65 protein-coding genes and 1 tRNA gene (2 of these 66 cut by a window edge) are annotated in these 55,080 nt (G+C 63.6%); 65 read left to right on the top strand and 1 reads right to left on the bottom strand.

What is annotated here, in order from left to right:
* From cmk to H582_RS0118670, 52 genes are all read left to right on the top strand, one after another.
* On the top strand, window positions 1-117 hold the 3' portion of the coding sequence (gene cmk / locus H582_RS0118930; RefSeq protein WP_028599796.1) for a (d)CMP kinase. It extends 597 nt beyond the left edge of the window; the window shows 117 of its 714 coding nt (coding positions 598-714); its start codon lies off the left edge, out of view; its stop codon occupies window positions 115-117.
* Complete coding sequence (locus H582_RS0118925; protein ID WP_028599795.1) at window positions 107-688, top strand: lysophospholipid acyltransferase family protein; 582 nt, start codon at window positions 107-109, stop codon at window positions 686-688. Before cmk ends, H582_RS0118925 begins: the two co-directional genes overlap by 11 nt.
* 73 nt (window positions 689-761) lie before the next feature.
* Window positions 762-2,015 carry a 30S ribosomal protein S1 gene (gene rpsA / locus H582_RS0118920; RefSeq protein ID WP_028599794.1) on the top strand — a complete coding sequence of 418 codons (1,254 nt, stop codon included), beginning with the start codon at window positions 762-764 and terminating at the stop codon, window positions 2,013-2,015.
* A 104-nt stretch (window positions 2,016-2,119) separates the two neighbouring features.
* Window positions 2,120-2,755 carry a YphA family membrane protein gene (locus tag H582_RS0118915; RefSeq protein WP_028599793.1) on the top strand — a complete coding sequence of 212 codons (636 nt, stop codon included), beginning with the start codon at window positions 2,120-2,122 and terminating at the stop codon, window positions 2,753-2,755.
* Between the two features lie 3 nt (window positions 2,756-2,758).
* On the top strand, window positions 2,759-3,685 hold the full coding sequence (locus tag H582_RS0118910; protein ID WP_028599792.1) for a YIEGIA family protein: 927 nt from the start codon (window positions 2,759-2,761) through the stop codon (window positions 3,683-3,685).
* A complete protein-coding gene (locus H582_RS0118905; RefSeq protein WP_028599791.1) occupies window positions 3,678-3,863 on the top strand; it encodes a capping complex subunit for YIEGIA in 186 nt (61 codons plus the stop codon). Before H582_RS0118910 ends, H582_RS0118905 begins: the two co-directional genes overlap by 8 nt.
* Window positions 3,864-3,963: 100 nt before the next feature.
* On the top strand, window positions 3,964-5,286 hold the full coding sequence (gene der, locus H582_RS0118900; RefSeq protein WP_028599790.1) for a ribosome biogenesis GTPase Der: 1,323 nt from the start codon (window positions 3,964-3,966) through the stop codon (window positions 5,284-5,286).
* A 12-nt stretch (window positions 5,287-5,298) separates the two neighbouring features.
* The gene (gene plsY, locus H582_RS0118895; protein ID WP_028599789.1) at window positions 5,299-5,898 is read left to right on the top strand and encodes a glycerol-3-phosphate 1-O-acyltransferase PlsY; all 600 of its coding nucleotides are present in this window, start codon (window positions 5,299-5,301) and stop codon (window positions 5,896-5,898) included.
* A gap of 10 nt (window positions 5,899-5,908) precedes the next feature.
* Entirely contained in the window at window positions 5,909-6,937 is a 1,029-nt protein-coding gene (locus H582_RS0118890) for an NAD(P)H-dependent glycerol-3-phosphate dehydrogenase (RefSeq protein WP_052333428.1), read from the top strand.
* Window positions 6,938-7,074: 137 nt separating this feature from the next.
* Window positions 7,075-7,350: a stage VI sporulation protein F gene (locus H582_RS0118885; protein WP_028599787.1), complete on the top strand. Its 276-nt coding sequence runs from the start codon at window positions 7,075-7,077 to the stop codon at window positions 7,348-7,350.
* Window positions 7,351-7,484: 134 nt separating this feature from the next.
* Entirely contained in the window at window positions 7,485-7,667 is a 183-nt protein-coding gene (locus H582_RS0118880; RefSeq protein ID WP_028599786.1) for a DUF2768 family protein, read from the top strand.
* A gap of 18 nt (window positions 7,668-7,685) precedes the next feature.
* Entirely contained in the window at window positions 7,686-7,982 is a 297-nt protein-coding gene (locus tag H582_RS0118875; protein ID WP_028599785.1) for a 2Fe-2S iron-sulfur cluster-binding protein, read from the top strand.
* A 16-nt stretch (window positions 7,983-7,998) separates the two neighbouring features.
* Window positions 7,999-8,385 (top strand): 2Fe-2S iron-sulfur cluster-binding protein, encoded by a 387-nt coding sequence (locus H582_RS28430; protein WP_052333427.1) that lies wholly within the window; start codon window positions 7,999-8,001, stop codon window positions 8,383-8,385.
* Entirely contained in the window at window positions 8,382-9,149 is a 768-nt protein-coding gene (locus H582_RS0118865) for a hypothetical protein (RefSeq protein ID WP_052333426.1), read from the top strand. Before H582_RS28430 ends, H582_RS0118865 begins: the two co-directional genes overlap by 4 nt.
* A gap of 266 nt (window positions 9,150-9,415) precedes the next feature.
* Window positions 9,416-10,894 (top strand): stage IV sporulation protein A, encoded by a 1,479-nt coding sequence (spoIVA, locus tag H582_RS0118860; protein WP_028599783.1) that lies wholly within the window; start codon window positions 9,416-9,418, stop codon window positions 10,892-10,894.
* Between the two features lie 326 nt (window positions 10,895-11,220).
* Window positions 11,221-12,342, top strand: coding sequence for a sugar ABC transporter substrate-binding protein (locus H582_RS0118855; protein WP_028599782.1), 1,122 nt, complete (start codon window positions 11,221-11,223; stop codon window positions 12,340-12,342).
* Window positions 12,343-12,429: 87 nt separating this feature from the next.
* Window positions 12,430-13,947 (top strand): sugar ABC transporter ATP-binding protein, encoded by a 1,518-nt coding sequence (locus H582_RS0118850; protein WP_028599781.1) that lies wholly within the window; start codon window positions 12,430-12,432, stop codon window positions 13,945-13,947.
* Window positions 13,944-14,936: an ABC transporter permease gene (locus tag H582_RS0118845; protein ID WP_028599780.1), complete on the top strand. Its 993-nt coding sequence runs from the start codon at window positions 13,944-13,946 to the stop codon at window positions 14,934-14,936. The genes H582_RS0118850 and H582_RS0118845 overlap by 4 nt, the downstream gene beginning before the upstream one ends.
* A gap of 157 nt (window positions 14,937-15,093) precedes the next feature.
* The gene (locus tag H582_RS0118840; protein WP_373864112.1) at window positions 15,094-15,378 is read left to right on the top strand and encodes an HU family DNA-binding protein; all 285 of its coding nucleotides are present in this window, start codon (window positions 15,094-15,096) and stop codon (window positions 15,376-15,378) included.
* A 98-nt stretch (window positions 15,379-15,476) separates the two neighbouring features.
* Window positions 15,477-15,553: transfer RNA gene (locus tag H582_RS0118835), tRNA-Pro, on the top strand.
* Between the two features lie 86 nt (window positions 15,554-15,639).
* Window positions 15,640-15,861, top strand: coding sequence for a trp RNA-binding attenuation protein MtrB (gene mtrB, locus H582_RS0118830; protein WP_028599778.1), 222 nt, complete (start codon window positions 15,640-15,642; stop codon window positions 15,859-15,861).
* Between the two features lie 208 nt (window positions 15,862-16,069).
* The gene (locus tag H582_RS0118825; protein ID WP_028599777.1) at window positions 16,070-16,591 is read left to right on the top strand and encodes a hypothetical protein; all 522 of its coding nucleotides are present in this window, start codon (window positions 16,070-16,072) and stop codon (window positions 16,589-16,591) included.
* 99 nt (window positions 16,592-16,690) lie between these two features.
* The gene (locus tag H582_RS28425; RefSeq protein WP_084137426.1) at window positions 16,691-17,554 is read left to right on the top strand and encodes a heptaprenyl diphosphate synthase component 1; all 864 of its coding nucleotides are present in this window, start codon (window positions 16,691-16,693) and stop codon (window positions 17,552-17,554) included.
* An 8-nt stretch (window positions 17,555-17,562) separates the two neighbouring features.
* The gene (locus tag H582_RS0118815; protein ID WP_043111591.1) at window positions 17,563-18,282 is read left to right on the top strand and encodes a demethylmenaquinone methyltransferase; all 720 of its coding nucleotides are present in this window, start codon (window positions 17,563-17,565) and stop codon (window positions 18,280-18,282) included.
* A complete protein-coding gene (locus H582_RS0118810; RefSeq protein WP_028599775.1) occupies window positions 18,279-19,157 on the top strand; it encodes a UbiA-like polyprenyltransferase in 879 nt (292 codons plus the stop codon). Before H582_RS0118815 ends, H582_RS0118810 begins: the two co-directional genes overlap by 4 nt.
* Window positions 19,154-19,783, top strand: coding sequence for a UbiX family flavin prenyltransferase (locus tag H582_RS0118805; protein WP_028599774.1), 630 nt, complete (start codon window positions 19,154-19,156; stop codon window positions 19,781-19,783). The genes H582_RS0118810 and H582_RS0118805 overlap by 4 nt, the downstream gene beginning before the upstream one ends.
* Window positions 19,776-20,624, top strand: coding sequence for a menaquinone biosynthesis protein (locus H582_RS0118800; protein WP_240479043.1), 849 nt, complete (start codon window positions 19,776-19,778; stop codon window positions 20,622-20,624). Before H582_RS0118805 ends, H582_RS0118800 begins: the two co-directional genes overlap by 8 nt.
* A gap of 4 nt (window positions 20,625-20,628) precedes the next feature.
* Window positions 20,629-21,603, top strand: a complete 975-nt coding sequence (locus H582_RS0118795; RefSeq protein ID WP_028599772.1) for a polyprenyl synthetase family protein — start codon at window positions 20,629-20,631, stop codon at window positions 21,601-21,603.
* A gap of 58 nt (window positions 21,604-21,661) precedes the next feature.
* A complete protein-coding gene (ndk, locus tag H582_RS0118790) occupies window positions 21,662-22,105 on the top strand; it encodes a nucleoside-diphosphate kinase (protein WP_028599771.1) in 444 nt (147 codons plus the stop codon).
* Window positions 22,077-22,898 carry a CheR family methyltransferase gene (locus H582_RS28420; RefSeq protein ID WP_043111590.1) on the top strand — a complete coding sequence of 274 codons (822 nt, stop codon included), beginning with the start codon at window positions 22,077-22,079 and terminating at the stop codon, window positions 22,896-22,898. The genes ndk and H582_RS28420 overlap by 29 nt, the downstream gene beginning before the upstream one ends.
* A 258-nt stretch (window positions 22,899-23,156) precedes the next feature.
* Window positions 23,157-24,326 (top strand): chorismate synthase, encoded by a 1,170-nt coding sequence (gene aroC, locus H582_RS0118780; protein WP_028599770.1) that lies wholly within the window; start codon window positions 23,157-23,159, stop codon window positions 24,324-24,326.
* 1 nt (window position 24,327) lies between these two features.
* Entirely contained in the window at window positions 24,328-25,431 is a 1,104-nt protein-coding gene (aroB, locus tag H582_RS0118775) for a 3-dehydroquinate synthase (protein WP_028599769.1), read from the top strand.
* Window positions 25,428-25,802: a chorismate mutase gene (aroH, locus tag H582_RS0118770; protein ID WP_028599768.1), complete on the top strand. Its 375-nt coding sequence runs from the start codon at window positions 25,428-25,430 to the stop codon at window positions 25,800-25,802. The genes aroB and aroH overlap by 4 nt, the downstream gene beginning before the upstream one ends.
* A gap of 344 nt (window positions 25,803-26,146) precedes the next feature.
* Window positions 26,147-27,721 (top strand): anthranilate synthase component I, encoded by a 1,575-nt coding sequence (gene trpE / locus H582_RS0118760; protein ID WP_028599767.1) that lies wholly within the window; start codon window positions 26,147-26,149, stop codon window positions 27,719-27,721.
* Window positions 27,718-28,773, top strand: a complete 1,056-nt coding sequence (trpD, locus tag H582_RS0118755) for an anthranilate phosphoribosyltransferase (RefSeq protein ID WP_373864111.1) — start codon at window positions 27,718-27,720, stop codon at window positions 28,771-28,773. The genes trpE and trpD overlap by 4 nt, the downstream gene beginning before the upstream one ends.
* Complete coding sequence (gene trpC / locus H582_RS0118750; RefSeq protein WP_028599765.1) at window positions 28,763-29,560, top strand: indole-3-glycerol phosphate synthase TrpC; 798 nt, start codon at window positions 28,763-28,765, stop codon at window positions 29,558-29,560. The genes trpD and trpC overlap by 11 nt, the downstream gene beginning before the upstream one ends.
* Window positions 29,557-30,279, top strand: coding sequence for a phosphoribosylanthranilate isomerase (locus tag H582_RS0118745; RefSeq protein ID WP_052333424.1), 723 nt, complete (start codon window positions 29,557-29,559; stop codon window positions 30,277-30,279). Before trpC ends, H582_RS0118745 begins: the two co-directional genes overlap by 4 nt.
* A complete protein-coding gene (trpB, locus tag H582_RS0118740; protein WP_028599763.1) occupies window positions 30,276-31,481 on the top strand; it encodes a tryptophan synthase subunit beta in 1,206 nt (401 codons plus the stop codon). Before H582_RS0118745 ends, trpB begins: the two co-directional genes overlap by 4 nt.
* The gene (gene trpA, locus H582_RS0118735) at window positions 31,468-32,274 is read left to right on the top strand and encodes a tryptophan synthase subunit alpha (protein WP_028599762.1); all 807 of its coding nucleotides are present in this window, start codon (window positions 31,468-31,470) and stop codon (window positions 32,272-32,274) included. Before trpB ends, trpA begins: the two co-directional genes overlap by 14 nt.
* 100 nt (window positions 32,275-32,374) lie before the next feature.
* Complete coding sequence (hisC, locus tag H582_RS0118730; protein ID WP_028599761.1) at window positions 32,375-33,472, top strand: histidinol-phosphate transaminase; 1,098 nt, start codon at window positions 32,375-32,377, stop codon at window positions 33,470-33,472.
* A gap of 4 nt (window positions 33,473-33,476) precedes the next feature.
* The gene (locus H582_RS0118725) at window positions 33,477-34,568 is read left to right on the top strand and encodes a prephenate dehydrogenase (RefSeq protein ID WP_028599760.1); all 1,092 of its coding nucleotides are present in this window, start codon (window positions 33,477-33,479) and stop codon (window positions 34,566-34,568) included.
* A 664-nt stretch (window positions 34,569-35,232) separates the two neighbouring features.
* On the top strand, window positions 35,233-35,826 hold the full coding sequence (locus tag H582_RS0118720; protein ID WP_028599759.1) for an RNA polymerase sigma factor: 594 nt from the start codon (window positions 35,233-35,235) through the stop codon (window positions 35,824-35,826).
* Complete coding sequence (locus tag H582_RS0118715; protein ID WP_028599758.1) at window positions 35,823-36,413, top strand: anti-sigma factor family protein; 591 nt, start codon at window positions 35,823-35,825, stop codon at window positions 36,411-36,413. The genes H582_RS0118720 and H582_RS0118715 overlap by 4 nt, the downstream gene beginning before the upstream one ends.
* A gap of 78 nt (window positions 36,414-36,491) precedes the next feature.
* Window positions 36,492-37,079 (top strand): histidine phosphatase family protein, encoded by a 588-nt coding sequence (locus tag H582_RS0118710; protein WP_028599757.1) that lies wholly within the window; start codon window positions 36,492-36,494, stop codon window positions 37,077-37,079.
* 129 nt (window positions 37,080-37,208) lie between these two features.
* A complete protein-coding gene (locus tag H582_RS0118705; RefSeq protein ID WP_028599756.1) occupies window positions 37,209-38,405 on the top strand; it encodes a hypothetical protein in 1,197 nt (398 codons plus the stop codon).
* Window positions 38,406-38,593: 188 nt separating this feature from the next.
* Window positions 38,594-38,776 carry an IDEAL domain-containing protein gene (locus H582_RS0118700; protein ID WP_028599755.1) on the top strand — a complete coding sequence of 61 codons (183 nt, stop codon included), beginning with the start codon at window positions 38,594-38,596 and terminating at the stop codon, window positions 38,774-38,776.
* A 124-nt stretch (window positions 38,777-38,900) separates the two neighbouring features.
* Window positions 38,901-39,305, top strand: coding sequence for a DUF2487 family protein (locus H582_RS0118695; RefSeq protein ID WP_028599754.1), 405 nt, complete (start codon window positions 38,901-38,903; stop codon window positions 39,303-39,305).
* 265 nt (window positions 39,306-39,570) lie between these two features.
* Window positions 39,571-40,104 (top strand): ubiquinol-cytochrome c reductase iron-sulfur subunit, encoded by a 534-nt coding sequence (locus H582_RS0118690; RefSeq protein WP_028599753.1) that lies wholly within the window; start codon window positions 39,571-39,573, stop codon window positions 40,102-40,104.
* Window positions 40,105-40,122: 18 nt separating this feature from the next.
* Window positions 40,123-40,794 (top strand): menaquinol-cytochrome c reductase cytochrome b subunit, encoded by a 672-nt coding sequence (gene qcrB, locus H582_RS0118685; RefSeq protein WP_028599752.1) that lies wholly within the window; start codon window positions 40,123-40,125, stop codon window positions 40,792-40,794.
* An 18-nt stretch (window positions 40,795-40,812) separates the two neighbouring features.
* The gene (locus H582_RS0118680; protein ID WP_028599751.1) at window positions 40,813-41,691 is read left to right on the top strand and encodes a menaquinol-cytochrome c reductase cytochrome b/c subunit; all 879 of its coding nucleotides are present in this window, start codon (window positions 40,813-40,815) and stop codon (window positions 41,689-41,691) included.
* Between the two features lie 84 nt (window positions 41,692-41,775).
* Window positions 41,776-42,423 carry a DUF1405 domain-containing protein gene (locus tag H582_RS0118675; protein ID WP_043111589.1) on the top strand — a complete coding sequence of 216 codons (648 nt, stop codon included), beginning with the start codon at window positions 41,776-41,778 and terminating at the stop codon, window positions 42,421-42,423.
* Between the two features lie 111 nt (window positions 42,424-42,534).
* Window positions 42,535-43,446, top strand: coding sequence for a sporulation protein YpjB (locus tag H582_RS0118670; RefSeq protein WP_084137425.1), 912 nt, complete (start codon window positions 42,535-42,537; stop codon window positions 43,444-43,446).
* 94 nt (window positions 43,447-43,540) lie between these two features.
* On the opposite strand, the gene H582_RS0118665 is transcribed toward H582_RS0118670, so the two are convergent.
* Window positions 43,541-44,413, bottom strand: coding sequence for a YitT family protein (locus H582_RS0118665; protein ID WP_028599748.1), 873 nt, complete (start codon window positions 44,411-44,413; stop codon window positions 43,541-43,543).
* Between the two features lie 121 nt (window positions 44,414-44,534).
* Between H582_RS0118665 and H582_RS0118660 the strand changes: the two genes are divergently transcribed.
* From H582_RS0118660 to dinG, 13 genes are all read left to right on the top strand, one after another.
* Entirely contained in the window at window positions 44,535-44,873 is a 339-nt protein-coding gene (locus tag H582_RS0118660; protein ID WP_028599747.1) for a nucleotide pyrophosphohydrolase, read from the top strand.
* A gap of 51 nt (window positions 44,874-44,924) precedes the next feature.
* A complete protein-coding gene (locus H582_RS0118655) occupies window positions 44,925-45,440 on the top strand; it encodes a tetratricopeptide repeat protein (protein WP_028599746.1) in 516 nt (171 codons plus the stop codon).
* Between the two features lie 42 nt (window positions 45,441-45,482).
* Window positions 45,483-46,289, top strand: coding sequence for a 4-hydroxy-tetrahydrodipicolinate reductase (gene dapB, locus H582_RS0118650; RefSeq protein WP_028599745.1), 807 nt, complete (start codon window positions 45,483-45,485; stop codon window positions 46,287-46,289).
* A gap of 53 nt (window positions 46,290-46,342) precedes the next feature.
* Complete coding sequence (gene mgsA, locus H582_RS0118645) at window positions 46,343-46,756, top strand: methylglyoxal synthase (protein ID WP_028599744.1); 414 nt, start codon at window positions 46,343-46,345, stop codon at window positions 46,754-46,756.
* A gap of 4 nt (window positions 46,757-46,760) precedes the next feature.
* Window positions 46,761-47,471: a bacillithiol biosynthesis deacetylase BshB1 gene (gene bshB1, locus H582_RS0118640; protein WP_028599743.1), complete on the top strand. Its 711-nt coding sequence runs from the start codon at window positions 46,761-46,763 to the stop codon at window positions 47,469-47,471.
* 93 nt (window positions 47,472-47,564) lie between these two features.
* Complete coding sequence (bshA, locus tag H582_RS0118635) at window positions 47,565-48,731, top strand: N-acetyl-alpha-D-glucosaminyl L-malate synthase BshA (RefSeq protein WP_028599742.1); 1,167 nt, start codon at window positions 47,565-47,567, stop codon at window positions 48,729-48,731.
* Window positions 48,728-50,053, top strand: coding sequence for a CCA tRNA nucleotidyltransferase (locus tag H582_RS0118630; protein ID WP_043111588.1), 1,326 nt, complete (start codon window positions 48,728-48,730; stop codon window positions 50,051-50,053). The genes bshA and H582_RS0118630 overlap by 4 nt, the downstream gene beginning before the upstream one ends.
* Window positions 50,054-50,057: 4 nt before the next feature.
* Window positions 50,058-51,038 (top strand): biotin--[acetyl-CoA-carboxylase] ligase, encoded by a 981-nt coding sequence (locus H582_RS0118625; protein WP_028599740.1) that lies wholly within the window; start codon window positions 50,058-50,060, stop codon window positions 51,036-51,038.
* A 319-nt stretch (window positions 51,039-51,357) separates the two neighbouring features.
* Window positions 51,358-52,209, top strand: a complete 852-nt coding sequence (panB, locus tag H582_RS0118620) for a 3-methyl-2-oxobutanoate hydroxymethyltransferase (protein ID WP_028599739.1) — start codon at window positions 51,358-51,360, stop codon at window positions 52,207-52,209.
* Complete coding sequence (panC, locus tag H582_RS0118615) at window positions 52,206-53,123, top strand: pantoate--beta-alanine ligase (RefSeq protein WP_052333423.1); 918 nt, start codon at window positions 52,206-52,208, stop codon at window positions 53,121-53,123. Before panB ends, panC begins: the two co-directional genes overlap by 4 nt.
* 5 nt (window positions 53,124-53,128) lie before the next feature.
* Window positions 53,129-53,512, top strand: coding sequence for an aspartate 1-decarboxylase (gene panD, locus H582_RS0118610; protein WP_028599737.1), 384 nt, complete (start codon window positions 53,129-53,131; stop codon window positions 53,510-53,512).
* Between the two features lie 149 nt (window positions 53,513-53,661).
* Window positions 53,662-54,504 (top strand): hypothetical protein, encoded by an 843-nt coding sequence (locus tag H582_RS30325; RefSeq protein WP_052333422.1) that lies wholly within the window; start codon window positions 53,662-53,664, stop codon window positions 54,502-54,504.
* Between the two features lie 23 nt (window positions 54,505-54,527).
* Window positions 54,528-55,080, top strand: partial view of an ATP-dependent DNA helicase DinG gene (gene dinG, locus H582_RS0118600; RefSeq protein WP_028599736.1) — the 5' portion only. 2,315 nt of this gene lie beyond the right edge of the window; the window shows 553 of its 2,868 coding nt (coding positions 1-553); it begins with the start codon at window positions 54,528-54,530; its stop codon lies beyond the right edge, outside the window.

The raw sequence follows: 55,080 nt of genomic DNA, 5'->3' as shown, positions 1-55,080 counted from the left end.
CAGGCGGACGACGCGGTGCTGCTCGACAGCACGGGCATTCCGGCGGACGAGGTCGTCTCGAGAATCCGGGAGATGGCGCTCGAGAAACTGGCGGAGGCGAAGCAGGATGCTCTATGAATTTTGCCGAGGCGTCCTGAGAGGCGCTTATGCCGTGCTGTTCCGGCTGAAGGCCGAAGGGCTGCAGCATGTTCCCGCGGACGGGCCGGTCATCCTGTGCTCGAACCACATCAGCAACTTCGATCCGCCTACGGTGGGGATCAAGCTCGACCGCAAGGTCCACTACATGGCCAAGGCGGAGCTGTTCGAAGTGCCGGTGCTGGGCAAGCTGATCCACGGTCTCGGCGCTTTTCCCGTCAAGCGGGGCGGCGTCAGCAAAGAATCGATCCGCACGGCGATCACCCTTCTGAAAGAAGGCGGCGTGATGGGGATCTTCCCGGAAGGGACCCGCAACAGCGGCGGGGACGCGGCCAAAAAAGGCGCGGCCATGATCGCCATGCGGAGCGGAGCGACCGTCATTCCGGTCGCGATCGTCGGCTCTTACCGATTGTTCGGCAAAACCCGCGTCATCTACGGTCCTCCGGTGGATTTGACCGAATTCATCCATTCTTCTTCCGGAGACACGCTGGAGCAGGTCACAGCCAAGATCATGAGCGACATCGCAAAGCTTCGCGAACGAGCATTGTTTTAATCCCTTATTCCTGATTCAACAGTGCAATTTGGGTTTAAATAAAGTTGGGGTATGAACTGAGGAGGTAATTTCGATGTCAGAAGAAACAAAAATCCAGGACTCTGTCCAAGAATCTCAGCAAGGTCTCAGCCAGGATGAGCTGGAGAACATCGTCACCCTGAAAAAGGGCGACATCGTAACCGGCACCATCGTGAAAGTCGAAGACAACCAGGCTACGGTAAGCCTCGGTTATAAATATGACGGCATCATTCCGCTGCGCGAGCTGAGCTCCGTTCAGCTGGACAGCGCGAACGACGCCGTCAAGCTCGGCGATGAGCTGACCCTCAAGGTCATCACGATCGATGACGAGAAGGAAAAGCTGCTGCTCTCCAAAAAAGCAGTGGACGCAGAAAAGTCCTGGGACTCCCTGCAAGCGCAGTTCGAAGCCGGCGAGGTTCTCGAAGTGACGGTTGCAGACGTAGTCAAAGGCGGTCTTGTCGTTGACGTCGGCGTACGCGGATTCATTCCGGCATCGATGGTCGAGCGTCATTTCGTCGAAGACTTCAAAGACTACAAAGGCCGTACCCTGAAAGTGAAGATCAAGGAAATCGACCGCGAGAACAACAAAATCATCCTCTCCGCCAAAGAAGTTCTGGAAGCGGAATTCGAGCAAAACAAGCAAAAGGTCATGGACAGCCTGCAAGTGGGCCAAGAGCTCGAAGGCACGGTGCAACGCCTGACTCCGTTCGGCGCATTCGTCGACATCGGCGGAGTAGACGGACTGGTGCACGTATCCGAAATGTCCTGGCAGCATGTGGCGCATCCGAAGGATGTCGTCTCCGAAGGCCAAGCGGTACGCGTGAAGGTGCTTAAGCTGGATCCTTCCGTCGGCAAGATCAGCCTCAGCATCAAAGCCGCTCAGCCGGGTCCTTGGGAATCCGTGAACGGCCAGTTCAAGACGGGCGACATCGTAACGGGTACGGTTCGCCGTCTCGTGAACTTCGGCGCGTTCGTCGAGATCGCGCCTGGCGTCGAAGGTCTCGTGCACGTTTCGCAGATCGCTCACCGCCATGTGGCTACGCCGCAGGAAGTGCTCAAGGAAGGCCAAGAAGTCAAGGCAAAAATCCTCGACTTCAATCCGTCCGAGAAGCGCGTCAGCCTGAGCATCAAAGAAACGGAAGAAGCTCCGGAGCAAGCTCCTCGTTCCGAGCGTCCTGCTCGCGAGCGTTCCGACCGCGGCGGCTTCAAGGAGAAGATCGACAATCCGAACGTCTCCCTGAGCAACCAAAGCATGAGCTTCAACCTCGGCGAGCGCTTCGGCGACAAGCTGAGCAAGTTCAAAAACTAATCGTCATTTCCAAAAGCCCTGTTTCGCCTTCTGGCGAAACAGGGCTTTTTTGGCTGATAATCCCCCGCCGCTACGCGCATAATAGCCGGGTGGAGGTGAAGCCAATGGCGGCCATCAGCGATGGATTCGCAGCGGCGCAGGTCGCGCTCATCGGGCTCATATTGCTGGCAAGCGGCTGGAACAAAGAAGCGGCCGGCGGACTGAAGGCGAGGCATGGAGCGGCGGCGCTGGCGGTGCTTTGCGCGCTCTCGCCCGTATGGATTCCGCTGGGGAGCAAGCTCGTCGTGAACGGAGCGGCGATCGCTCTCGTTTTCTTTGCTCTCTGGACGCTGCAGCGGCATATCCGCGCATCCGACCGGCTTTATTTGCTCGGATGCGCGTTTTTGCTCGGCTTCCTGCTGATCTGGCTGGACAGCCTGTTTCTGGCTGCGCCGCAGCTCGTCCTCGCGCGCAGCGGCTGGGACGCGGCATTGATCGGCGGCGCCCTGGCCGCGCTGCTGTCGCTTCGGGCGCCGGCGCAGCTCGTCATTCTGACGGGAGCGGCGACGCTCGTCTCCCTTTATCCGCTGCTCGCCGACAGCTGGCAGGGACCGGTCGCCGTCGGCGATGCGGCAGGGTGGGATCGGCTTGCGCTGGCGGCTGCCGCCTGCAGGCTGTCCTCGCTGGCGATCGCAGCGGCCGCCCGCCAGCTCGCTCGCCTGCTGGCGGGGCGCGAACGACAACCCGAAAGAGAGGTGTAGCCGATGCTTCGCCAGATCCAGGACTATTTTGAAGCGAACCAGATGGTCGCCTCCGTGCTGATCGGCATCGGCTTCGGCGTCATTGCCCGGCTGCTGCTGCTGCGCTCCGACTATCGCCAGTACCCGACGTTCCCGCATGGCCAGATCATCCATCTGTCGCTCGGCTTCATCGCGTCCGCGCTCGGAGCGGTCGCGGTGCCGGCGCTGTACCAGAAAAACCTGACGGCGATCACGTTCCTGACCGTAGCCGCCCAGCAGTTCCGCGACGTCCGCAACATGGAGCGGGAGACGCTGTCGAAGATGGATTCGATGGAGCTCGTTTCACGCGGCACATCCTATATCGAAGGCATAGCGATGGTATTCGAGGGAAGAAACTATCTCGTCATCCTGGCGGCGATGACGGCAAGCTTAGGCTCGGTAGCGATCAACGTCTGGGCAGGCCTTCTGGGCGGGCTGCTTGCGCTCGCGGCGGTATGGAAGCTGCGCTCCGGCAAGTCGGTGTCCCATATCGCGGACGTGCAGGCCGGCGAGCTGCGGATGGACGGACCGGATCTGTATGTGGACGACATCTACATCATGAACGTCGGCCTGGAGAGCGACCAGCAGATCATCCGCGAGCGCGGGCTCGGCCTCGTGCTGGCTCCGCGCAATGCCAATGGACGGGTCACGCTGTCCAACATCGGCCAGCGGCAGGCGATCCTCTACGATCTGTCGACGATTCTCGGCGTGCATCGCGATACGGGCGAGCCGGCGCTGCTGCCGATGGCCAAGCTGGACATGGACTCCGGCCGGCTCGGCGTGTTCATCCTGCCGCATGAGAAGGACGAATCGAAGGCGCTTGAAATCGCGGGAAGGGTGCCGCTGCTGGAGACGGCGGTGCGCATGCCTTCCAAGGCCGGCGTCAACCAGGAGGCGAAGGACAATGGCTAGAATCGTGGCGGTCGTCAGCTCGAAAGCGGACGCGACGCTCGGCGGAGGCGCGCCCGTATTCATTGAAAACGAGCCGGAAAAAGCGGAGCAGACGGCGTTTCTGCTGGAGAAGATTCTCGATGCGAACGCTCATGACCTCAAGAATGGAAGCTACATCCTCGTCGACCATAAAGGCTGATCCGGTCTTTCGTCTTGCGGCGAGGAGCCTGAAAAGTTAGCCAACTCAGCTGTTTTTTGCTATGATGGAAGGCGTGAGAATTTTTGAGAGGGTGTATGTTATGGCAAGACCCGTAATAGCTATCGTGGGCAGGCCGAATGTGGGAAAATCCACGATCTTCAACCGGGTCATAGGCGACCGCCTGGCGATCGTGGAGGACAAGCCCGGCGTCACGCGTGACCGGATCTATGGAACCGGTGAATGGAATGGAAAATCCTTCAGTATCGTCGATACTGGCGGAATTGAATTGGACGGCGAAGACGAGATCATGAAATCCGTCCGCATGCAGGCGGAGCTCGCGGTCGAGGAAGCGGACGTCATCATCTTCATGGTGGACGCCAAGACCGGACTGACGCTGGCCGACGAGGAAGTGGCGCAGATGCTGTTCCGCTCCCGCAAGCCGGTCGTCGTCGCGGTCAACAAGGTCGACAACCATGGCCGAATGGAAGATATCTATGAGTTTTTCGGCCTCGGATTCGGCAGTCCGATCGCGATCTCCGGCTCGCACGGCACCGGCATCGGCGACCTGCTCGACGAAGCGGTGTCCAAGCTGCCGGAGCTCGAGGAAGACGGGTATGACGAGGATGTCATCAAGGTGGCCCTCATCGGACGCCCGAACGTCGGCAAATCGTCGCTCGTCAACGCGCTGCTCGGCGAGGAACGCGTCATTGTAAGCGATGTCGCGGGCACGACGCGCGACGCGATCGACACTCCGTTCGAAAAGGACGGACAGCGCTACGTGCTCATTGACACGGCCGGCATGCGCAAGCGCGGCAAGGTGTACGAATCGACCGAGAAGTACAGCGTCATGCGGTCGCTGAAGGCGATCGAGCGCGCGGACGTCGTGCTTATCCTGATCAATGCCGAGGAAGGCATCATCGAGCAGGACAAGCATATCGCGGGTTATGCCCACGAAGCCGGCAAGGCGTCGGTCTTCGTCGTGAACAAGTGGGACGCGGTGGACAAGGACGACAAGACGATGCAGTTGTTCTCCCAGAACATCCGCGACCACTTCCTGTTCATGACATACGCGCCGATCGTCTTCCTGTCCGCCTTGACCAAGTCGCGGCTGCACAAGCTGCTGCCGGTCATCAACCACGTCTCGGAGCAGCATGCGCTGCGCATCCAGACGCATCTGCTCAACGACGTCATCTCCGATGCCGTCGCGATCAATCCGCCGCCGACCGACAAGGGGCGCCGCCTGCGGATCAACTACGTCACCCAGGTCGCAGTGCGGCCGCCGACGATCGTCATCTTCGTCAACGCGCCGGAGATCATGCATTTCTCCTATGAGCGATATCTGGAAAACAAGATCCGCGCCGCGTTCAATTTCGAAGGCACTCCGGTCCGCTTGTTCACCCGCCGGAAGTCGGACGAGGATTAGGAGAGAATGGCCTTGCTGACAACCATCCTTGCGATTGCAGCCAGCTACGCGCTAGGCTCCGTCTCGTTCAGCATTCTGATCGCCCGCTACTTCAAGGGCATCGACATCCGCCATCACGGCAGCGGCAACGCCGGGGCGACGAACACGCTGCGCGTGCTCGGCAAAGGTCCCGGCATCGCGGTGTTCGTCCTTGACATCCTCAAGGGCGTCGCCGCGGTATGGATCGGCCGCTTGGCCGCTCCGGACGTCGACTGGCTGCCCGCCGTCTGCGGGCTTGCCGTCATCGCCGGGCACAACTGGCCGATCTTCTTCCGCTTCCGAGGAGGCAAGGGCATCGCGACGATGATCGGCGCGATGGTCTCGCTTGCTTTCATACCTTCGCTGTATGCCGGCATCATCGCGATCCTGCTCGTCGCCATCACGCGCTATGTCTCGCTGGGCTCGCTCGTTTTCGCCCTGCTGACGCCATTATCCATCTTTCTTCTGATCGGCATCGGACCGATCTTCTGGACATCGGCCGTGCTGTGCGTGTTCGCGTTTGTCCGGCATCGGAGCAACCTCGTCAAGCTGTACAAGGGCACGGAGAACAAGCTTGGCGCAAAAAAGCCATGAGGGGGCCGCTATGAAGCAAACGGACGGCTCGCCTCGCGAGCTCAAAAAAGCGGCCGTGCTCGTCGCCGGCAGCTGGGGCACGGCCCTGGCCGCCGTCCTGGCGGCGAACGGCCATGAAGTCGTCATGTGGACCCGGAGCGCCTCGCAGGCCGCAGAAATCCGGGACTCGCACGCCAACACGAAATACTTGCCCGGAGCGGCGCTGCCGGACAATCTGACGGCGACGACCGACATGGCGGAGGCGCTGAAGGACGCTCGGCTCGTGCTGTTCGCGGCTCCGAGCTCGGCGATGCGCCAGGTCGCCTCGGCGGCCGCTCCCCTGCTCGATCCGGATGCGGTCATTGTCCACGCGGCCAAAGGCTTCGAGATCGACTCGCTGGAGCGCATGTCGCATGTGCTGGCGGAGGAGCTTGGACGCCCGCTGGAGACGATCGTCGTGCTGTCGGGACCGAGCCATGCGGAAGAAGTGGTGAAGCAGCTGCCGACGACCGTCGTCGTCGCCTCGGAGGCCGAAGGCTATGCCGAGCAGGCTCAGGACGCCTTCATCAACTCCTGCTTCCGCGTTTATACGAACCGGGACGTGATCGGCGTCGAGGTCGCCGGCGCGATCAAGAACATCATCGCGCTCGGAGCGGGACTGTCCGACGGCCTCGGCTTCGGCGACAACGCCAAGGCCGCGCTGCTCACGCGCGGACTCGCGGAGATCGGCCGGCTCGGCCAAGCGATGGGGGCGAACATGATGACGTTCGCCGGCCTCGCCGGCGTCGGCGATCTCGTCGCGACCTGCACGAGTCCGCATAGCCGCAACTGGCGCGCCGGCTCGCTGCTCGCAAGCGGGCTGTCGCTGGACGAGGTGCTCGCTAAGGTCGGCATGGTCGTCGAAGGCGTGCGCACGACGAGATCGGCTCGCTCGCTCGCCGCCCGCTACGGCGTCGAGATGCCGATCACCGACCAGCTGTATGAGGTGCTGTTCCAGAACAAGGCTCCGCGCGAGGCGGTAGAGAGCCTGATGCTGCGCGACCGCACCGGCGAGCTCTAGCCCGGCCGGGCGTCTGTCCTTCCGGGCAGCTCGCCCGCACCTCCCGGCGCCTGCGCTCATAGGATGATGGCAGAGCGGTTATGCCGCCGGATCCACCCGGCGTCTATAGCCCCATCATTCCTGGGGAGGGCGACACGATGGGCAAGAACTCGCCGAAGGACATCCTGAGCGCGGTCAACAAAAAGACGGGCAAGAACATTACCGAAAATCAGGTCAAGAAGCTTGCCAGCGGCGTCACGCCGGATACGATGCAGAGCGAGGAAGAGCTCCGCAAGCTGGTGAAGCAGGTCGCCAGCATGGCCAAAGTTCCGGTATCCGAGCAGACGATGAACGATATCGTCAAGGCGGTCAAGAGCAGCGGCATGAGCATGGGGAACCTGGAGACGCTGATGAAGATGATGATCAAAAAATAAAGGTATTCCGTACGGAGAGAATTGGGGCCGGTACCGCCGCGGCCGCGGCAGTGCCGGCCTTTCGCGCGGCCGTTGCCGGACAAGCTTTGCGTGGCCGCCGAGCTCCGTCGGAACAGGGATGGGAGTGTCGGAAGATGGATCCGATGACAGTCATGTGGATCTCTCTGATCGGAATCGGGATGATGGTCATTTCGGCTCTGATGATTACGTTCGCCCGCGCGAAGACGCGAGGCATCCTGCGTGGAGCGCTCTCGCTGATCGCTTTCGTGCTGCTCGTCATCGGCTTTTTGCTGGGCGTATTTTCCATCATTGCGTAGACAGGGAGGCGATTCGAGGTGATCAAGCTGCAAGGGCGCACCCGACTGACGGAGACGCCGGCGGTCAAGGGCGCGACGCTGCTCGAGCTCGCATTGAAGGCGAAGGCGGAGTGGGGCTCCTCCTGCCGGAGAGGCACCTGCGCGCGCTGCCGCTGCCTGATTGTGGACGGCATGGATCAGCTCGAGCCGGTCACCGACGCCGAGTGGGACAGGCTGGAGCCGGAGGAATTTGATCAGGGCTACCGCCTTTCCTGTCAAGCGGTCGTCCGCTCCGACGAAGCGGTCATTGAAGTGCGCCACAAGCCTTATTTCTAAAGGAGAGTCGGGAAGCGTGGTCCAAGTCACGTTTTGGCCTGAGGGCAGATCGGTGCGGGTGCGCCCGGGCACGACGCTGCTGGAAGCGGCCCGGCTCGCGGGACGGCCGATCGCGGTCCGCTGCGGCGGTAAGGCCGCTTGCCTCATGTGCAAGCTCGGCGTGCATCCGGAGCACGGCGAGGCCGGATTGTCCCGGCCGACGCCGCAGGAGCGGCATAAGCTCGGCGAGGGCGGAGAGACGCGGCTCGGCTGCCAATGCCGAGCGGTCGGCGATTGCCACGCCGTGCTGCCGGAAGACCCGCTCAAGGCGGCGGTGCGCCGTCAGCTCGAGCGTCAAGCCGAAGAGGACGACGACAGCTGGCTGCGTTCTTTTCGCATGAAGGATCAGGAGGAACCCCAATGAACAAAGCAACTGCGGCAAGCGCCGCGCGGATCGAGGCTGCAGGCAGGCGGCTGCTGGCGGCGGCGGCGATCGCAAGCATGGCGACGCTGCTGTCGGGCTGCCTCTATCCTCGGGAGCAGCTCGGCCAGAACCAGCTGCCGGCCAAGGACGCCGTCGCCGGCGTGCAGGCGGTCGTCGACCTGTATCAACAGGAAACGGGACTGCTTCCGCTCAAAAACGCAACGGCGGAGACGCCGGCTTACGAGAAGTTCGCCGTCGATTTCGGCAAGCTGCAGCGCAGCCGCTATCTGTCGGAGCTGCCGGCCGCCTCGTTCGAAAAAGGCGGAAGCTACTACTTCCTCATCCAGAACGAGGAGACCGATCCGACCGTCAAGCTGATGCCGCTGCCTGTGTTCCAGGCGGTGAACGACATGCAGGCGGAGATCGCCCGTCTCGTCCGCGGAGGAGGAGCCGTTCCGCTCGGAGAAAGCCTTTATCCAGGCTTCTACCGGATCGACTACGGCAAGCTCGGCCTCAAGGAGCCGAAGCTGCGGAGCGTCTATTCCGGCGGCGCGCTGTCGCTCATGGCGGACGAGCGGGGCAAGGTCTACGCCGATTACGGACCCGATCTGATGCGTGCGGCTCAAAAGCGCGGACTTAAATCGATCGGGCCCGATGTCGACCTGCGCTCGCTGCTGGCGGAGGACACCGACTTCGTGCCGGTCAAATCGCCGGTCTATCATCTGATCGATCAGGAGCCGGTTCCGCAGCCGGACCCGTCCTGACCTCTTTGAACCTCTCTCTTGCAGGATGCCCGGGCATCCTGCAGGAGAGAGGTTCTTTTCGATTCGGCCGGGGCATATCATACATTCTTGAAAGGTCGGGTCGGTCCGGATCGGGATGCAAGATTGGTTGGCGCAACCGTCATAATCCGGAAGGATGGACAATATGCTATTACTAGTCCACAGCATGTACGAGTTGCGTCGCTTGCCTGCCCTCTTGACCGGTGGAAGGCGACGAACCGGATAATCGATTGGGAGGGGATCTGAAAGTGGAAAAAGTGGATATTTTCAAGGACATCGCCGAACGGACCGGCGGGGACATCTACCTCGGCGTCGTCGGCGCGGTCCGGACCGGCAAATCGACCTTCATCAAGCGATTCATGGAAACGACCGTACTCCCGAACATCACGAGCGAGGTCGACCGCGTGCGCGCCGTGGATGAGCTGCCCCAAAGCGCGGCAGGCAAGACGATCATGACGACGGAGCCGAAGTTCGTGCCGAACCAGGCGGTCCGCATCCATGTGGCCGAAGGGCTCGAGGTGAACGTGCGGCTGGTCGACTGCGTCGGCTACGCGGTGGACGGCGCCAAAGGCTACGAGGACGAGAACGGCCCGCGCATGATCACGACGCCTTGGTTCGAGGAGCCGATCCCGTTCCAGGAAGCGGCCGAGATCGGCACGCGCAAGGTCATCCAGGAGCATTCCACGCTCGGCGTCGTCGTGACGACCGACGGCACGATCGCCGAGATCCCCCGCAGCTCGTACGTGGAGTCGGAAGAGCGCGTCATCGCGGAGCTCAAGGAAGTCGGCAAGCCGTTCGTGCTGATCATCAACTCGACGCGGCCGAAAAGCGACGAGGCGCTCCAGCTGCGCGGCGAGCTGCAGGCGAAATACGACATCCCGGTCATGACGCTGAGCGCGGCCAGCATGGGCGAGGAGGAAGTGACCTCCGTCCTGCGTGAGGTGCTCTACGAATTCCCGGTGCATGAAGTGAACGTCAACCTGCCGAGCTGGGTCATGGTGCTCAGCGAGAACCACTGGCTCCGCAGCAACTACGAGAACTCGGTGCGCGATACGGTCCAGGACATCCGGAGGCTGCGCGACGTGGACCGCGTGGTCGCCCAGTTCATGGAATACGACTTCATCTCGCGCGCCGGATTGAGCGATATGAACATGGGCCAAGGCGTGGCCGAGATCGACCTGTACGCGCCTGACGAGCTGTACGACCAGATCCTGATGGAGGTCGTAGGCGTCGAGATCCGCGGCAAGGATCATCTGCTCCAGCTCATGCAGGACTTCACCCATGCCAAGCGCGAGTACGACCGGTTCGCCGAGGCGCTGGAAATGGTTAAGACGACGGGCTACGGCATCGCCGCTCCGACGCTGGCCGAGATGCAGCTCGACGAGCCTGAGCTCATCCGCCAAGGCTCCCGCTTCGGCGTGAGGCTGAAGGCGACCGCGCCGTCGATCCACATGATCCGGGTCGACGTCGAGTCGGAGTTCGCGCCGATCATCGGCACGGAAAAGCAGAGCGAGGAGCTCGTGCGCTATCTGATGCAGGACTTCGAGAACGATCCGATCAAGGTGTGGGATTCCGACATGTTCGGCCGCTCGCTCCACTCGATCGTACGCGAAGGCATCCAGGGCAAGATCGCCATGATGCCGGACAACGCCCGCTACAAGCTGCAGGAGACGCTCGGCCGCATCATCAACGAGGGCTCGGGCGGGTTGATCGCGATTATTCTCTGATTCGCATAAATATGCAGCATCTTCAACAGCCGAATGTCAGCCGACATTCGGCTTCTTCTATTTACGGCGAGATGAGATTCGCGATATATCTATAAACCTATAGATAATTCCTATTATGATCGACTAGAAAATCGAAACCGCTTCATAAAAAAGTGCTTGCATCTCGACCGTCCCGTTCTATAATTATTCATAGCTCTTTTATTCGATGTTTTTCGACATAAAAGATGTAAATTCCGATTGACTTGCTTGGTAAACATGCTATGATGAGGTCAATACTTGGCTTGCCGCCAGTGGCGGCGCGGTCGTGCAGGAGGAGAAGAAGAGAGATGAAGTGGGGCAGAAAAACGATGCTGGTCGCAGCGGCGGCAGCGATGCTGGCGACGGCGGCATGCGGAAGCAAAGGCGGCAACGGAGGGAACGGCGGCGCGCCGGCGAACGAAGGCGAGGGCGCGGTCAAGCCATCCAACGCGATTCTGGCGACGCTCGGCGAGGGCAATGACGATCTCAAGGGCAAAAAGATCGCGCTGATCATGCAGTTCAACGAAGGCGCGTTCTCGGCTCAGTACGTCGCGGGCGTGAAGGAGCAGGTCGAAAGCCTCGGCGGCACGCTGCAGGTGCAGGCCGCCGGCAACAACCTGGCGAACATGTCTTCTCAGCTCGATGCGGCGGTCAACGGCGGCTTCGACGGCATCCTCACCGACCACGGCACGGCCGAGGCGCTCGAGGCCGGCGTGAAGAAGGCGGTCGACAAGGGCATTCCGGTCGTGGCGTTCGACGCCAACCTGACCGTTCCCGGCGTGACGGTGCTGCAGCAGAGCGACGAGGAGATGGCCAAGCAGCTGCTCGAAAAGATGAAAGAGGATATCGGCGGCAAAGGCAATATCGTCAAGGTATGGGTGGCCGGCTTCGCTCCGATGGAGCGCCGTCAGATTTCCTATAAGGCGTTCATGGACGCCAATCCGGACATCAAGGAGATCGCGCATTTCGGCACGGCGGACAAGCCGGCGCTCGACACGCAGAACCAGATGGAAGCGATCCTCAAGCAATACCCGAACAAAGGCGACATCTCGGCGGTGTGGGCGTCGTGGGACGAGTTCGCCAAAGGGGCGACGCGCGCCATCCAGCAAGCCGGCCGCAACGAGATCAAGGTGTACGGCATCGACATGAGCGACGAGGACCTGCAGCTGATCCAGGACGAGAACTCCCCGTGGGTCGCCTCGATCGCCGTCGATCCGAAGGATATCGGACGCGTGCAGGCCCGCTACCTGTACCAGAAGCTGCACGGCGACCCGACCGACGACAAGGTTGTCCTGCAGGCCGTCATGGTGACGCGCGACGCGCTGCCGAAGGACAAGAAGATCAACACGACCGAGCTCGGCGAATACGTCGAGGGCTGGGGCAAGAGCGAGCAGGGCATTGCCGAGTGGATGGGCCGCTCGGACAAGTAAACGTCCGTTCGCAGGCAAAAGGGGAAGGCGGCCGCCGGCCGCCTTTCGCTGCTTTTCCGCCTGCGGCAGGAAAGGAAGGGGAAAGAAATGGACAATCGGCCTTCACGGCTGAGGCTGTCGGGCATCGCCAAGTCGTTCTCCGGCGTGCCGGCGCTGCACGGCGTCGATCTTGAGCTGGCCGGCGGCGAAATCCACGCGCTGCTCGGAGCGAACGGCGCCGGCAAGAGCACGCTCATCAAGATCCTTTCCGGAGCCTATGCGTCGGACCGTGGCGTCATCGAGCTGGACGGCGCCGCCGTCCGCATCGACAGTCCCAAAGCGGCCAAGGAGCTCGGCATCCACTGCGTCTACCAGGAGGTGGACACCGCGCTCGTGCCGGGACTGAGCGTCGCGGAGAACATCATGCTGGACCGGCATTCGGCCGCCGGAGCCGGCTTTTGGGTCGACTGGAAATCGCTCCATCTGGAGGCGGCCGAGACGCTTCGCCGCCTTGGGGCGGACATTCCGCTGCACAAGCGCGCGGGCGAGCTGACGCTTGCTGAGAAGCAGCTCGTGCTGATCGCCCGGCTGCTGACGGAGCAGGCGCGCTTCGTCGTGCTCGACGAGCCGACGGCGCCGCTCAGCCTGGAGGAGGCCGAGCGGCTGTTCCGCGTCATGGAGGCGCTGCGGGCGGAAGGCATCGGCATCGTCTTCATCACGCATCGGCTGCCGGAGGTGTTCCGCTTGTGCAGCCGCGTGACGGTCATGCGCGACGGGCGCCGCATCTGGACCAAGCCGGCAGCGGAGACGAACGCGGACGATGTCGCGCTCGCCATGCTCGGCCGCCGCTTCGAGGACGAATATCCGAAGCTGGATGCCGACATCGGGGAGATGCTGCTGGAGGTGAGCGGACTGCGCAGCGGCAGCCGCGTCAAAGGCGTCGACCTGAACGTGCGCAGCGGCGAGATTACGGCCGTCGTCGGCCTTGTCGGCGCCGGCAAGACGGAGCTGTCGCGCGCGATTTTCGGAGCGGACGCCTCCAGCGGCGGCGAGGTGCGCGTCGCGGGCAAGCCGGTGCGGACGGCGCAGCCGGCCGATGCGGTGCGCGGCGGCATCGCGCTCGTGCCGGAGGAGCGCCGGCGCCAGGGCATCATAGCCAGCGACACCGTGCTGCGCAACCTGACGCTGCCGACGCTCGGCAAGCTGCTGCGCGGCGGATTGCTGTCGCGCCGGCGGGAGCAGCGAAGCGCGGACAGCCTGATCGCCCGGCTCGGCATCAAGACGTCCGGCTACGGCCAGTCCGTCTCCACGCTCAGCGGAGGCAACCAGCAGAAGGTCAGCATCGGCAAATGGATTCCGACCGACGCCTCGGTCTATCTGTTCGACGAGCCGACCAAAGGCGTCGATATCGGCGCCAAACGGGATATTTTCCAGGTCATCGGGACGCTCGCCCAGCAAGGCAAGGCGGTGCTGTACCTGACCTGCGAATTCCAGGAGGCGATCGGCATCGCCGACCGCATCCTGGTCATGTACGACGGCGCCATCGTGCGCGAATTCGGGCGCGGAGAAGCCTCGCAGGAGGAGCTTCTCATCCACGCCAGCGGAGGAAGGGGAGGGACCTCATGAGAGCCAATGCCAAGCTGACCGATTTCATCTTCAAATACGGCTCGTTGATCGTCATCGGGCTGGTCATCCTGTTCTTCTCGCTCTGGGACGAGCATTTCTTCACCTACGACAATCTGGCCTCGATCCTGAGGTCCATCTCGATCACGGCGTTCGTCGCCATCGGCGTCACCTTCTCGCTGTCGGTCGACGGCTTCGACCTGTCGGTCGGCTCGACCGTCTCGATGGTCATCGCGTTCTCGACCGCGCTCATGGTCTGGTACGAAATGCCGCTCGCGGTCGTCATCATCGGCTCGCTGGCGATCGGCGCGGCCGTCGGTCTCGTCAACTCGCTGCTGATCGTGCGCATCCGCATCCCCGATCTGCTGGCGACGCTCGCGATCATGTATGTCGTATCGGGCCTGCAGCAGATCTTCACCAAAGGCAACTCGATCTACAGCAACATGATCATGCCGGACGGCTCCTCCGCTCCGGGCACGATCTCCCCGGCCTTCCTCTGGCTCGGACAGGGCGAGCTGCTCGGCGTGCCGGTGCCGGTCGCGCTCATGATCGTCGCGTTCGTGCTGGTGTTCGTGTTCTTCACCTATACGCGCATGGGACGCCAGATGGAGATGACCGGAGGCAACGAGGAGGCGGCTCGCCTCTCGGGCGTGCGCGTCCGCCGCATCCGCACGACGGCGTACGTTCTGTCCGGCCTGTTCGCGGCCGTCGGCGGCTTGCTGTTCGCCGCGCGCACGGGCAGCGGCCAGTCCGGCGCCGGCGCTCCGATCCTGATGGAAGCGGTCGCGGCCGTGTTCGTCGGCTACTCGGTGCTCGGCGCGGGACGGCCCAACATCATCGGCACCTTTTTCGGCGCGGTGCTCATCGGCGTGCTGCTCAACGGGCTGACGATGATGAACGTGCCTTACTATTCCAACGACTTCATCAAAGGCGGAGTGCTCGTGCTCGCGCTTGCCATCACGTTCATCCACCTGAACCGCCGCAAGGCGTGAATGCCGCGCCGCAGCAGGGCGGAGAGGGCTTTCGTACCGCCCAAAAATACCCTTGTATTCCGCTTGCGGCTGTATTAGTATAAGTTTGTTCCGCCTGAGCAGGTATATTTTTGCAGGAAAAGGCAAAACCATGTGATAAGGTGAGAAACTACAGGAGGTGAGATCATTGAACAAGACCGATCTGATCAACAAAGTATCCGAGGTCGCGGAGCTTTCCAAGAAGGATGCGACGAAAGCGGTCGACGCCGTGTTCGAAGCCATCTCCGATGCCCTTCAATCGGGCGACAAGGTGCAGCTCGTCGGCTTCGGCAACTTCGAGGTGCGCGAACGCCAAGCCCGCAAGGGACGGAATCCGCAAACGGGCGAGGAGATCGACATTCCCGCCAGCAAGACGCCGGCGTTCAAGCCTGGCAAATCGCTCAAGGATCTGGTTTCCAACTGAACCGCTCCGCCGTCCGAATGACCGCATTCGGACGTTTTTTGTTATTGACAACCTCTCCGCCCTTCAGGTAGACTCTTCCTTGTCACGGCTTGTGACATCGGGGTATGGCGCAGCCCGGTAGCGCGCACCCTTGGGGTGGGTGAGGTCGCAGGTTCAAATCCTGTTACTCCGACCATACATAACGAGCAGCTGCTTTCCTGACGCCGATCGGGAGAGCAGTTTTTTCTAGAGGGCATCCCCCTGCGGAAAGGAGCATGCATGATGGATCAGCTGCATGGAGAATACATCGTCATCAAAGCGAAGGATCAAGGCGTGCAGGTCATCGGACTTACGCGCGGCACGGATACGCGCTTTCATCATACGGAGAAGCTCGACAAGGGCGAGGTGCTGCTGGCGCAGTTCACCGACCACACCTCCGCCATCAAGATCCGGGGACGGGCGACGATCATGACCCGCTACGGCACGGTGGACTCGGGGGATTAGCTGCAGGCGTAAGCCTGGCATCAGGCTGCAGGTTAGCCTGGCATCAGGCTGCAGGCGTAAGTTCGGCAGCAAGCTGCAGGCGCGAGCCTGCTTTTTCTTTTGTCCGCCCCGCGGATCGATCATGAAACGGCTGTCCCTCCCGTATACTGGCTAGAAGAGAGGCGGACAGCCTGCCGTCCGGCAGGCCGCCGGGAGGGAGGCGCGGACGATGAGAGCGGGAGGATGGATGCGGATGGCCGCGGCCGCGGCCGCGGCGGGAGGAGCGATGCTGCTGCTCGCGCTGCTGCCGATCGGCCCCGGGCGATCGGGGGAGCCCGACCGGCCGGCGTTCCGGACGGAGCTGCCGGCGGCGCTCGGCCAGTCCAATCTGGTCGACAGCCTGCAGTCGCTGGGGCTCGGAAGCCGGCTCGAGCGAGTCGAATGGAGCGGCAGCGTGCTTCGCGTCGACCTGCGGGCGGAGCAGGGGGAGCTCGGCGACATCCGCTGGCGGGACGATCTGCGCGGGCTTGCCGAGCTCTGCTTCGTCCGCAGCTCCAATGTGACGAGGCTGCTGGCGCGGCTGCAGTCGGAGCGCGGCGGCCTTTCCGCGGCGGCCGACCTGCGCCGCACGGACGCCTGGATCGGCGAGCGGGAGCTGGCCGACTGGAGCGGAATCTCGCTGCGCGGCGACCGTTTGTGGCAATCGCGCCTCCGGCTCGTCTATTTCGACGCCGACCGCCCCGCTCGCTGAGCGGAGGCGGCCGTTTGTACGGCTCCCTGTCATTTGTGGTATACTAATTTAGATTATGGAACGGCCCAAGATTCGCCGTCAGGTTCGGAGGCTTCCCTCATGACAGATTACCGAATACCCGATTTAGCCGGCAAGTACACGAAGCATGACATGATCGAGCGCTTCGCCGATCTGCCTCCGTTTCCCGATGCGCGGGCCCGGCTGCTCAGCTGCTTCCTGAAGCATGGAGCGGACGGAGAGCCGCAGGAGCTGCATGCGCTCGCATCCTCGCTCGTGCAGCTCGGTCTCGACACCCATGACCGGGTCGACACGGAATCCGGCGACCGCGGCATGCGCCAGATGCGCCAGCGGCAGCTGCGCGTCCTTGCCGGAGATTATTTCAGCAGCCGGTTCTACCAGCTGCTTGCCGGCGCCGGGCGGATCGAGACGATCCGCAGGCTGAGCGAGGCGATCTGCGAGTCCAACCGCCTCAAGACCGAGCTTTACCTGCTCATGAAGCGGGGACGGATCGGGGCGGAGGAATACGTGGAGCGCCAATCCCGCATCCGCGGCGTGCTGCTCCACAGCTATTCGTCCTTGCTGGACGAGCGGCTTCGCCCGGCATGGGCGAGGCTCGTGGATGCGCTCGCGCAGCTGGAGACGCTCCTGGAGGAGAAGCGGGCGCTCGCAGGCGCTGCCGAGTTCGCGTGCAGCTGGGGCTGGTGGCATGTGCTGGAGCACGGCGAGCAGCGCGACCGCCGGCTGCTGGAGCAGGCGGGCGAGGGCGACCCGGGCATATGGATTGAAAAATACGGCCTGACCGCCTTATTGGCGGACAAGCTCGGCGAGAGCGCGGCCCGGTTCGGGCGGCTCGCGTCCGACATCGTTCCGGCGGCGCTAGCCGAGGAGGCGGCAGCCATCGTCCATGTGCTGCTCGCTCCGGCTGCCGCAGCCGCGGCCGGAACGGCAGGCGAGTCGAGGTGACAACGCAGATGAACTCAAGCTCCAAGGAATCCCATGTCCATTCGGTGTTCCAGAAGATCGCGCCGAAGTACGACATGATGAACGATCTGCTCAGCTTCCGCCAGCATAAGGCTTGGCGGAAATTCACGATGCGCAAGATGGCGGTCCGACCCGGCGATACGGCGATCGACCTGTGCTGCGGCACCTGCGACTGGACGCTGTCCATCGCCAAGGCGAGCGGCACCGGCCGGGTCGTCGGGCTGGACTTCAGCCCGGCGATGCTCGAGGTCGGCCAGCGCAAGGTCGACCAGGAGCGCCTCGGCGGCCAGATCACGCTCGTGCAGGGCAACGCGATGCAGCTCCCATACCCGGACGACAGCTTCGACTTCGCCACGATCGGCTTCGGCCTGCGCAACGTGCCGGATCTGGAGCAGGTGCTGCGGGAGATGAAGCGCGTCGTCAAGCCGGGCGGCAAGGTCGTCTGCCTCGAGCTGTCCAAGCCGACCTGGCAGCCGTTCAAAGGCCTCTACTATTTCTACTTCGAGCATCTTTTGCCCCGTGTCGGCAAGCTGGTGGCCAAGTCGTACGAGCAGTACAAATGGCTGCCGGAATCGCTTCAGTCGTTCCCGGGCCGCCGGGAGCTGGCGGACATCTTCCGCCGGACCGGCTTGGAATCGGTCAGCGCCGATCCGCTTACGGGCGGCATCGCGGCGCTTCATATCGGGACGAAGGGGACGGACGGAAGATGATTCGCAAAGTACGCATTTTTTTGGAAATGATCAAGTTCGAGCATACGATCTTCGCCTTGCCTTTCGCCTATATCGGCATGCTGCTCGGCTCCGTCACGATGGAAGGACGCCTGCCGGGCTGGGCCGAGGCGGGCTGGATCACGCTGGCGATGTTCGGAGCGCGCAGCGCGGCCATGGGACTCAACCGCCTGATCGACAAGGCGATCGACCTCAAAAATCCGCGGACCGAAAAAAGGGCACTGCCAGCCGGGCTGCTGAAGACCGGCGAGGTTGTGCTTTTCGTCGTGCTTTCGTTCGTCCTGTTCTTCTGGGCGGCGTCCCGGCTCGATCCGATCTGCGTGAAGCTGATGCCGATCGCCGTATTCTTCCTCGTCATCTATTCGTACGCTAAGCGCTTCACGTGGCTGTGCCACATCATCCTTGGCCTGACGATCGGCCTCGCGCCGCTCGGCGGCTGGGTCGCCGTCACCGGCTCGTTCGAGCCGGCGGCATGGGTATTCTACATCGGCATCGTCTTTTGGCTCGCCGGCTTCGATACGATCTACGCGCTGCAGGACATCGACTTCGACCGCAAGGAAAAGGTCTATTCCATCCCGGCGCGCTTCGGCGTCGTCCGCTCGCTGCAACTGGCCAAGGCGTTCCATCTCGTCACGGCCGCCTGCTTCGTCGCGCTGTTCTTCATGACGGATCTGAGCTGGATCTATCTGGCCGGCGTCGCCCTGTCGATCGGCATCCTGTTCTACGAGCATCTCATCCTCGGGCCAAGCGACATGAGCCGGCTGCAGACCGCCTTCTTCACGATGAACGGCTGGCTCAGCATCACGATGCTCGTCTTCACGCTGCTTGACCTGATCGTGCTGAGGGCTTGGGCATGAGCGCCGAGGCGGGGGCCCGCCCTACGCGCTGGGCGGTCGGCATCACCGGAGCGAGCGGAGCGATCTACGGCGTCCGCCTGATCGAGGAGCTGCTGAAGGCCGGCTGCGAGGTCGGCCTCGTCATCAGCGACGCCGGCTGGCGGGTGCTCAAGGAGGAGCTCGGCTGGGACGCCGCGCGGCGGCAGGACTCGATCCGCCGCGCGTTCGGCGAGGCGGCCGACGACGGCCGGCTGCGGCTGTATCCGAGCGGCGACATCGGCGCGAACATCGCCAGCGGCTCGTACCGCATGCAGGGCATGGTCATCGTGCCGTGCTCGATGGGAACGCTGTCGGCCGTCGCGCACGGCTCGTCGGACAATCTGATGACCCGCGCGGCGGACGTGATGCTCAAGGAGGGGAGACGGCTGCTGCTCGTTCCCCGCGAGACGCCGCTGCATGCGATCCATCTGGAGAACATGCTCAAGCTGTCGCGCCTCGGCGTCTCGATCGTGCCGGCGATGCCGGCTTTTTACTACGGGCCTCGCTCGATGGAGGACCTGATCGATTTTCTGGTAGGCAAGCTGCTGGATCTGATGGGGTTCGAGCATGACTTGTTCCGCCGCTGGGGAGATGATGGGCGTGCCTGACAGCAGACCGATCGATGTCGGCAGAATCGACTACACGAATACTTGGCCACTGTTCCATTACGTGCCCGACGAGACCGAGGACTACCGCATCGTGCGCCGCGTTCCGTCGGGACTGAACCGCATGCTGCAGGAGGGGAAGCTCGCCGTCTCGGCCGTCTCCTCGTTTATTTACGGCATGGATCCGCAAAGCTACGCGCTGCTGCCGGGGCTGTCCGTCGGGACGGTAGGGCGCGTGCGCTCGCTCCTGCTGTTCCTCAAAAAGCCGCTGCGCGAAGCGCTGAGAGGGAGGATCGCGCTGACCGACACGTCGGCGACGACGATCAACCTGCTCAAGATCATCCTCGCGCTCCGGTACGACGGCAATCCCGAGTACACGGTCATGCAGCCGGATCTTGAAGCGATGCTCGAGGAAAACGACGCGGCGCTGCTCATCGGAGACAGCGCCATCCGCGCCAGCTGGACCGATCATGGGCTGGAGGTCATGGACCTCGGCCAGGAGTGGCATGAGTGGACGGGCCTCGGCATGACCTATGCCGTCGTAGCTGCCCGGCGGGACGCGCTCGCCTCCCGTCCGGACGAAGTGCTCCATCTGCATCGCGACCTGCTCGACAGCCGTCGCCGGAGCGTCGCTGATCCCGAGCCGCTCGTCCAGCGGGCGGCCGCGCTGATCGGCGGCTCCCCCGCCTATTGGCGGGAATACTTCAGCGCGATCCGCTACGACTTCGGTCCGGAGCTGCGCGAGGGCCTGGAGCTGTATTACCGCTACGCGCATCAGCTCGGACTTATCGGCGAGCCGGCGTCGCTCGCATTCATCGATCCGCAATTATCGACAGGCAGGTGAACGAATGAAACTGCTAGACCTGTATGCCAAAATGAAAGGCGAGCTGAGCGGCATCGAGCGCCAGCTCGAAGCGGCCGTGGCCGACGACGACAGCCTGCTCGGCGAGTCGTCCCTGCATCTGCTGCAGGCGGGCGGCAAGCGCATCCGCCCGGTATTCGTCCTGCTCGCCGGACGCTTCGGCGAATACCGGCTGGAGGAGCTGCAGCGCGTGGCCGTCTCGCTGGAGCTGATCCACAGCGCGAGCCTCGTCCATGACGACGTCATCGACAACGCCCGCACCCGGAGAGGCCAGCCGACGGTCGGCGCGAAGTGGGACAACCGCATCGCCATGTACACCGGAGACTTCATCTACGCCAAGGCTCTCGGGTTGATGACGCAGGCCCGCGAGCCGGAGCTGCATCGCATTCTGGCGCGGGCGATGGTGCAGATGTGCATCGGCGAGATGGAGCAGGTGCGCGACTTCTTCCATACGGAGCAGTCGGTGCGCAACTATCTGAGGCGGATCCGCCGCAAGACCGCCCTGCTCATCGCCATCAGCTGCGAGATGGGCGCGGTCGCGGCGGGTGCGGACCGCAGGACGAGCAGCCTGCTCTACCGGTTCGGCTACAACACCGGCATGGCGTTCCAGATCCGCGACGACCTGCTCGACCTGCTCGGCACCGAGAAGCAGATCGGCAAGCCGCCGGGCTCGGACATCCGCCAAGGGAACATCACGCTGCCGGTGCTGCTGGCCCTCCAGGAGGAGGAGCGCAGGACGCCGCTGCTGCAGGAGATCCGGTCGATCCGCGAAAGCGACGGGCGCGCCGACACGCATGCGGCGATCCAGCTCATCCGCGGCAGCCGCGGCGTCGCGACGGCGGAGCGGATGGCGGAGACATTTACGGCAAAAGCTTTGTCCGCGCTGGCAGGACTTCCGGATCTTCCGGCGAAGAAGAATTTGATCGACATCGCCCATTTCATCAACAAACGCAGCTATTGACGCCTCGCCGCCCGCGGCAAGGAAGGTCGGCAGCCGCATCGATCCAGGAGGGAAGCGCATGGAAAGAACGCTGATCATGGTCAAGCCGGATGGCGTGCAGAGAGGGCTGATCGGCGAGATCATGTCCCGCTTCGAAAAAAAAGGGCTGCAGCTCGCGGCCGCGAAATTCATGATGGTGAGCCAGGAGCTCGCGGAAACCCACTACGGCGAGCATAAGGGAAAGCCTTTTTACGACAAGCTGATCGTGTTCATCACCGCGGGTCCCGTATTCGCGATGGTGTGGGAAGCGGACAACGCGATCGCCCTGACGCGCGCGATGATCGGCAAGACCGACGCCGTCGAGGCGGCGCCCGGCACGATCCGCTCGGACTTTGCCATACATACGAACCTCAACCTCGTGCACGGTTCCGATTCCGCCGAAAATGCCGAGAGGGAGATCGCACTTTGGTTCGCACCGGAGGAGATCGTAAGCTATGACCGGACTATCGCCCGCTGGATCTGATCCCGCTGCGGCGGGGGCGGATCCCGATTTCCTCCGCTTCGTCGAGCAGATCCGCGCCCATACCCGCATCGACCTGTCGCAATACAAGGAGAACCAGATGAAGCGCAGGCTGACGACGCTGCGCCTCCGCCACGGCTTCTCCACCTTCGACGCCTACTGGCAGGCGCTCAGCCGCTCGCCCGAGCTGATGGACGAATTCCTCGACCGGATGACGATCAACGTCTCCGAATTCTGGCGCAACCCGGGCCGCTGGGAAGTGCTGGGCAGCCGCTTCCTGCCGGAGCTGCTGCAGGACAACCCGCGCCTGCGCTGCTGGAGCGCCGCCTGCTCGACCGGGGAGGAGCCCTATACGCTCTCGATCCTGCTGGAGGAGCTCGGCGCCTCCGCCCGCTCCGAGATCACGGCGACCGATCTCGATCGGGGCGTGCTCGCCAAGGCGGAGGCGGGCGAGTACCACTCCCGTTCCGTCAAGGACGTGCCGAAGCCGCTGCTGGACAAGCATTTCAAGGCGATTCCCGGCGGCTTCGCGGTGCGTCCGGAGCTGCGCCGCATCATCCGCTTCCGCCAGCACAACCTGCTGGACGACCGCTTCGACGGGCCTTATGATCTCATCATCTGCCGCAACGTCATGATTTATTTCACCGAGGAGGCCAAGACGCTCCTCTACCGCAAGTTCGCCGAAGCGCTTCGTCCGGGCGGCATCCTGTTCGTCGGCAGCACGGAGCAGATCTTCTCTCCGGGCGACTACGGGCTGGAGTCGGCGGAAACGTTCTTCTACCGGCGCAAAGCCTGAGCGCCCGCAAGCCCGGCCCGTCCAACGGCCGGGCTTGCTTTCTTGTCAAACGGACGCGCCATATACTATAATGGGCAAAGAAACCGGGACGGACGGCCTTGAGCCGAGCAGGGCCGGGCGCCGACCGGCGAGGGATGCATCCCCCGCCGGAGCGGTGCCGGTCCTCCTTTCCGCAGCATGGCGCTTGAGTTCTTAAAAGCGTCGCTGTGGTAAAGCGATCGGATAAACCGGGCCTGAATACGAGGGGGAAGATCTGGCATGAGTTTACGTTATTTGACAGCGGGAGAGACGCACGGCCCCCAGCTGACGGCCCTTATCGAGGGGCTTCCGAGCAACCTGCAGCTTGACTTCGAGGAGCTGAACTTCCAGCTGCATCGCCGCCAGAAGGGCTATGGCCGCGGACGCCGCATGCAGATCGAGAAGGATACGGCGCAGATCGTCGGCGGCGTGCGCCACGGGCGGACGACCGGGGCTCCGGTCGCGATCGTGGTCGCCAACAACGACTGGAAGCATTGGACCTCGGTCATGAACATCGAGCCGATCGAGGGCGGAGACGAGGCCAAGCGGCGCGTGCATCGTCCTCGGCCCGGCCACGCCGACCTCAACGGCGGGCTCAAGTACGACCTCAAGGATCTGCGCAACGTGCTGGAGCGCTCCAGCGCCCGCGAGACGGCGGCGCGCGTCGCCGTAGGCGCGATGGCCCGGCAGCTGCTGGCCGCCTTCGGCATCAAGGTCGCCGGCCAGGTCATCCGCATCGGAGACATCGAGGCTCCGCCCAACCAGCTGCCGGCCGACGAGCTCGCGCGTCTGACCGAGGAGTCCTCGGTCCGCGTCGTGGACAAAGAGACCGAAGCCAGGATGGAGGCGTACATCGACCAGATCAAGGCGGACGGAGACTCCATCGGCGGCATCGTCGAATGCGTCGTCGAAGGCGTTCCGGTCGGCCTGGGCTCCCATGTGCAGTGGGACCGCAAGCTCGATTCCCGCATCGCCGGAGCCGTCGTCAGCATCAACGCCTTCAAGGGCTGCGAGATCGGCATCGGCTTCGAGGCGGGCATCCTGCGCGGCTCCCAGGTGCATGATCCGATCTTATACAGCGAGGAGCGGGGCTACCACCGCGCCTCCAACAACGCCGGCGGCTTCGAAGGCGGGATGACGACCGGCGAGCCGATCGTCGTGCGCGGCGTCATGAAGCCGATTCCGACGCTGTACAAGCCGCTTGCGAGCGTCGACATCGACACGCGCGAGCCGTTCACGGCGCAGGTCGAGCGCTCCGACAGCTGCGCCGTTCCGGCGGCCAGCGTCGTGATGGAGCATGTCGTCGCCTGGGAAGTGGCGAAGGCGTTCCTGGAGAAGTTCGGCGGGGACTCGATGGAGGAGATCCGCCGCAACTACGACGGCTACCTCGAGCAAGTCAGAGGCTACTGACATGCGCGAGCTCAGAGTGGATCTCGGCGAGCGGTCCTATCCGATCCGGATCGGGGAGGGCCTGCTCGGCCAGGCGGGGCAGGAGCTGCTTGAAGCCGGCCTGAGCGTCAAGTCTCCGCTGCTCGTCGTCAGCGACGATTCGGTCGCTCCCCTGTATTTGGAGCCGCTGCTGGAGCAGCTGCGGTCGGCCGGCTTCCGCGCCGCTTCCTGCGTCGTGCCGGCCGGCGAGTCGTCCAAGTCGCTCGCCCGCTTCGAGGAGATCATGACGAGGGCGCTCGAGGAAGGGCTTGACCGCAAGTCCGCGATCGTCGCGCTCGGCGGCGGCGTCGTCGGCGACCTGGCCGGTTATGCGGCCGCATCCTACATGCGCGGCATCCGGTTCGTGCAGATGCCGACGACGATCCTTGCCCATGACAGCAGCGTCGGCGGCAAGGTGGCGGTGAACCATCCGATGGCCAAAAACATCATCGGCGCGTTCCACCAGCCGGCGCTCGTGCTGTACGATCTCGACACGCTGAAGACGCTGCCGCGGCGCGAGGTGAGCGCGGGGCTGGCGGAGGTCGTCAAGCACGGCCTCATTCGCGACGCCGCTTTTGTCGACTGGTGCGTCCGGCACGCCGATCGGCTGCTCGCGCTCGATCCGGAAGCGCTCGGCTACGCGCTGTTCAAAGGCTGCGAGGTCAAGGCGGCCGTCGTGTCGGCGGACGAGACGGAGCAGGACCTGCGCGCGATCCTCAATCTCGGCCATACGATCGGCCATGCGCTCGAGGCGGTGGCCGGCTACGGAGAGCTTCTTCACGGAGAAGCGATATCGATCGGCATGATCGGCTCGGCGCTGCTCGGCGTGCAGCTCGGCGCGCCGCAAGAGGTGTATCTCCGTACCCGCGAGGCGCTCGGCAAGGCCGGTCTGCCCGTCTCGCTGCCGGAGCATTTCGATACGGACCGGATCATGGAAGCGATGATGCATGACAAGAAATTCGGCGAAGGCAAAATGGTGTTCGTCGTGCCGACCGCGATCGGAGAAGTCGAGATTCGCAGCGACATCCGCGAGCAGTGGGTCCGGGACATCGTCGAGCGGCTGAAACGGGAGGCAAGCTGGCCATGAGCGTGAGGGGAATTCGCGGCGCCATCACGGTAGACCGCAACGAGGAGCAGGACATCCTGGAGGCGACATCGGAGATGCTGCAGGCGATCGTCGCGGAGAACCGGGTCGACCCGGAAGAAATCTGCAGCGTGCTCATCACGGTGACGACGGATCTGGACGCGGCGTTTCCGGCTCGGGCGATCCGCGGCCTCGAGGGCTGGGACCTCGTGCCGCTCATGTGCGCCGTCGAGGTGCCGGTCAAGGGCAGCCTGGAGCGCTGCATCCGGCTGATGGTCACCGTCAACACGGAGCTGACGCAAAAAGAAATCAAGCATGTCTACCTGCGCGGCGCCGGCGTGCTCCGTCCGGATCTGAGCGGCGCCAAGGGTTGACGGCTCGGTAGGTCCCCTGTATAGTGGGGATAATGATTTTCGCGATCGCCTGTAGAGGGCGGAGCAGGCAGTCCCCGATCATGTCCGGCGGTTAGAGGGCTTGGAGTGGCGGGGAGCCTGAGAGAGACGAGTCGAGATGAGCTTAGCTGAGATGGAGGAGCCTGCGTCGCGCAGACGATCCTGCTTCGCATCGCCTTTGCGGCGTTGACGGAGGGATTGCTTGCATGGCATGCAGCGGCTGCTCTTCGAGCCTATTCTTTTCATCGCTCTTATCCAGCTCCCGCCTATGGCGGGAGCTTTTTGCATGAAGTCCTTTTCCATCTGATGCCAAGGAGACGATGAAGATGAATCGAGAGCTGCAGTCCGTGCTCCGCCTCGCGGGACGGTACAATCTGATCCCGATCGCGCGCTACCTGCTGGCGGACACCGAGACGCCGATCCGGCTGTTCCAGCATTTCGCCCGCGAGAAAAGAGCTTTCCTGCTGGAGAGCGTCGAGGGCGGAGCGAAATGGGCCCGCCACTCCTTCATCGGCATGGACCCGTTCATGATGCTCTACGGCAAGAACGGCCGGATGGTGCTGGAGAAGCGCGGGGAGCGGATCGAGCTGGATGAGAGCCGTCCGCTGGAGCTGCTGAAAGCCCATCTGCGGGCGTACCGCAGCCCGGAGCTTCCCGGCATCCCGTCCTTCAGCGGCGGCGCCGTCGGCTTTTTCGGCTACGATCTGCTGCACTACTACGAGAACCTGCCGAAGCATCGCCATGACGACCTGCAGATGAACGACCTGCAGTTCATGTTCTGCGACTCGATGATCGTATTCGACCACTTCAAGCAGCAGATCGGCGTCATCGGCAACGTGCATGTGCCGGACGCCGCGACCGACCGGGAGATCGAGCAGGCGTACGAGGCGACGGTCGAGCGGATCGAGCGCACGCTCGAGAAGCTGCGCCAGCCGGTGCCGCCGCTGGCGACGGCGGGCCCGCTGCCCGACGATCCGGATCTCGGGGACATCCGCTCCAACCTGTCCAAGGAGCAGTTCATCGCCAACGTCGACGCAGCCAAGGACTATATCCGCGCGGGCGACATCTTCCAGGTCGTGCTGTCCCAGCGGTTCCATATCGAGACCGACGTCGATCCGCTCCATGTGTACCGGATCCTGAGGACGCTCAACCCTTCGCCGTACATGTATTATTTGAAAATGGACGACGAGGTCATCGTCGGCACGTCGCCCGAGGCTCTCGTCAAAGTGTCCGACGGCAAGGTCGAGACGAGGCCGATCGCCGGCACGAGGCCGCGCGGCCGCACCGAGGAGGAGGACCGCGAGCTCGAGGCCGACCTGCTCGCGGACGAAAAGGAGCGCGCCGAGCATCTGATGCTCGTCGATCTCGGACGCAACGACATCGGCCGGGTGGCCGAATTCGGAAGCGTGCGCTGCGATTCGTTCATGGAGATCGAGCGCTATTCCCATGTCATGCACATCGTCTCCAACGTGACGGGCACGATGCGCGAGGACAAGGATTTCTTCGACGCCTTCATCAGCTGCCTGCCGGCCGGAACCGTATCGGGCGCGCCGAAGCTGCGGGCGATGGAGATCATCGCCGAGCTCGAGACGGAGGCGCGGGGGGCTTACGCGGGAGCGATCGGCTACTTCGGCTTCAGCGGACGGAGCATGGATACCTGCATCACGATCCGCACGATCATCTTCAAGAACGGCAAGGCGTACGTGCAGGCCGGCGCAGGCGTCGTGTGGGACTCCGTTCCGGAAAAGGAATACGAGGAGACGGTCAACAAGGCCAAGGGCATGCTCAAGGCGATCCGCACGGCCGAGGCCGCATTCCCGCGGCGCGGCGGCGAGCCGGCCAGAGCCGCGGCGATCAACAGCGATTATTTCGTACCGGCAGGAAAGGAGGAGCGGGCATGATGGAGGCGGTTCGTACGACGACGATGCAGACGGCGCTCGACAAGCTGATCGGAGGGGGACATCTGACCCGAGCGGAAGCGGGCGACGTGATGCGCCTGATCATGGACGGAGCGGCGACGCCGGCGCAGATCGCCGGCGTCGCGACGGCGCTGCGGATGAAAGGCGAGACGATCGACGAGATCACCGGCTTCGCCGAGACGATGCGCGGCTTCTCGCGACGCGTGGAGACGGCGCAGGAAGGGCTGCTCGACACTTGCGGCACCGGAGGCTCGGGCATCCACAAGTTCAACATCTCGACGGCGTCGTCCATCATCGCAGCCGCGTCCGGCGTGCGGGTCGCCAAGCACGGCAACCGCGCGATGAGCGGCAAGGCCGGCAGCGCGGACGTGCTCGAAGCGCTCGGCGTGGCGATCTCGCTCGATGAGCGCCAAGCGGCGGCGTGCCTGCAGGAGATCGGCATCTGCTTCCTGTTCGCGCAGCTCTACCATCCGTCCCTCCGCCATGCGGCGGCTCCGCGCCGGGAGCTCGGCGTGCGCACGATCTTCAACATGCTCGGTCCGCTCGCAAACCCTGCCGGCGCCGACCGGCAGCTGCTCGGACTGTACGACCGCTCCCGCACCGAGACGGTCGCGAGCGTGCTCGGCACGCTCGGCCTCAAGCGGGCGCTCGTCGTATCCAGCCATGACGGCCTCGACGAGATCAGCATCAGCGCCGCTACGACCGTATCGGAGCTCGGGGAGGACGGCCAGGTGCGCACGTACGACCTGACGCCGGAGGAGCTGGGCATCGCCCGGCAGCCGCTGTCGGCGATCCAGGGAGGATCTGCGGAAGACAACGCCGCTATCATCCGCCGCATCTTCGACGGCTCCGAGCGCGGCGCCTACCGCGACATCGTGCTGCTCAACGCCGGAGCCTGCATCTATGCGGCCGGCGCGGCCGTGACGCTGCTCGGCGGCGTGGAAGCCGCCCGCCATGCCATCGACAGCGGCGCCGCCGGCGCCAAGCTGGAGCAATTGATCCAAAAGACAGGAGAGCTGGCCCATGTTTCTTGATCGCATCGTCCATACGAAAAAAAGCGAGGTCGAAGCGCTGGCGAGCCGCTTCAGCCTTTCCGCCTATGAAAAAGAAATTTCCGGAATGGAGCCGTGCCGCGGCTTCATCGGAGCCGTCACCGCGCGCCGCCGGCGCGACGTCGGCCTGATCGCGGAGGTGAAGAAAGCCTCGCCTTCCAAAGGGCTGATCCGCGCCGACTTCAATCCGGTCGAGCTCGCCAAAACGTATGAGCAGGCCGGAGCGGACTGCATCTCCGTGCTGACCGACCGCGACTACTTCCAGGGCGCGTCGGAATACCTCGCCTCGATCCGCGCGGCCGTCTCGCTGCCGCTGCTGCGCAAGGACTTCCTCATCGACTACCGCCAGGTGTACGAGGCCCGCGTCATCGGCGCGGACGCCGTCCTGCTGATCGCGGCCATCCTGGACCGCCCGCGGCTCAAGGAGCTGCATGAGATCGCCGAGTCGCTCGGCATGGACGTGCTCGTCGAGGTGCATGACGAGCGCGAGCTGGACGGCGTGCTGGACGCGGGCATCGCGAAGCTGGTCGGCATCAACAACCGCAACCTGCATACGTTCGAGACGAGCCTGGAGACGACGGAGCGGCTGATGCGGATGGTGCCGGCCGGGCTTCCGGTCATCAGCGAGAGCTCGATCTCCGCTCCCGAGGACGTCGCCTACGTACGCTCGGCCGGCGCGGCCGGCGTGCTCGTCGGCGAGCACTTCATGCGCCAGCCAGATCCGGCCGAGGCGGTCGAGCGGCTGCTCGGACCGGTGCGCGTCCGATGAGCGCTCCTGCAGGGCGCGATTGCGGCGCCGCTCCGGGCCAGGGCTCATCCGCTCCGCTGCTCAAGATTTGCGGCATCCGGGACGAGGCGACCGCCAGGCTGCTCGGGCAGCTTCCGGTCGACTACGCCGGCTTCGTGTTCGCGCCGAGCCGGCGCCAGGTCGCTGCGGCGGAGGCGGCGCGGCTCATCGCCGCGATGAAGGCCGCGGCGAAGGAAGCGGGACGCCCCGCTCCGCTGGCTGTCGGCGTGTTCGTGAACGCGCCGGCGTCGGAGCTGGCCGAGGCGGCGAAGGAGGCGGGACTCGACCTCGTGCAGCTGCACGGCTCGGAGAGCCCGGAGGCATGCCTCGCCGCCGCGGAGGCCGCCGGGCTTCCCGTCTGGAAGGCGCTGCACGCGGGACGGCTCGCTGCCGGGCCGGAGGCGGCCGCCGCGGAAGTCGCGCGTTATGCGGACGCGGGCGTTCGCGGCCTGCTGCTCGATACGGCAGGTGGCGGCACCGGCCGCACGTTCGACTGGGAAATGATCCCCGGCTATGCGGAGGCCGCCGCCGCCGCCGGCTTGCCGCTGCTGGCGGCAGGCGGGCTGCATCCGGACAATGTGCGCGAGCTGATCGACGGCTACTCGCCGGACGGAATTGACGTCTCGAGCGGAGTGGAACAGGATGGACAGAAGTCGCCGGAACGGATCCGGTCATTTACGGAAAGGGTGAAGCAGCGATGAATCAGGTACCTGACGAGAATGGACGCTTCGGCAAGTTCGGGGGGAGGTACGTGCCCGAGACGCTGATGAACGCGCTCTTCGAGCTGGAGGAAGCCTACAAGCACTACTCCAAGGACCCCGGCTTCCAGGAAGAGGTCCGCTATCTGCTCCATAAATATTCGGGAAGGCCGACCTCGCTCTACTACGCCGAGCGGCTGACGAGCCATCTCGGAGGCGCGAAGATCCTGCTCAAGCGAGAGGACCTCAACCATACCGGCGCCCATAAGATCAACAATACGATCGGCCAGGGCGTGCTGGCGAAGCGCATGGGCAAAAAGAAGATCATCGCCGAGACGGGGGCTGGACAGCATGGCGTCGCATCGGCGACGATCGCCGCGCTGCTCGGGCTCGAGTGCAAGGTGTTCATGGGCGAGGAGGATACGAAGCGCCAGCAGCTCAATGTATTCCGCATGCAGCTGCTCGGCGCCGAGGTCGTGCCGGTGCTGTCGGGCACGCGCACGCTCAAGGACGCCTGCAACGAGACGCTCCGCTACTGGGTGAGCCATGTCGACGACACCTACTACATCCTCGGCTCCGTCACCGGTCCGCATCCGTATCCGATGATGGTGCGCGACTTCCAGCGCATCATCGGCGACGAGGCGCGCGAGCAGGTCCTGCGGGACGAAGGGCGGCTGCCGGACTACGTCGTCGCCGCTGTCGGAGGCGGCAGCAATGCGATGGGCATCTTCTATCCGTTCGTCGGCGACGAATCGGTCCAGCTGATCGGCGTCGAGGCGGCGGGACGCGGCGTCGACACCGACGAGCATGCGGCGACGATGACGCTCGGACGGCATGGCGTGTTCCAAGGCTCGCTCAGCTACGTGCTGCAGGACGACAGCGGCCAGGTGCTGCCGGCCCACTCGATTTCCGCCGGACTCGACTATCCGGGCATCGGACCGGAGCATTCCTACCTCAAGGATTCCGGACGGGCGGAGTACGTTCCGGTCACGGACGCGGAAGCGCTCGAAGCGCTGCAGCTGCTGAGCCGCACGGAAGGCATCATCCCGGCGCTGGAGTCGGCCCACGCGATCGCGCAGGTCATGAAGCTCGCCCCGACGCTGCCCAAGGACAAGACGATCGTCGTCTCGCTGTCGGGCCGCGGCGACAAGGACGTAGAAGCCATCATGGGATATCTGGGGGGGAAGCCGAATGAATCGCATTGACGAAGTGTTCGCGGCGCTGAAGGCCGAGGGCCGCGCGGCGCTCATTCCGTTCGTCACGACGGGCGATCCGAGCCTGGACGCGACGGTCGACATCGTGCTCGAGCTGGAGCGCAGCGGCGCCGACATGGTCGAGCTGGGCGTTCCCTATTCCGACCCGCTGGCCGACGGACCGGTCATTCAGCAGGCATCGGAGCGAGCGCTGCGCGGACCGGTGACGCTCGAGGGCTGCGTCCTGGTGGCTGAGCGCGCCCGGGAAGCCGGCTGCCGCATGCCGTTCATCCTGTTCAGCTATTTCAACCCGATCCTGCAGTACGGGCTGGAGCGGTTCTTCACGCTCCTCCATGACAAGGGCATCAGCGGCCTCATCATCCCGGACCTGCCGATCGAGGAGGACGGAGAGGTGCGGGAAATGGCCGCCGAGGCCGGCATCCACCTCATTCCGCTTGTCGCGCCGACGTCCAAGGCGCGCGTGCAGCGGATCGCCGCAAGCGCGCAAGGGTTCGTCTACTGCGTCAGCTCGCTCGGCGTGACGGGCATGCGCAGCGAATTCCACAGCGGCATCGAGGAATTTTTGCAGTCGGTGCGCGAGGCGGCGCCGGTGCCGATCGCGGTCGGCTTCGGCATCAGCAGCCGCGACCAGGTCGAGCGGATGAGCCGCCATGCCGACGGCGTCATCGTCGGGAGCGCGATCGTGCGGCAGGTCGAAGAGGCGCTGCCGCTGCTTGCCGAGCCGTCGACGTACCGCGACGGAATCGCGCAGATCGGCCGCTTCGTCGCCTCCCTGCGCGGCTGACTTGGTGCACCGCTTTAAAGTGCTTCCAACTTCCCGGAAACTGTGAGACAATAGAGGGCATGACGCGGGAAGCGGACTTTACTTTTTTATGAGGTGAACCATGAATACGAAACGCCATATCGTGGATCTGCCCGTCTACCAGCCGGGCAAGCCGGTGGACGACGTCAAGAGAGAGCTCGGCCTCAGCGAGGTCATCAAGCTGGCCTCCAACGAGAACCCTTACGGCAGCTCGCCGCTGGCCAAGCAGGCGATCCTGACCGAGATCGAAAACAGCAACATCTACCCGGACGGGGCAAGCGTCGAGCTGACGGCGGCGACCGCCGCCCATCTCGGCGTCCAGCCGGAGCAGCTGATCTGGGGCAACGGCGCCGACGAGATCATCCTCATGCTCGCCCGTTCGTTCCTCGAGCCGGGAGACGAGACGGTCATGGCCGATCTGACGTTCTCGCAGTACCGGCATAACGCGGTCGTCGAGAACGCCGTCATCGTCGAGGTGCCGCTCGTGGACGGCAAGCAGGATCTGCCGGCGATGCTGGCCGCGGTCACCGACCGCACCAAGATCGTCTGGATCTGCTCGCCGAACAATCCGACCGGCACGATCGTGAGCGAGCGGGAGCTCGTCTCCTTCCTCGACGCGCTGCCGGCGTCCGTGCTCTGCGTGCTTGACGAGGCGTACTGCCACTTCGTCGACGATCCGGACTATCCGGACAGCATCCGGCTGCTGGAGCGCTATCCGAACCTCGTCTCGCTGCGCACGTTCTCCAAGATCTACGGACTCGCCGCGCTGCGGATCGGCTACGGCATCGCCCATCCGGACGTCATCCATGCGATCAACCTCGTGCGCGAGCCGTTCAATACGGCGCGCGTGTCGCAGGCCGCGGCCAAGGCCGCCCTGTCCGACCAGGCGTTCGTCGACAGCTGCCGCGAGAACAATCTCCGCCAGCGCGACTACCTTCAGAGCGAGTTCGACCGGCTCGGGCTGGCCTACTTCCCGACGCAGGCCAACTTCGTCCTCGTCGACGTCGGCATGCCGTCCCGCGAGGCGTTCGACCGGCTGCTGCGCCGCGGCTTCATTACGCGCGCCGGATGGTCCAAGTATCCGAACCGCTTGCGCGTATCGATCGGCACGGCGGACGACAACGTCAAGTTTGTCGCCGCCTTGGAGGAAGTGCTGAAGGAAGCGACGGTGCAACAGTAAATCGATGACCAAAATCGCCATTATCGGAGCGGGCCTCATCGGAGGCTCGCTCGCCTTGTGCTTCAAAGGACAGCCCGGCCTGCACGTAACGGGTTATTCCTATCGTCAAGAGTCGGCCGACAAGTATGTCAAGCTGGGCGTCGTAGACGAGGCTACGACCTCGCTCGAGGATGCGGTGCGGGGGGCGCACTTCATCTTCCTGTGCGTGCCGGTCGGCATGCTCGCCGATTACGCTCGCCGCATCAGCCTCATGCCGCTGCAGCCGGGCTGCGTCGTCACGGACGTCGGCAGCACGAAGTCCGGCGTCGCCGAAGCCGTCTCCGCCATCGACTGGCATGGCGCCGTGTTCATCGGCGGCCACCCGATGGCCGGGTCCGAGCGCGCCGGGGTGGAGGCGGCCAGCCCGATCCTGTTCGAGAACGCCTATTACGTGCTCACCCCGGAGGCCGGCACGCCGGCCGATGCGGTCGAGCGGCTGACGGAGCTGCTCGGCCATACCCGTGCCAAAATCGTGCATATGAATCCTTCGGAGCATGACGAGATCGTCGGAGCGATCAGCCATCTGCCGCATCTGATCGCGGCCGGCCTCGTCAACCAGGTGCGCCGCTACAACGAGTCCAACGAGGCTTATGCAATGCTGGCGGCCGGAGGCTTCCGCGACATCACGCGCATCGCCTCGAGCGATCCGGTCGTCTGGCGGGATATTCTGCTGGCGAACCGCAGCGTCGTGCTGCGGCTGCTGCAGGAGTGGGGAGAAGAGCTGGAACGGCTCGCGGACATCCTGCGCAAGCAGGACGGCGAGGCGATCAGCGATGCGTTCCGCGCCGCGGGAGCATTCCGCAGCAGCCTGCCGGAGCGCCGCAAGGGCGTGCTCCAGTCCATTTACGAATGCTACATGGACGTGCCCGATCATCCCGGCATCATCGGCAAGATCGCGACGGAGCTCGGCAACCGCCGGATCAACCTGAGCAATCTGCAGATTATCGAGAGCCGGATGGATGTTCCCGGCGTGCTGCGCCTCAGCTTCCGCACCCAAGGGGATCTCGACCAGGCGCTCGATGCGCTTGAGCAGCTGGGGTATACGGTCAAGAGCTGATCCGTCGGCGGCGTCCAGTCCAAGCGGCGTCACTGGTCCAAGCGGCGGCCTCCGGTCCAAGCGGCATCGCCGGTCCAAGTGGCCGTTCCGGTGTGGGCGGCGACGCCAGAGCATCGCCGCCTTTCGGCTTTGCCTCTTCCAGACGAAAGCGCCTTCTGCCGCCCGGCAGAGGGCGCTTCGTTTTAGGCGAGCTGCCTTCATGAAACCGCTTCAAACTTTTTTCGAACAAAATGAAAACGCTTATTGACAGATTGAAAACGGATACATATAATAAAAGTACAGTATGGTTTCTCTCCACTCCTATCCAACTCCATCGCACGTCTTGTGCGGGCCGCCCTCTCGGGCGGCTTTTTGTTTTGAGCTTGCCTTTTCTTAGAAGTTCCTCATATTCGATCCCTTTCGCGCCCCCCATGATACAATACGAGGAGTTTGCGGACATCCAGCTTTTGGGTAATAACCCATGATGTCGAAGCCGGCAGGAATTTGGCGCCGGCTGGCGAATGATTATTCTTCAGAATCGTTCGCAGGATGCCGAAATACACTTTATCGTCGCATGTTCATTTCTCTTTCTTTTTTGCGCGGCAGCGCAACTTTCTGCATCCGTTCCGGTACAACTAGATACCGGACGGAAATCGCTGCAGGTGAGGAGGTACAGCCGCCTGTCATGGATGATTCCGATCTGATCCGGCAAATCAAACATGGAAATGTAGAGCTCTATTCCGAACTTATGAGGCGTTACCAGCGCAAGATCATGGCCTTTATCCTTCACATGCTCCGAAGCACCAAGATGGAGCTCGTCGCAGAGGATCTCTGCTCCGAGACCTTCTACAAAGCTTACCGCAGCCTGCACTCGTTCCGCGAGGTGGACGCTCAGTTCTCCACCTGGCTGTACACGATCGCGCGCAATACGGTGCTGAGCGAGCTGCGCAAGCAGCGCAGCGTACATATTCCCCTCGAGGAGAGCGGCGTCATGCCGATCGCTCCGATGGACGCAGCTCCGGAGCAGAGGCTGCTTCAGGGAGAGCGGATGGCGCTTGTCCGGGACGCGATCAACGCTCTTCCGGAGAAGCAGCGCTCCGCGCTCATCCTGCGCGAATATGAAGGATTGGACTATCAGGAGATTGCCGATGTTCTGGGCGGGACCGTCAGCTCGGTCAAATCGTTGTTGTTCCGTGCCCGGGGCAGCGTCAAGGTCCAGCTGGAACCCTACTTCGAAGAAACGGAGAGCGAAGCGTTCGAAGGGATGAAGCTGCGATGAAATGCGAAGAAGTGCAGGATGCGCTTGCGCTTTATTGGGATCTGCCTGAGGGCGATCCTGTAAAGCAGTCTGTCGACCTGCATTTGAAGCATTGCATAGCCTGCAGGCAGGAATACGAGCTTTGGGCGGAGAGCGAGCGCCTTATCCAGGAGCTCTCCTTTGCGGAAGACTTCGAAATGGCCGAGAGGGCCGAGGAGGTCAACCGGACCGTCATGGACCGGATCTACGCCGAGGATCATATGGACTGGACGCTCAGGCGGCGGTTCACCTTGAACCGCACCTTCGGGCCGAGGCTGTCCGCCGCCGTTGCGGCCTGCCTGGCGATGTTCTGCACCAGCCTGCTATACGTGCTTCTTGGCCGGGGCGGCCAAACGGATGAGACGAAGGGCATCATGGAAACCGCTAATGCTTCGTCTTCTCCCGTGTTCAAGGCGTCGATCTCAGGCGATATTCCCGTCGCCACGGTGAGCGATCCGCTGCTGCTGAGCCTCGTTCCCCGCGCCCCTCAATATTGGATCATCCTCTCCATGCTCGGGCTCGTCATGACGATGCTCATGATGGGATGGCTGTCCCGAATTCGAAAATAACGCTCTCCGGCTGCCTCGCGGCCGGATTTTTTGTTATACTCACTCCTAACGACTTGAAGCAGGAAGGAAGGCTAGACGATGAAACTGGGTCTGATCCGGCACGGCCGGACCGATTGGAACGCGCTCGGCCGCATTCAAGGCATCACCGACATCCCGCTGAACGACGAAGGCAAGCGCCAGGCGATGCTGCTCGCAAGCCGGCTCGCGGGGGAAGAGCAGCGCTGGGACGCGGTCGTCACGAGCGGCCTGTCGCGCGCCGCCGAGACGGGGAAGATCATCGCGGACAAGCTGGGCATACCGCTGCTGGAGCCGGAGCCTCTGCTCATCGAGCGCAGCTTCGGCAAGATCGAAGGCACGACGGAAGAAGAGCGCCTGGCGGCGTGGGGTCAAGGATGGCGGACGAATCCGGGAGCCGGGGTGGAGACGGACGAGAGCGTCCGCCTGCGCGCGGCCGCATTCCTTGAATCGTACACGGCCAGGATGCCTCAGGGCAACCTGCTCGCCGTGACGCACGGAAGCTTCCTTGCCCAGATGCTCGGGGTCATGGTCGAAGGACTGGATCAGCCTTATTTGCACAATATGTGCTTTTCCGTGCTGGAGCACGGAGAGGCGGGCTGGCAGTCCCTGCTCCATAACTGCACGCTTCATCTGCAAGAAATATCTTGAACCCGCAAGCCCGCCGATATGGCGGGTTTTTTTGTTGTCCGGCACGTCTTAAATCTCCCGGATCGTCCCATAATGGTAGTACAAAAAGCAGCTAGAAGGGAACTTGGCCGATAGAAGGAGGGACGAGAGATGAATTTCTCGGATATGCTGGGCTATGCGGACATCGCCCAGCTGAGCCGGATCGCGCAAGTATATGACTGCCGCTGCAACGGCAACTCCAAGCATGAGCTGATTCAGGCGATCCTGTCAAAAGCGGGATCGCGCGAAGGCTTCGATGCCCAGATCGGGGCGATGAAGCTGGAGGAGCTGAGATTCATCAACTCCTTGATCTTCGACAGCCGGGAGCAGTTCAGTCTCGAAGAGCTGATCGCCCGGGTGCAGTCCAGCCGTTCCGTGCTTGAACCTGCGCCCGAGCCTGCCCAAGGACAAGCGAAGGCGAAGGGGCGCGGCAAGAAAGCAAAGCAGCCGGAGGCGCCGGAAAGTCCGCGGGACATGATCGTCCGCTTCAAGCATTGCGGCTGGCTGTTCAACGGCATATCGGGACCTGACCGATATCTGTTTCGCGTGCCTAGGGATCTCAAGGACCGATTCCGCCAGACGCTCAAGCGGAAGTTCAGCGAACGGCTGGTCTTTACGGACGAGCCGCCCGTCTATCGGGACGAGCAGGAGCTGCTCGCAGGCGATGTCAAAGCGCTCCTCTCTTACGTGAGGCATCACGAGGTGCCGCTGACTCGGGAGGGATACATGCATCGCCGAAGCATGCTGCAGGCGATGGAAAGCTTCGGCGTACGCGAGGAGCCGCCCGCCAAAGCGGCGTGGAGGTTCGGCTACGGCCGGCGCTTCCGCGAATATCCGGAGCGCTTTTCGCTCGTCTACGATTTTTGCTTCTATAATAAGTGGGTCGAGGAGACGGAGAGCGAGCTGCTGCTCACGCCGCTAGGCGAGGCGGCTCTGCTCGGCGGTCAGGCGTTCGGCACGGAGCAGCTCTATCGGTTCTGGCTGAGACTGTACAAAGGAGCGGTGCCCAACCTGGCCTCGATGGTCCACTGGGTGGACGAGCTGGCCGACCGCTGGGTGACGGCCGACTCTCTGCGGGAGGTCCTGATCCCGTATGTGAAGCCTTATTATTACGATACGGCGGAAGCGGTCATGGATTCCCGGATCCTCATGATGATGCTGCATCTCGGCCTGCTCAGGATCGGCGAGGAGGAGCAGCGGGGAACGGTGCTGAGGATGACGCGGCTCGGCCGGGCGGTCATCGCCGGGGTGAGCGTGGAGCACGGGGACGTGCTGCGGATCGATGAAAGCCCCGTCCGGCGCGTCTAGCGCGGGCGGCAGGCAGGAGCATATTATTCTAGCTGGCGGGTCAGCAGCCTCTCCCGGCTGCCGCTAGGGCGAATACAATAGATTGAGATCGCGGCGATAGGTTGGCGTCGATTCTATACCTGGCGGCACTACCGGCACAAACTGCAGCGAGGAAGGTATAGGTGCACAAATTAGCGGAGGTGCATCCCATGGACAAAATGAAGGCGAATTACGAGGTCATGCTCGGACTGGCCGCGGAAATGCTTCTCGATGAAGCTCTGATCCGGTTCCGGAAGGAAAAGATCTATGCGGCGATCGACGACGCTTTGGAATCCGGCGACAAGGAAGGCTTCGAGAAGCTGGCCGCCCAATGGAATACGCTGCAGCGCTGACGATGTCGGCGCATCCCATGCCCCCCGCCGATCCGGCACGCCGGACCGGCGGGGGGTTCGTGCTTGGCAAACGTGCCGCTAAAAGGTACCATAGTAAAGGTTATGGCGCTAAAGGAGGTGCGAGATGAAATTCAGCGAAATCGAGGAGTCGCGCTGGCCCGAGCTGCAGCCGTTCGTCGATACTTGCCTGCTGCCGGTTACGGGGCTGAGCGGAGCCGAGAATCCGTGGCAGGCTGCGGCCGCGCTTGAAAAGCTGCGCGACGTGATGGATGCGGTCGAGGTTCCGTTCCGAGGGCGGATCATCGCCTATCCGGCCGTTCAGTACGGAAGCGAGGAGACGGCTGCGGCGCTCGGTCCGCTCGTCGCGAACTTGAAGAAGGCGGGCTTCCGCTACGTAGTCGCCGCTTCGGCCGCGCTGCGGCTGGACGGGCTGGCCGAGGCCGATCTGACGATCGGTCCGGGAGAGGACGGCACGCTGCCGGACGCGGAGCGGATCCGCGGCGAGATCCGCCGGCTCTGGAACGCCTGAACGGAAGCGGATGCGATGCTTCGGCCGCGTATAGAGACGGCCCTTTTGGGGGAAACCATGTCTCAGGGAATGATTGTTAACTGCGCGTGTCGAAAGCAGGGACAATTGTGACAAATTAGCAACAAACATGGGAGCGATTTTTGAACATTGAACTTCCAAATTCTTGACGCTCCTATATGACTGACGTATGATAGGAATTGCTTGGTTCGACACGGAATGTCTGGCGGACAAGGCATCCGAAATGGTTGCAAAGGGGGTTGAACAGATGAGTAATCACGAGTATCAGGAGACCGCGCATACTCCCGTAAAACGCAAGGAAATGTCCCGCAGGCAGTTTCTCGCGTACACCCTCGGAGGAGCAACTGCATTCATGGCAGGCGGCGCCGTGCTGCCGATGATCCGGTTCGCCGTTGATCCCCTCTTGGAGAAGCGCGCGGGCGGCAGTTTCGTGAAGGTCGTGGAAGAGAGCAAGGTGAAGGTCGGCGAGCCGACCGAATTCAAGTTCAAGATCCATCAGGTGGATGCTTGGTATGTAAGCGATCCCGAGCAGGCGGCCTGGATCATGAAGGACGACAAAGGCAAGATCTTCGCCCTTTCGCCGGTGTGCAAGCATCTCGGCTGCACGATCGGCTGGAACACGACGACTGCTAATCAATATGTGTGTCCTTGCCACGGCGCGCATTACACGGTAGATGGCAAAAACCTGAGCGTGGCGCCGGCTCCGCTTGACGAGTACCAGGTCAAGGTCGAGAACGGTTTCGTCTACTTGGGCGATATCATCCCCAACACGCGGGTTTAATGGGAGGCGTTAGTTCCGATGTTTAAAAGCGTATACAACTGGATCGACGAGCGTCTTGACGTAACGCCGCTGTGGCGGGATGTAGCGGACCATGAAGTGCCGGAGCATGTCAACCCGGCCCATCACTTTTCCGCTTTCGTCTATTGCTTCGGGGGACTGACGTTCTTCATCACGGTCATCCAGATCCTTTCCGGCATGTTCTTGACGATGTATTATGTGCCGGACATCATCAATGCTTATGCCAGCGTCGACTACCTGCAGCACAAGGTGCCGTTCGGCTCCATCGTACGCGGCATGCACCACTGGGGCGCGAGCCTCGTCATCGTCATGATGTTCCTACATACGCTGCGCGTCTTCTTCACGGGCTCCTACAAGGCGCCTCGCGAGATGAACTGGGTCGTAGGCGTGCTGATCTTCTTCATCATGCTCGGCCTCGGCTTCACGGGCTACCTGCTGCCGTGGGACAACAAGGCATACTTCGCCACCAAGGTCGGCATCCAGATCGCGGACTCCGTGCCTTACATCGGGGAGTATATCAAGATCTTCCTGCAAGGCGGCGAGATCGTAGGCGCGACGACGCTGACCCGCTTCTTCGCGATCCACGTGTTCTTCCTGCCCGGCGCCCTGCTGGCTCTGCTGGCCGCGCACTTCCTGATGATCCGCAAGCAAGGCATCGCGGGTCCTCTATAACCGAGAGGAGGGACCTAAATGGCTCACGGCAACAAAGACGAAAAGGTCGTTTATGTCGGCGACTCCCGGGTGCGCAAGCCTTCCGGAGTAGTGGCGGTGCCGCCGGACTATACTTCCTTCCCCGGCCGTTCGGAAGCATTCATCCCGAACTTCCTGCTCAAGGAATGGATGGTCGGCTGCGTCGTCCTGGTCGGATTCCTCGTCCTGACGATCGCCCACCCGGCTCCGCTCGGCTATCCGGCGGACCCGACCAACTCGGCGTTCATTCCGATTCCGGACTGGTACTTCCTGTTCCTGTACCAGCTGCTCAAGTATCCTTGGGTGTCCGGCGATTATGTCGCTTGGGGCGTTGTCGGCATTCCCGGCGTCGCGTTCGGCTCGCTGATGCTGGCTCCGTTCCTGGACACCGGCAAGGAGCGCCGCTTCTACCGCCGTCCGATCGCGAGCGCGCTCATGCTGCTCTCGCTCGTCGCCTGCTTCTATCTCACCAAGGTGAGCTGGGACTTCTACCAGCATGAGCTTGAAGTCACCGGCACGGTGCCGGAGCATATCACCCGCGAGGAAGAGGCGCGCGAAGCGGCCATGTCCGGCAAGGAGCCGCCTTCGGCGACGAAGCCGGTCGAGGAGGTCGCTCTGGTCGACGCGGACAACGCGGACGTCAAGGCGATCATGGAAAAGGCCGGCTGCCTCCAATGCCACGGCACGGACCTCAAAGGCCAAGCCGGAGCGAAGATTCCATCGCTGCATGGCGTCGGCGACCTGCTGACGAAGGAAGAGCTGGCTGACATCGTCACGAACGGCAAAGGCGCGATGCCGGCGTTCGGCGAACAGCTCTCCTCCGAAGAAATCAACACGCTGGCCGACTGGCTGGCGAAGCAAAAGGCTGCCGGCGAGTAAGTCTCGGCAGAGCGAGAGACCTGACTGTCCTTCGGCAGTCAGGTCTTTTCTGTACCGATTCCGGCATCAAAGGAGGAACCAACGATGGGAATCAAGCTGGATCGCAGCCTGCTGCTGTATCGGCCGTTCCTGTGGACGCTGTTCATCGTCAACGCGCTTGGGACTGTCTACGGCTACTATTGGTATGCTCATCAGCTCGAGCAGACCGTCCGCAACGGACACCCCTGGTGGCAAATCGTCTTCGTGCCCGACAGTCCTACCGCCAGCCTCTTCTTTACGCTGGCGCTGCTCTACCTGCTGTTTCCGCCCGCATCGCCTGGACGGGGAGCGCGGCTGCTGCGCTCGGCGATCGAGGCGCTTGGCGTCGTCACCTCGATCAAGTACGGCATCTGGGCGGTCTCGATGATCGTGGCCGGCGCCTCCCAAGGGGAGCCGCTGGAGCCGCAGCATTACATGCTGATGGCTTCGCATCTCGGGATGGCGGTGGAAGCGCTGCTTTATCTGCCGTTCTTCCGGTTCCGCAGAGCTGCCGCGGCGTTCGCGCTCGGCTGGCTGCTGCTGAATGACTACAATGACTACACCTTCGGCATCTTCCCTTATTTGCCGGGGCCGCTGTACGACTATGTGCCCGAGGTGCGGACCTTTACGGTCGGGCTGACCGTGTTCAGCTTCCTCGTCACGATGCTCGGACTGGCGCTGCTGCGGAGGGGGCGTGACGGGCGCGGCCGCTGACCGGGGCTAGGGCTTGCCGGCGCGGCCGCTGATCCGATTCGAGGTGCGTGGATCCGCCATCATAAACCTGCCTGTCCCTGCATAAAGTAGGACAGACAGGGAGGGATAAGCATGTCAAGACGATGGTGGGCAGCCATAGCAGCGGGCTTGGCGGCTGCCCTTCTGCTGCACGGCGCCGCGCTGGCGGCCGCGGCGAGCCGTGCTTCAACCGCAAGCGAGGACGACCTGCGCCTTCGCGCCAAGCAGGAGAGGTTCCAGGCGGCAGCCGACCGATTCTATGAATCGGTCATGGCTGCGGACCGCAACGGCATTTTTTATACCCTGCGGGATGCGGCGGCGACAGCCGGCGACAGCGTGCTGCGTCGGAGCGGCGGCGAGCTCGGATGGATCGCGGTCGATGAAGCTTTCCGCGAGGCGGAGGTCGCGGCGAGCCGGCAGTCGGATGCGGACGGGCTGCTGGCGGCGGCCTCCAAGCTCCGCCTGGCTGCGGACAGCCTGGCCGGAGGCGACGACGCCCTTTGGCTGCAGTACCGTCCGATCCTCAAGGAGGACGCCCGGCAGCTCGTCATCGCCTGGACGACGTCGGGCGCGTCCGAGACCGGCACGGCAGAGGCGCGGATGCGGACGCTGCGGCAGCATTGGGAGCTGATCGAGCCTTCCGCGCTGCTCATGCGGGACAAGGAGATGGCCGAAGCGATGCGGGACAGCATCGCCTACAGCTCCCGGCTGCTGACGTCGCGGGACGGGACCCGGACCGGCTTGGCCGTGCAGTCGTTCGAGTCGCTGTCGGGCACGGCGGATCGGCTGTTCCTCGCCGGGGGCGGCGACCTGCCGGCCGACGCGCTCCCGCTTCCGCTGGCTCCGCGCTCGGGCGGAGGCTGGCTGATCTATACGATCGTGCCGCTCATTTGCGCCTTGCTGACCTACGTCGGCTGGTCGAACTACCGTCAAGGCCAACATGGCGTCATCGTGCTCCCGGCGCGTCCGGAGCGCCCGAGCCGCAACGGAGTCGTCCGAAAGTAGAAGGCCCAACATCGAAAAGCCCTTTCGTCAGAAAAAGACGGAAGGGCTTTTCGTGTGCTCGAGCAACTAGGGGAAGGGAAGAGGCGGCTTAGGCTTAGGCCTCCTCCTTGAAGCCCTCGCCCAGAACGTCATGCACGTCGCTGATGACGATGAACGCGCGCGGATCGATCGTCTTCACGATCAAGCGCAGCGAGCGGATCTCGCTGCGGGATACGACGCAGTAGATCATGTTGCGCTGCACCTTGGAGTAGGCGCCGACAGCGGGAATGAGCGTCACTCCGCGCTCGAGCTCGACGGTGATGCGCTCGGCGATCTCCTCGCCCTTTTCGCTGATGATCGAGAACGCCTTGGCGGCGTAGGCGCCTTCCTGGATGAAGTCGATGAGCTTGGAGGCGATGAAGACGGCGACAAGCGTATAGAGCACGTTCTGCTTCGGAATGTACATGAGCGAGATGCCGATGATGATCGCGTCGAACGACAGGATGATCTGGCCCATGCTCCAGCCCTTGGCGCGGTTGATGATGCGGGCGGCGATGTCGACGCCGCCGGTCGTGCCGCCGAAGCGGAACACGATGCCGAGGCCGCCTCCGAGCGTCACGCCCGCGTACAGCGCGGCGAGGATGAGGTCATGCTCGGCGTTGAACGGCTCGATCCAGCCCGCTTCGATTCCCCTTTCAAAAATGAACAGGAAGAGGGACAGGCTGAGCGTGCCGACGATCGTCATGATCATCGGCAGCCGGCCGAGGATGCGCAGCCCGATGAAGAAGAGCGGGATGTTGAGCAGCAGCGTCGTGATGGACAGCTTCCAGCCGAACGCATAGTTGAGCAGGACGGCGATGCCGGTCACGCCGCCTTCCATGAGCTGGTTGGGCAGCAGGAAATACTGCAGGCCGAAGGCGTAGATGGCCGTTCCGAGCAGGACGGGGAGGATGGACTTGTACAGATAGCGGTAAGCAAGATGGGTCATGACGGTTTTCTCCTTGGCTTCACAGTCTGAGCGGGCAGCCTGGCAGCGGCTTCCCTATATTGTGTTCAAAACTGCTTTAGGATAACATAGGTAAAGATACGTTGCAAAAGGGGACTGTCGCATGGAAGAAAAATCACTCGCCGAAATCCAGCGCGAGGTAGACCGTTACATAGGCCAGTTCAAGGAAGGCTACTTCAGCCCGCTGTCGCTCGTGGCCAGGCTGGCGGAGGAAGTCGGCGAGCTGGCGCGCGAAGTGAACCATACGTACGGCGAGAAGCCGAAGAAGCCGGACGAGGCGGACAACTCCATCGAAATGGAGCTGGGCGACATCCTGTTCATCCTGAACTGCTTCGCCAACTCGCTGGACATCGACCTGACGAAGGCGCATGACGCCGTCATGCACAAGTTCAATACGCGCGACGCCGACCGCTGGACGCGCAAAAACGGCGAACCGCAATAACGCCCCGGGCATATGCTGTTACCATCACCCTAGCGCAAGGAAGGTGGGCGGATGGACGGGGAAGGCTGCATCAAAAAAGCGTATGAATGCATCTTGAACGGCGATTTCGATGGAGCGATCGAGTGGTTCCTGCAGGCCATCCAGCTGGAGCCTCGCAACGCTTCCTTTCATTATAAGTGCTCGGTCTCCTGCGCTCGGAGCGGACGGTGGGAGCTTGCCCTCCACCATGCGGTCCAGGCATGCGAGCTGAAGCCGGGCCACGAGGAGTACCGCTATCACCTGGACATCGTCGAGGCGAGGCGTCTCGTCTCCGACGCCAAGCTGCTGCTGGCTTCCGAGTCGGGCTCCGCGTCGGAAGCGATGGAGTTCCTGCAGGAGGCCCGCATCCTCGACCCGCTTCAGGCCGAGGCCTGCTATCTCGCCGCGGTCTGCTGCATGCAGCTCGGCCGGCTGCAGGAAGCGCGGCTGCTCGCGGCAGAGGCTTGCCGCCTGGAGCCGGCGATGGAGGAAGCGAGGCAGCTGAATCGTCAGCTCAAGCGGATGCTGAGGCGGCGAGGGAGGGATTGACCGTCCCTGCCGCCTTTTATTTCTGAACCGAGGTGATCATCAATGTCAACCCCAATCAAAGTCGCGGTGGCCGGCGCATCCGGCCGCATGGGCCGCGAAGCCGTCAAGCTGGTGCTGCAGGAGGAAGGGCTTCAGCTGGCCGGCGCGATGTCTCCATCCGCAGGCGCCGTCGACGCGGGACGCCTGGTCGGCCTGGACGAGGCCGGCGTCAAGGTCGTGCCTACGCTCGAGGCGATGCTGTCCTCCGCCGACATCGACGTGCTCGTCGACTTCACCGTGCCGCAGGCCGTATACGCCAACACGCTGGAAGCGATCACGCGCGGCGTCCGGCCGGTCGTCGGCGCCACCGGCTTCACGCCAGCCCAGATCGAAGAGCTGGACGAGCTGTGCAAGCAGCAGAAGATCGGCGGGCTGATCGCGCCGAACTTTTCGATCGGAGCCATCCTGATGATGAAATTCGCCGCCGAGGCGGCCAAATACTTCCCGCATCTCGAAATCATTGAATATCATGGCGACCAGAAGCTTGACGCTCCGTCCGGAACGTCGATCAAGACGGCCGAGCTCATCTCAGCCGCCCGCAAGGAGCTGCGGCAGGGCAATCCGAGCGAGGAGGAGACGATCGAGGGCTCGCGCGGCGGCTATTACGACGGGTTCCGCATCCACAGCGTGCGTCTTCCGGGCGTGTTCGCCCAGCAGGAGGTCGTCTTCGGAGCGTTCGGACAGTCGCTCAAAATCCGCCACGACTCCTATGACCGCGCCGGCTACATGCCGGGCGTCGCGCATGCCGTCCGCAAAGTAATGACCTACGAGGGCATGGTGTACGGCTTCGAGCATATCATGGACGACTAAGGAACGATTCCTGGAAAACTTCAGCCTGTCAGGCCGTAAAGGAGCTGGAATAGATGCTGCAAATCGCATTCATCGCGCATGACCGCAAAAAGGACGAAATGGTCAACTTCGTCACCGCCTACGAGGAGGCGTTCAAAAACGCCAAGCTGTATTCCACCGGGACGACGGGCTCCCGCATCATGGAAAAGACGAGCCTGCAAATCAAGCGCTTCATGAGCGGCCCGCTCGGCGGGGACCAGCAGATCGGAGCGCTTGTCGCGGAGGATGAGCTTGATCTCATCATCTTCCTGCGCGATCCGCTCATGGCTCAGCCGCATGAGCCGGACATTACCGCCTTGCTTCGCCTGTGCGACGTGCAAGGCATCCCGGTGGCGACGAACATCGCGACCGCCGAGCTGCTCGTCAAGTCGATGATGCGCGGAGACTTCGCCTGGCGCGAGCTCGTGCACAAGTACAAGCCGGAGTAAGCGGATGGACGCTCAACAGAGTCAAGTCGATCTGCTCGTTTTCGGCGCCCATGCGGACGATGCCGAGATCGGCATGGGCGGCACGATCGCCCTCCATGCCCGGCAAGGGTGGCGCGTCGGCGTCTGCGACCTGACGCGCAGCGAGATGAGCTCGAACGGAGATCCGGTGCTGCGCGCCGAGGAGGCGGCGGAGGCTTCCCGCATCCTGGGCTTGGCCTATCGGGGCTGCCTCGGCTTGCCGGACCGCGGCTTGACGGGGGACTCGGAGCAGATCGCCGCCGTCGTCCGCGAGATTCGGCTCCGCCGGCCGCGCGTCGTCTTCGCGCCGTACTGGCAGGACCGCCACCCCGACCACAACGCATGCAGCGCGATCGTCGAGGAAGCCGTATTCAACGCCAAGCTGCGCCGCTGCATGCCGGAGCTGCCTCCGGTCCAGGTGGAGCGGCTCGTCTATTACTACATCAACGACCAGCGCGATATCGCCCTGACGGTCGACGTCACGGCGGAGATCGGGACCAAGCTCGACGCTCTGGCCGCCTATCGCTCGCAGTTCGAGGCTGCCGGCGGCGACCGCGTCGAGACGCCGCTGACGCAGGGATACGTGCAGCGGGTCGAGTACCGCGATTATTTGACGGGACAAGCCGCCGGCTGCCGCTATGCGGAAGGCTTCGCGCTGAAGCGCCCGCATCCGGTGTCGAGCTTTCTCGAAGCTTGATGATTAATGGCTCCGAGCCGCGAATACAATGATAGCATCAGGCATCCACGCCGAAGCCGGACCCGGTTCCGGCTTCACCCAGGAGGAACGATCATGTCCAGAAAACTGAAGATCGGCATCACGTGCTATCCGACCCTCGGCGGATCCGGGGTCGTGGCGACCGAGCTCGGCAAGCTGCTCGCGGAAAAAGGGCATGAAATCCATTTCATCACGCACAGCATTCCGTTCCGCCTCGGCCAGTTCCACAAGAACATCTTCTATCACGAGGTCGAGGTCAACCAGTATTACGTTTTCCGCTATCCGCCGTACGATCTGAGCCTCGCCAGCAAGATGGCCCAGGTCGCCGCGATGCAGAACCTGGATCTGCTGCATGTGCATTATGCGGTGCCGCATGCCGTATGCGCCTTCCTCGCCAAGCAGATGATGAACGGCTCCGGCCTGAAGACGGTGACGACGCTGCACGGGACCGACATTACGGTGCTGGCCCAAGACGAGTCGCTGAAAAGCCTGATCCGCCTCGCGATCAACGAAAGCGACGCCGTCACCGCCGTATCCAAGGATCTCATCCGCGAGACGCGCGAGCTGATGGACATTACGCGTGATATCGACCTGACGTACAACTTCGTCGACAAGCGCGTCTACTACCCGCGAGACACGGGCTCGATGCGGGATGACTACGCCTTGCCGCATGAAAAGATCCTCATGCATATTTCCAATTTCCGTCCGGTCAAGCGCGTCGGAGACGTCATTGATATTTTCCGCCGCGTCAATGAGCATGTCCCCTCGAAGCTGCTTTTGGTCGGAGAAGGGCCTGAACTGTCGCGAATCCAGTTTCAGATTCAGGAGATGGGGCTGGAGGACCGCGTCCATTTCCTCGGCAAGCAGGAGGATGTGGCGCAGATCATCTCGCTCGCCGACCTGCTGCTGCTGCCGTCCGAAAAGGAAAGCTTCGGGCTCGTCGCCCTCGAGGCGATGGGATGCGGCGTCCCGACGATCGGCTCGACCGCAGGCGGCATCCCCGAGCTTGTGGCGCATGAGCGGACCGGATTCCTGTCGCCGGTCGGAGATACGGCGGACATGGCCCGCAACGCCGTCCGCCTGCTGACGAACGAGGCGATGTATGAGCAGTTCCGCGAGGCGTGCATCAAGCGCTCCTGCGAGGAATTTTGCAACGACCGGATCACGCTCGAATACGAAAAGATCTATTACCGGGTGCTCGGACTCGAGGCGGAGCTCCCGATGCAGGCTTGCCGCGGATGAAAGGCGGAGCCATCCCGCTCGATCCGCAGATGCAAGCGGCGCTGCCGGTGCTGCTTCGGCTCGAGGAGGCCGGCTTCCAAGCGGTCTTCGTCGGCGGGTGCGTGCGCGACCTGCTGCTCGGCCTGCCTTTGCATGACGTGGACATCGCCTCCTCGGCGACGCCGGAGGAGGCGATGGAGCTGTTTCCCGATGCGATTCCGACGGGACTGCGGCACGGGACGGTGACCGTCCGGCACGGCGGACGGCTTTACGAGCTGACGACCTTCCGGACGGACGGCGAGTACGGCGATGCGAGGCGGCCGGACGAGGTCCGGTTCGTTCGCAGCCTGGAGGAGGATCTGCGGCGGCGGGACTTCACTATCAACGCGATGGCGATGGATCGGAGCGGAAGGCTGACCGATCCGTTCGGAGGCCAAGCGGATTTGCGGAACCGGACGCTGAGAGCGGTCGGCGCGGCTGAGGAACGCTTCGCCGAGGATGCCTTGCGGCTGCTGCGCGGCATCCGCTTCGCCGCCGTCTACGGGCTGAGCTTCGCTCCGTCCGCCTGGCGCGGGCTGAAGGCCGGGCGCGAAGGAATGCGGCTGATCGCGATGGAGCGGGTCGGCGCCGAGCTGGACAAGCTGCTGGCCGGCGGCGGGCTTGCCCGCGGGGCGGCGCTGCTGGCCGCGTCGGGGCTGGCGGATCGATTCAAGGAACCGATTCCGGCGCTGGCGCGGGCGGCTGGCGCCTGCTCTGCGCATGGACGCGGACTGGCCGCGCCGCTGCAGGCGGCGAGCCGGCTGCAGCGGCCGGACGACGGCTGGGCGGCGCTGCATCTGCTGCTGGGACTGACGGCAGATCAGGCGATGCAAGGCTTCGCGGACGAAGCGAAGATGAGCTTTGCGACGCTGCGGTTCAGCTTGGCCCGCCAGGAGCGGCTTGCCGCCGTGCTGGCGTTCCATGCGGGCGTGCAGCGGCTCGGCCGCGATCCGCAGCGGGACGGCTTGGCGCGGCTCGTGCTGGAGCTTGGCGAGGAGCCGGTCCGCGAGGGGCTGGCGTTTCTTGCCGCGGCGGAGCGGGCCGGCCTGGCGCCGCAGCTGTTTCCCGCCGGCGCGGCGCCGCCAGCCGCCCTCCTGAGCGGCTGGCTGGAGCAGCTGCCCGCCCGCACGCTCAAGGAGCTGGCGATCGACGGCCGGCTGCTGCAGCGGCAGCTCGGCCGCCGGCCCGGGCCTTGGCTGGGGCCGCTGCTGAAGCGGCTGCTGGAGGCGGTCATGCTCGGCGAGGCGCCGAACGAGACGGAAGCGCTGGCGAAGCTGGCTGTTTCCTGGATGGAAGGAGAGTAGGGACATGGATCTGGAAAGGCTGCTGGAGCTGTTCGAGGAATCGGGCGAGCGCTTTCGCTCCGGCGAGGAGGTGAGCCGCGAGCTCGGCGTCAGCCGGACCGCGGTATGGAAAGGCATCCGCCGGCTGCAGGACCAGGGCGTGGAGTTCGAAGCCTCGCGCAAGCTCGGCTACCGGCTCGTCGGCCGTCCCGAGCCGCTGGATGCGGAGTCGATCGGCGCGCAGCTGCGGACGGAGAGCTTCGGCCGCAGGCTTGTCGTGCTGGACAAGATCGACTCGACGCAGAACGTCGCCCAGCAGCTCGCGCAGCAAGGCGCCGAGGAAGGCACGCTCGTCATCGCCGAGCAGCAGCTGAGCGGCCGCGGGCGCATGGGCCGGGGCTGGGTGTCGCCGTACGGCAAAGGGCTCTGGATGAGCCTGATCCTGCGGCCGCAGCTGCCGGTCGGCAGCGCGCCGCAGCTGACGCTGCTGGCCGCGGTCGCGCTCTGCCGGACGCTGCGCGCGGAGACCGGGCTCGATATCGGCATCAAGTGGCCGAACGACCTGCTCGTCGACGGCCGCAAGCTGAGCGGCATCCTGCTGGAGTCGGCCGCCGAGGACGAGCGGCTCCGGCATGTCGTGGCCGGCATCGGCATCAGCGTCAACCTGAGCGAGGCCGACTATCCGCCGGAGCTGCTGGACAAGGCCGTCTCGCTGCGCATGGCCGCCGGCCGCAGCTTTTCGCGCGGCGCCCTGGCGGCGGCGTTCCTGCTCGAGTGGGAGCGGCTGTACCGGCTCTATTTGGCCGAAGGCTTCGGCTTGGTGCGGACGCTCTGGGAGGCGCTGTCGGTCTCGCTGCATCGCGAGACGGAGCTCCGCACGCCGCAGGGCGACATCGTCGCGACTCCGCTCGGCCTGCATGAGTCCGGCGCGCTGATCGTCCGGATGGCGGACGGTTCGGAGCGGACGCTGTTCTCGGCCCAGATGGGCGAGCCGATCCGGGCGTGATCGGCGTGCAAGCGCCTTCGGCCTTCGTTTACGCATGCGGCTCGATCTGCTATACTGGGTGTGACCAGGCGGTATCAAGGGCCGATAGGCCGGAACCGCACTGGCGCAGCCGGGCAGACGGCTCCATAAGTCTGCTGCTTCATAAGAAGGCATGAACGCGGGAGCGAGAGCTCGGCGCGCGGAGCCGCATGACGGACCGTGACGGCGAGAGGAGCGCTGCCGGCAGGACATCCTTTTTCGGGCTGGACTTTTTAGCAGAGGCTAAAAGGTTTTTTTGTGTTCACACTAAGCCAAGAGGTTCCGAAAGGGGAAAACGAACATGAAACAAGCGTTGACGACAACCAAGCTGCAGCGGATGAAAAGAGAGGGCGTGCCGATCACGATGCTGACGGCGTACGATTATCCTTCCGCCAAGCTGGCCGAGGAAGCGGGAGTCGACACATTGCTGGTCGGCGACTCGCTGGGCAATGTCGTGCTCGGCTACGACACGACCGTGCCGGTCACGCTGGAAGATATGATTTATCATGCGCGATCCGTCGCCCGCGGGGCGGCGAATACGTTCCGCATCGTCGACATGCCGTTCATGACGGCGCGGATCAGCCGCGAGCATACGCTGCAGGGAGCGGCGCGGCTCATGCAGGAAGGGCATGCCCACTCGGTCAAGATCGAGGGAGGCGCCGAGGTGGCCGAGCATGTGAAGGCTTGCGTCGATGCCGGCATCCCCGTCATCGGCCATATCGGCCTGACGCCGCAGTCGGTCCACCAGATGGGCGGCTACAAAATTCAAGGCAAGCTCGAGGCTGAAGCGGCCCGGCTGCTGGACGACGCGCTCGCGCTGCAGCAGGCCGGCGCCTATGCGGTCGTGCTGGAGCTCGTGCTCGGGCCGCTGGCCGAGGACATCTCGCGCCGGCTCGACATCCCGACGATCGGCATCGGCGCCGGCGCCGGCTGCGACGGCCAGGTGCTCGTCTACCACGACGTCATTCAATATGCCTCGCCCTATACGCCCAAGAAGTTCGTCAAGACGTATGCCGATGTCGGCACGCAGATCCGCGAGGCGCTCGGCGGCTTTGTCGAGGACGTGAAGGCCCGCCGCTTCCCGACGGAGGAGCATACGTTCGGCGTGTCCGCCGCGCAGCCGGCTGCCGTTTATGGAGGAGGCTCCAAATGAGCGTGCTGACGGAAGCGAAGCCGAAGGCGCCGATCGTCGCGCGCACGGTAGCCGAGCTGAAAGGGCTGCTGCGCGAGCGCCGCGAGCGCGCGCCCGGCCTGCAGACGGGCCTCGTGCCGACGATGGGCTATCTGCATGACGGCCACGGCAGCCTCATCCGCCGCAGCGCTGCGGAAAACGGGCTGACGGTGCTGTCGATCTTCGTCAACCCGCTGCAGTTCGGGCCGACGGAGGATCTGGACCGCTATCCGCGCGACGAGGCCCGCGATCTCGAGGTCGCGCGCCGCGAAGGGGCGGACATCGTATTCATGCCGAGCGTCGAGGAGATGTATCCTCGACGTCCGCTGACGCGAGTGCTCGTCAGCGACGTGACAGAGGCGCTATGCGGCGCCTCCCGGCCGGGCCACTTCGACGGCGTCGGCACGGTCGTCGCCAAGCTGTTCCACCTCGTCGCTCCGACGAAGGCCTATTTCGGCCTCAAGGACGCGCAGCAGGTCGCCGTCGTGCGTCAGATGGCCGACGACCTGAACTTCGACGTCGAGATCGTGCCTTGCCCGACGCTGCGCGAGCCGGACGGACTTGCGCTCAGCTCGCGCAACGTCTACCTGTCGCCGGAGCAGCGCGCCGAGGCGCTCGTGCTGTCGCGCACGCTGGACAAGGCGAAGCAGTGGGCGTCGGAGCCGGGCATGACGGCCGGCGAGCTGCAGCGCCGCGCGCGCGAAGCGATCTTGCGCTCGCCGCTCGCCGACATCGACTACGCCGAGCTGCGGCTGTACCCGTCGCTCGCCGCGATCCCTCCGGAGCAGCCGCTGAGCGCCGCGCTCGGGCAGTCGGAAGCGCTGCTGGCGCTCGCGGTCAAATTCGGCGGCACCCGGCTCATCGACAACGCGATATTTCCCAAGAAGGGAGCCTGAACCCGATGCAACGCACCATGATGAAATCCAAGCTGCACCGCGCGACCGTGACGGAAGCGAACCTGAACTATGTGGGCAGCATCACGATCGACGAGGACCTGATGGAAGCGGCCGATCTGTGGGCCAACGAAAAGGTCCAGATCGTCAACAACAACAACGGCGCCCGTCTGGAGACGTACGTCATTCCGGGACCGCGAGCCAGCGGGGTCATCTGCCTGAACGGCGCCGCCGCCCGGCTCGTGCAGCCCGGCGACAAGATCATCATCATTTCCTACGCTTCGATGGAAGAAGCGGAAGCCCGGACCTATCGGCCGCGCGTCGTCATTTTGAACGAGGACAACCGGCCGGCCGAGGTGATGGATCACGAGGTGCACGCCGTTATTCGGTAAGCGAGCTTCCTGATGCGTCCGCCTCAGGGAACTGCCGCCGCCGGGTATAGGGGGGGCGCTTCGGAAGCAGAATGAGGGTACGGCTTCGCAGCCGCGCATTTATGACGATTCCTTTCCCCTCATTCCATAGCCGAAGGCGGTGTGAACGGATGTTTGAGCCGATGTTTGCCGTCATGAACGAGATGCTGGACGACATCATGCTTCGCTGTCCCGGCTGCAGTCCGAACGAGCGCGAGCAGCTGCTGAAGCAGCTGATCCACCTTCGCGCGGCAAGCGATCAATTCATCGAGGAATGGCTGGCCTTCGAGGAAAAGCTGGCGGACTTCCAGGACGCTTATCCGCAGGAGGCCGCAGCCGCAGGCCTCGGCGGCGGCCTGTCCGGCCTGTCTCGCGCGAGCGAGCCGCAGTCCGGCCGCAGCCGAGGGGGCGAAGCCGCCGCTTCCCGCTTCGCCAAGCCTCAGCTGCCGCTCATGCAGGAGCCTCCGGGCTCTGGCGGCTCAAAGCAGCCCGCAGCCCCGGGGCAGCAGCCGCAGGCCGACACGGGACTGCTGCCCCCGGCGGCCGGCGTGCCGGAGCCGGTGTCGGACGAGGAGCTCGCGGCATGCGTCGCCAAGGGTCAAGGCTATTTCAACCTGTTCATGTTCCCCCAGGCGATCCGCCATTTCGCGGATGCGGTGCGGCTCGCCCCGGAATGCAATCTGGCTCGCCTGTACTTGGCGATGTCGCTCATGCACACGAAGCAGTGGAACGACGCGGAGCTGCATTTCAAGCTGCTCGCCACGCTGACGGAGCATCCGCGCTGGCAGGCGATCAGCTTCAACGCGCTAGGCTGCATCCAGGCGGTGCGGCTCAACATGGAGCTTGCGGAACGGCTGTTCCGTCAAGCGCTCAAGATGGATCCGAGCTTCGAGGATCCGGCTATCAACCTCAAGTCATGCCATCAGGCGCATGGGCCCTTATCCCTTTATTTCGGAAGCGCGGAGCTGACTTGATCGGAGAGGAAGATCGGCTGTCAATGAATTATGCGGTACTCGACGTGGAAACGACCGGGACGAACGCCTCGGAAGATGATCTCATACAAATCGGCCTCGTGCTGATGGACGAAGAGTTCAATGTCGTACAGACACTGAGCTCTTTCGTGCGTCCGAGCAGGGGGATCCCTGCCTTCATCACCCAGCTGACGGGCATCGACGACGAGATGGTGCGGGACGCTCCGGAGCCGGACGAGCTGCTGCTCGAGCTGATCCCGCTGCTGGACGATGCCGTGCTGGTCGGACATAATGTCGGCTTCGACGCCGGCTTCCTTAATATGGCGCTCGACCGCGCCGGCTATTCGCCGTTCGCCGGCCGCAGGCTTGATACGGTCGAGCTGCTGCGGATGCTGTTCCCTTCGCTGCCGTCGTATCAGCTCGGAGCCGTATCGGAGCAGTTCGGCATCCGCCACGACCAGCATCACCGGGCGGACAGCGATGCGATGGCGACGGCGATCCTGTTCTCGGAGTGCTTGAAAAAGCTCCGATCGCTGCCGCTGCTGACCGTCGAGCATCTGGCCTCCTTCATCCGGGACA

The organism is Paenibacillus pasadenensis DSM 19293, from assembly GCF_000422485.1.
GTDB classification, from domain to species: Bacteria; Bacillota; Bacilli; order Paenibacillales; family Paenibacillaceae; genus Paenibacillus_O; species Paenibacillus_O pasadenensis.
The sequence above is the reverse complement of the archived record's forward strand: the minus strand, read 5'-3'. Positions and strand labels throughout refer to the sequence as shown.

Coding starts and splice junctions, on each gene's coding strand:
- H582_RS0118855 (WP_028599782.1), top strand. CDS start 11,221: ATGAAGTGGGGCAGAAAAACGATGCTGGTCGCAGCGGCGGCAGCGATG.
- H582_RS0118695 (WP_028599754.1), top strand. CDS start 38,901: ATGAAATTCAGCGAAATCGAGGAGTCGCGCTGGCCCGAGCTGCAGCCG.
- H582_RS28425 (WP_084137426.1), top strand. CDS start 16,691: ATGACAGATTACCGAATACCCGATTTAGCCGGCAAGTACACGAAGCAT.
- ndk (WP_028599771.1), top strand. CDS start 21,662: ATGGAAAGAACGCTGATCATGGTCAAGCCGGATGGCGTGCAGAGAGGG.
- aroB (WP_028599769.1), top strand. CDS start 24,328: ATGCGCGAGCTCAGAGTGGATCTCGGCGAGCGGTCCTATCCGATCCGG.
- panC (WP_052333423.1), top strand. CDS start 52,206: ATGAGCGTGCTGACGGAAGCGAAGCCGAAGGCGCCGATCGTCGCGCGC.
- trpC (WP_028599765.1), top strand. CDS start 28,763: ATGTTTCTTGATCGCATCGTCCATACGAAAAAAAGCGAGGTCGAAGCG.
- H582_RS0118690 (WP_028599753.1), top strand. CDS start 39,571: ATGAGTAATCACGAGTATCAGGAGACCGCGCATACTCCCGTAAAACGC.
- H582_RS0118665 (WP_028599748.1), bottom strand. CDS start 44,413: ATGACCCATCTTGCTTACCGCTATCTGTACAAGTCCATCCTCCCCGTC.
- H582_RS0118680 (WP_028599751.1), top strand. CDS start 40,813: ATGGCTCACGGCAACAAAGACGAAAAGGTCGTTTATGTCGGCGACTCC.
- aroC (WP_028599770.1), top strand. CDS start 23,157: ATGAGTTTACGTTATTTGACAGCGGGAGAGACGCACGGCCCCCAGCTG.
- trpE (WP_028599767.1), top strand. CDS start 26,147: ATGAATCGAGAGCTGCAGTCCGTGCTCCGCCTCGCGGGACGGTACAAT.
- H582_RS0118660 (WP_028599747.1), top strand. CDS start 44,535: ATGGAAGAAAAATCACTCGCCGAAATCCAGCGCGAGGTAGACCGTTAC.
- H582_RS0118865 (WP_052333426.1), top strand. CDS start 8,382: ATGAACAAAGCAACTGCGGCAAGCGCCGCGCGGATCGAGGCTGCAGGC.
- bshB1 (WP_028599743.1), top strand. CDS start 46,761: ATGGACGCTCAACAGAGTCAAGTCGATCTGCTCGTTTTCGGCGCCCAT.
- H582_RS0118710 (WP_028599757.1), top strand. CDS start 36,492: ATGAAACTGGGTCTGATCCGGCACGGCCGGACCGATTGGAACGCGCTC.
- H582_RS0118625 (WP_028599740.1), top strand. CDS start 50,058: ATGGATCTGGAAAGGCTGCTGGAGCTGTTCGAGGAATCGGGCGAGCGC.
- H582_RS0118715 (WP_028599758.1), top strand. CDS start 35,823: ATGAAATGCGAAGAAGTGCAGGATGCGCTTGCGCTTTATTGGGATCTG.
- H582_RS0118795 (WP_028599772.1), top strand. CDS start 20,629: ATGAAACTGCTAGACCTGTATGCCAAAATGAAAGGCGAGCTGAGCGGC.
- trpD (WP_373864111.1), top strand. CDS start 27,718: ATGATGGAGGCGGTTCGTACGACGACGATGCAGACGGCGCTCGACAAG.
- panD (WP_028599737.1), top strand. CDS start 53,129: ATGCAACGCACCATGATGAAATCCAAGCTGCACCGCGCGACCGTGACG.
- H582_RS0118745 (WP_052333424.1), top strand. CDS start 29,557: ATGAGCGCTCCTGCAGGGCGCGATTGCGGCGCCGCTCCGGGCCAGGGC.
- H582_RS0118905 (WP_028599791.1), top strand. CDS start 3,678: ATGGCTAGAATCGTGGCGGTCGTCAGCTCGAAAGCGGACGCGACGCTC.
- H582_RS0118925 (WP_028599795.1), top strand. CDS start 107: ATGCTCTATGAATTTTGCCGAGGCGTCCTGAGAGGCGCTTATGCCGTG.
- H582_RS0118885 (WP_028599787.1), top strand. CDS start 7,075: ATGGGCAAGAACTCGCCGAAGGACATCCTGAGCGCGGTCAACAAAAAG.
- H582_RS0118700 (WP_028599755.1), top strand. CDS start 38,594: ATGGACAAAATGAAGGCGAATTACGAGGTCATGCTCGGACTGGCCGCG.
- trpB (WP_028599763.1), top strand. CDS start 30,276: ATGAATCAGGTACCTGACGAGAATGGACGCTTCGGCAAGTTCGGGGGG.
- H582_RS0118630 (WP_043111588.1), top strand. CDS start 48,728: ATGAAAGGCGGAGCCATCCCGCTCGATCCGCAGATGCAAGCGGCGCTG.
- H582_RS0118810 (WP_028599775.1), top strand. CDS start 18,279: ATGATTCGCAAAGTACGCATTTTTTTGGAAATGATCAAGTTCGAGCAT.
- H582_RS0118655 (WP_028599746.1), top strand. CDS start 44,925: ATGGACGGGGAAGGCTGCATCAAAAAAGCGTATGAATGCATCTTGAAC.
- H582_RS0118850 (WP_028599781.1), top strand. CDS start 12,430: ATGGACAATCGGCCTTCACGGCTGAGGCTGTCGGGCATCGCCAAGTCG.
- H582_RS0118720 (WP_028599759.1), top strand. CDS start 35,233: ATGGATGATTCCGATCTGATCCGGCAAATCAAACATGGAAATGTAGAG.
- H582_RS0118805 (WP_028599774.1), top strand. CDS start 19,154: ATGAGCGCCGAGGCGGGGGCCCGCCCTACGCGCTGGGCGGTCGGCATC.
- H582_RS0118705 (WP_028599756.1), top strand. CDS start 37,209: ATGAATTTCTCGGATATGCTGGGCTATGCGGACATCGCCCAGCTGAGC.
- trpA (WP_028599762.1), top strand. CDS start 31,468: ATGAATCGCATTGACGAAGTGTTCGCGGCGCTGAAGGCCGAGGGCCGC.
- panB (WP_028599739.1), top strand. CDS start 51,358: ATGAAACAAGCGTTGACGACAACCAAGCTGCAGCGGATGAAAAGAGAG.
- aroH (WP_028599768.1), top strand. CDS start 25,428: ATGAGCGTGAGGGGAATTCGCGGCGCCATCACGGTAGACCGCAACGAG.
- hisC (WP_028599761.1), top strand. CDS start 32,375: ATGAATACGAAACGCCATATCGTGGATCTGCCCGTCTACCAGCCGGGC.
- mgsA (WP_028599744.1), top strand. CDS start 46,343: ATGCTGCAAATCGCATTCATCGCGCATGACCGCAAAAAGGACGAAATG.
- rpsA (WP_028599794.1), top strand. CDS start 762: ATGTCAGAAGAAACAAAAATCCAGGACTCTGTCCAAGAATCTCAGCAA.
- qcrB (WP_028599752.1), top strand. CDS start 40,123: ATGTTTAAAAGCGTATACAACTGGATCGACGAGCGTCTTGACGTAACG.
- H582_RS30325 (WP_052333422.1), top strand. CDS start 53,662: ATGTTTGAGCCGATGTTTGCCGTCATGAACGAGATGCTGGACGACATC.
- H582_RS0118725 (WP_028599760.1), top strand. CDS start 33,477: ATGACCAAAATCGCCATTATCGGAGCGGGCCTCATCGGAGGCTCGCTC.
- H582_RS0118845 (WP_028599780.1), top strand. CDS start 13,944: ATGAGAGCCAATGCCAAGCTGACCGATTTCATCTTCAAATACGGCTCG.
- H582_RS0118910 (WP_028599792.1), top strand. CDS start 2,759: ATGCTTCGCCAGATCCAGGACTATTTTGAAGCGAACCAGATGGTCGCC.
- H582_RS0118675 (WP_043111589.1), top strand. CDS start 41,776: ATGGGAATCAAGCTGGATCGCAGCCTGCTGCTGTATCGGCCGTTCCTG.
- dapB (WP_028599745.1), top strand. CDS start 45,483: ATGTCAACCCCAATCAAAGTCGCGGTGGCCGGCGCATCCGGCCGCATG.
- mtrB (WP_028599778.1), top strand. CDS start 15,640: ATGGATCAGCTGCATGGAGAATACATCGTCATCAAAGCGAAGGATCAA.
- H582_RS0118815 (WP_043111591.1), top strand. CDS start 17,563: ATGAACTCAAGCTCCAAGGAATCCCATGTCCATTCGGTGTTCCAGAAG.
- H582_RS0118915 (WP_028599793.1), top strand. CDS start 2,120: ATGGCGGCCATCAGCGATGGATTCGCAGCGGCGCAGGTCGCGCTCATC.
- H582_RS0118880 (WP_028599786.1), top strand. CDS start 7,485: ATGGATCCGATGACAGTCATGTGGATCTCTCTGATCGGAATCGGGATG.
- H582_RS28420 (WP_043111590.1), top strand. CDS start 22,077: ATGACCGGACTATCGCCCGCTGGATCTGATCCCGCTGCGGCGGGGGCG.
- H582_RS0118670 (WP_084137425.1), top strand. CDS start 42,535: ATGTCAAGACGATGGTGGGCAGCCATAGCAGCGGGCTTGGCGGCTGCC.
- der (WP_028599790.1), top strand. CDS start 3,964: ATGGCAAGACCCGTAATAGCTATCGTGGGCAGGCCGAATGTGGGAAAA.
- H582_RS0118825 (WP_028599777.1), top strand. CDS start 16,070: ATGAGAGCGGGAGGATGGATGCGGATGGCCGCGGCCGCGGCCGCGGCG.
- H582_RS0118890 (WP_052333428.1), top strand. CDS start 5,909: ATGAAGCAAACGGACGGCTCGCCTCGCGAGCTCAAAAAAGCGGCCGTG.
- bshA (WP_028599742.1), top strand. CDS start 47,565: ATGTCCAGAAAACTGAAGATCGGCATCACGTGCTATCCGACCCTCGGC.